Raw genomic sequence first — 41177 nt, 5'->3', positions numbered from 1 at the left:
CGGGGGGGTGAGCGGGGGGCTGCGGTGGGGCAGCGGCCACCAGGCGCGGGGGTGGGGGACGCAAAGGGGGTGGCGGTCTCACGTCTGCCTCTGCCGGGGCGTCATCTTCCGTGTCGATGTTGCGCACGCGCGGCGTATAGGCCGGACGCGCTTTGGACTTGAAGCCTGACTTGCCCTTGCCGCGGGCCTTCTTGTCGATTTCTTTCAGCTTGACCTGCTGGAGGCTGGAAAGGGCTTCGCCATCAGCGCCCTTTTCGGGATCGGCAAAGGCCGAGCCATAGGTTTCGATCCGCGCCTCGACCTCTTCGAGGAACTGGCGTTCCCAGTCGGAGAGTTCGGGGCCAAGCCCCTGTTCGGCGAGTTCGGCGGCCTTGCGCAGCTTGCGCAGGGCAGCACGTTTCTTGCGCTCGTCGACATCACGGGACATGACGGGAATGTTAGGGCAATCCGGCCGAAAGGCCAATCGGGTCAGGCGTCGCCGGTCGCGAGGAGGTAGAGCTCCAGCATCATTTCCTGCTCTTCGCGGTCAGCCTTGTCGACCTTGCGCAGGCGAATGACCTGGCGCAGGGCCTTGACGTCAAAACCGAAAGCCTTGGCTTCAGCATAGATTTCCTTGATCTGCTCGGCCACTTCCTTCTTTTCCTCTTCCAGACGCTCGATCTTGGCGACCGTCTGGCGGAGCTTTTCCTTGGTCGTTTCGGTCAGGTGCGTGGCGGCAGCGTCGTCCATGAAGGTGATCCTTGAATCTATGTGTCGGTGGGCAGGCCGAGCCTCTTAGCGAGACTCACCGCCCGTGGCCAGACGCCGAATGGCGTTCGCGACATCACCGCCATGCGCATGGTGCGGCATGTGGCCTTCATCCGGCAGGATCACCAGCTCAACCGGCACCTGCTTTTTCAATTCGCCGACATGGAGTTTCGGACTGATCACCGTGTCCCGGCTTCCCGAAAACACGACAATCGGCACCGTCAGTTCGCCATAGCGCTTTGACTGTGACGCCAGCTCGCCTTCCAGCGTGCGGACATCCTGGGCATTGGCGCGGAAATTGGGCGGGCGGAAAAGCAGGCCGATGGCGGAATTCTCGAAATAGTTTTCCGGCACGGGCGCCGGATCGAATACGCTGTCGATGCCGGCCCTGACCTGCGCCGGGCCGACGGTCGGTACAAGCTGGGTGAAGACCGGTCCGACAAGCGGCGCGGCTGCGAGGCCATTGTACCAGGCCTGCCCGCCGCCGCCCCAGTCATGCGAGACCGGCGCGCTGAGCACCAGGCCCTCGACGAGGTCCGGCCTGTCGAGCGCCAGACGCAGGGCGACTGCGCCGCCGAAGGAATGGCCGACAATCACGGCTTTTTCGCCTGGGGCCAGCTGGTCGAGCACGCCCGCCATCTGCGCGGCCTGCGCGCCGAGGGCGCTGGCGCCATCAAAGCGCTGCGAATAGCCGTGGCCGGGCCTGTCGGCCATGAGAACGCGGAATTCGCTCTCGAGCCGTGGCGCGAGCGTCCAGCTGAATTCGCGCGCATTGGCGCTGGCCCCGTGGATCATCAGGACCGGAGGTCCGGCAGTTCCGGCGGTCAGCACGTTCACGCCATGGCCGTTCACGGTGACGATCCGGCCGGTCGATACGGGATTGGCCTGCTGGACGCGGGATGTGTAGGCGGCGCTGGAGACGCACGCGCCGGCACCCGCGACCGAAAGGGCAAGCAAGGCGATACTGATCATGCGTTTCAAAGCCCCTGGCCCTCGGCCACCCTGGACAGGCGTTTCTCGGCCTGCCGTGCCTGCGTCATGAAGGGATAGATTTCCAGCGCCTGGCGATAGGCGTCGAGCGCTTCGGCCTCGGCGCCCATGGTTTCCATCATGATGCCCAGCCCGGCCCATGCCCCGAAATGGCGGGGTTCTAGCCGCAGGGCCTCGTTGAGGTCGCGCAGGGCTTCCGGGAAATTCTCGTCATTCAGGAACAGGGTCGCGCGGCGGTTCCAGGCTTCGGCATAATCGGGCTCGAGCATGATGGCCCGGTCGTAGAAGGCGCGCGCCGTTTCATAGTCTCCGATCGTCTGGGCATCGACCGCCCGTTCCATGATCATGTCGACGGTCGGCGAGCCGGACTCCATCCACGAGGCCCAGATGTCCTGCGCCGCGTCATTGGCCTCGCTCTCGCTCGGCGCCTTGAGCAGCTTTTCGAACATTTCGTCAGACGGCCCGGCAGAAGCGTGACCGGCAAACAGAAGGGCAGCAAGGAGAAGGGCTTTGAACATGAGGCTCAATATGTACGGGATGGGCGCGGCGGCAACATCAAGTTTGCATCAGATGAGATGATGTGCCGCCAGCGCGGCCTCAAGGCCGGGCGCGCCGGTGAAGTGATGCGTCCGGAAGCCCAGCGCGTCGGCGGCCGCGATATTGGCCGCGCTGTCATCGATGAACAGGACCGTCGCCGGGTCCGGGTTGCCGATGGCCTCAAGCGTGTGCCGGAAAATCGCCGGATCCGGCTTCACCATCCTGATATCGCCCGAAACGACGACATGCCGGAAGCGCTGGAGGGTTTCGAAATGGGCGAGCATGGCGGGCCAGGGGTCTGACGGCATGTTCGACAGGGCGTAGAGCGGGACGCCGCCCGCATGCAGGCGTTCGATCAGGTCAGGCGTGCCGGGGATATAGCCGTTGAACATTTCCATCCAGCGCGTGCCCCAGGCGCGGATTTCGGCTTCGAATTCAGGATATTCGGCAATCAGCGCGCCGGCATTCTCGGCAAAGCTGGCACCGGCGTCATGGCGCGTATGCCATGCCATCGTGCAGACCGTGCCGAGGAAATGATCCCGGGCGGCCGCATCATCGAAAATTTTGTCGTAGAGGCGCGCAGGCTCCCAATCGAGCACGACGCGGCCGAGATCGAACAGGGCAATCGAAACGGTCATTTTACCGCCTCATTGCCTGTTCATCTTCGGCTCAGGCCTGTTTCGCTTTAAAGCGCGGGTTGGTCTTGTTGATCACGTAGACGCGGCCCTTGCGGCGCACGATCTTGCAATCACGATGACGTGCCTTGAGGGACTTGAGTGACGAGCGGACTTTCATGGGCCTGGCCTGACGATCATAAGGAATTGGAAAGCGGTGCGAGTAATGAATCCGGGTAGCAGAGTCAAGGACGCGCGCTGTCATGCAGCGACAATCCAGCGGAGACACACAATGATACAGACTGGCATTGCCAGAACGCAATGGGTTGCAGCAGCGGCCATGTCTGCCCTGCTGGCCTCCTGCGCAGCCGGTCCCCAGCCCGGATCGCCGCCTGTCACGGGCAATCCCCCGGTGACAGCGCCTCAGACAGGGGCGATCAAGTACGCCTCGTCCGGCCATGCCGCGATGGATGCCTGGCGGATCGATTTTTCCAGCCGTGCGCTCGAGGCGGGGCATGACCGCGCGATTGTCGAGTCGCTCCTGTCAGGGATCGAGCCGATCCCGCTCTGGCTCGGGTCCGACATGCAAGTGGCAAGTACCGGCATCAGCGACCAGGCTGAATTCTCCAAGCCGATCTGGGATTACCTGAAAGTACCGCTGGGCGAGAGCCGCATCTCGAATGGGCGCGACCGTCTGGCAATCCAGCCCGCCCTGTTTGCCGATCTCGAGGCCCGCTATGGCGTTGATCGGCAGGTGCTGGTGGCGATCTGGGGCATGGAGACCAGCTATGGCGCGGTCATCGGCAATTTCGATGCCGGGAATGTCCTCGCCAATATGGCGGTCGAAGGCCGGCGGCGCACGTTTGCCGAACGCGAACTGCTCGCGGTGATCAAGATGGTCGAGCGCGGCGATGCCGAACGGTCAGACCTGCTGGCAGGCTGGGCGGGCGCAATGGGCCAGACCCAGTTCATGCCGACAACCTATCTGGCCTATGCCGAGGACTTCGATGGCGACGGGCACAAGGATGTCTGGAAGAATGAAGGCGACGCGCTGGCTTCAGCGGCGAATTACCTGAAGAAATCCGGTTATGCGATGGGCCAGCCCTGGGGCATTGAAGTGGCGGTTCCGGCCGGCTTCGATTTCAGCCTGGCAGATGGCAATGAGCGGCGCATGGACACATGGCGCGCGGCCGGACTGGTGCCGGTCACGGGCGGTGCGTTCGAGACCGGCGGGGCCGACTTTGCGCAGCTCTGGCTGCCGGCGGGCGCCGAAGGGCCGAAATACCTGCTGTTCAACAATTTCAAATCATTCAAGGCCTATAACAATGCCGATTCCTATGCCTTTGCCGTCGGCATGGCGGGCGATGCGATTGCCGGGAAGACGGGGCCTGTAACACCCTGGCCGGTGCATTTGCGGCCCCTGTCGGTCGCCGATATCAAGGCGCTGCAGGCGGGCCTGAACGCGCGGGGCTTCAGCGCCGGGGCGGTGGACGGCATCCCGGGCCGCCAGACCAAGCTGGCGCTGCAGGGCTTCCAGAAGTCGCGCGGACTGGTGGCGGATGGCTATCCGACCAGGGAGATGCTGGCGCTGGTCAATGCGAGTAACGGCGGCGTGGGGGTCTCTTCGGCGACGGACGGCCCGAGCTGATCAGTCGTTAAACTCGCCGACGCCATCCTTCAGGCCGAAACGTGCGAACAGGATCATGAAGACCAGCAGGCCCGCGCAGATGACGAAGGGCAGGTGAGGGTCGACATATTCGTACAGGAACAGGCCGAAGAAGGGCGTGATGATGAAGCCCATGCCATTGGCCGAGATGACCAGTCCGGCGACATTGCCCTGAAGCTGAGGCGAAACGGCAAGGGAAGCCCCGCTGGAGAAACCCGGACGGGCGAGACCCTGGCCGAGACCGATGCAGAACTGGGCGAGGATCAGGCTGGCATAGTCGCGCGCGAAGACGAGGATGATCGCGCCCACGAAAAGCGGCACGCAACCGACCATCATCAGCGTCTTATTGCGCATGTTGAGGCGCGGGATCAGTACGAGCTGGGCCAGCAGCACGGCCAGTGCGCCAACGGTAAAGGCGGGGCCGGTGAACTGGGCGGCCTCGCGGCCTGACACGCCCATCCGGTCCATAACCGTGAACACAAACACCTGTGTCAGGATGCCGGTGGTCAGCGACAGGCACACGGCAAACACGAGGAAGGGCAGGACCGAGCCGGACCGCCAGAGGCCGCGCGCCCCGGTTTCGTCGTCGAACTGGGTGGCGTCGGTGACCGGCTCGCGCTGTTCGGGCAGGCGGAACCAGATCAGGGCCGCCATGCTGAAGGCGATGACGGCCGTGACCGCCAGCGGGCTGAGCAGGCCGGCCGTGGCCACCAGCGCGGCAGCGACGGCCGGGCCGATCACGGTGCCGACGCTGAAGCCGGATGTGATGAAGGCGATCTGTGACTGGCGTTCTGCCGGGCTTGTCCGGTCGGCGACATAGGCCTGCGCCGCCGGGTTTGCGCCAGAGCCGAGCAGGCCGAACATGGAGCGCGAGACGGCGAGGCAGAGGAAAACGAGCACCGTGCCGGTAATGATGTGATTGAGGCTGAGCCAGCCGAAGATCAGCAGCAGCGTCATCGAGAGGCCGTATCCCGCAAGTCCCATGGCCGCGACGGGGCGGCGCCCCCAGCGATTGGACCGCTTGCCCCAGAAGGGCGAGGTGACTGACCACCAGAAGGCCGACAGGGCAAAGATCGACCCGGCCATCCAGTCCGGCAGGTTGAGCTCGCGCGTCAGGGGCGGCAGTACGGCGGCGATCAGCATCGTGTTGCCTGCGCCAATGGCCATCAGCGCAAAGAACAGCAGAAAGAAAGCGCCGCGACGGTCGGGCTGCGGTGTTTCCTGCAGGGAATCAGCTGGCTGGCTCATGCGCCGACTATTCGGCTGGCCCCAGCAAAAAGTCCAGCGGGCGGCTTAGCCGCTGTTTCCGGGCATGGCAGGATAGCATTCGCCGGACCAGGGCGTGAGGCGGGAATCCATCACCGTACGATTGGAAAAGTCGATACAGGCGCGGCCAAATTCACGCACCGCCTGCGTGGCCTCGTCCTCGGCCCATGAATGCGCGCAGGCCGCCTGGTCCGGTGCCAGGCTGGTGGCAGGCGCGCCGGGTTGATGATGGGTCTCGATGAAGTCCGATACGCAGGCGGTATAAGCGGTGATGCGCGCCACATAGGCCTCGCGGACGGCGCGGGCGGATTCCAGCGCGTCGAGCGATGTGAAATATGGCGCGGGCGCCTCAGGGGGAACGAGATCGCCGCAGGCCTGACGGACGATGGCGCGCCCTTGCGCCGTCTGTTCGGGGGCGCAGACACGGTAGCCGTCACTGGCGGTGGAAACCTGCGCCAGGCACGGGGCGGCAAGGGAGGCGAGGGCGAGAGCGGACAGAAGGCTGCGCATGCGTGTGATCGTCTCCGTTGCGCCACCCCTGATGGCCAGTCGGGAAAAGCGTACGTGCATGCCCACGCATGAGCAACCGGGCATGGCAGGGCGCGATCCGCGCACCCACAGGAAAAGAAACGCAGGGTTAAGACCCTTCTGCGCAGGGTGATCCGGTATGACCTTGAAAGGTTTCGGTTTGGCGCAGCTGGTCGGCCTCGTTCTCGTATGCATTCTCGTTTTCGGAGGCCTCGTGCTGACCGGAGGACGCGCGGCCATGCACGCCCTGCCCTTCGAGCTGGCGCTGATCGGCGGCGCCGCCGTCGGCACCGTCCTGATCGGCAATTCACTTGTCGTTGCGCGCGAAGCGCTTGGCGGGTTTGCCACCGCATTCCGCGGCGCCAGATGGGGCCGCGCGGACTATCAGGACCTGCTGGTCCTGCTGGGAACCTTGATGCGCAAGGCGCGCCAGGGCGGGTTCATCGCGATCGAAGCCGATATCGAAGACCCGGCCGGGTCTGCGGTCTTCAAGGCGTCGCCGCGCATCCTCGCCGATGATGCGGCGCGTGCCATGGTGTGCGACGCCTTTCGCCTGATGGCGCTCGACCTGTCCGATCCGGTACGGGCCGAAGCCAAGATGGACCAGTCGATTGCCGTTTATCTCGACCAGCGGATGAAGGCAGTCGCGGCGCTGCATACGCTGGCCGATGCCCTGCCTGCTCTGGGAATCGTGGCGGCCGTCCTCGGCATCATCCGCACGATGGGCTCGATCAACCAGTCACCGGCCATTCTCGGCGCCATGATCGGCTCGGCGCTGCTCGGCACATTTCTTGGCGTTTTCCTCGCTTATGGCCTCGTCGGCCCGGTCGCGGCCCGGTTCGGCCAGATCGTGGAGGAGGATGCGCGTTTCCTTGACGTGATCCGGTCGGTGCTGGGGCCTTATGCCGAAGGCCTGCAGCCCGGAATTGCCATCGAAATGGGCCGCACCTCGATTCCGCTGGCCCTGCAGCCTGATCCGGCGGCCCTGGACCGGGCGCTCAGCGCCTCGCGATTCGTTTCCAAGTCACGAACAGCCGCCTGAAATCCAACGCGTTTGCTTAAGGCTAGTGAAAGCGGTGTCTGAGACACTGTCTCATCTCCAAGTACGAGGTGAGGGTAATGACTGATCAAGCCACGCAAACGCCCCCGGTCCGCAATTACTGGGTCTCCGGTAACCTGAAAATGGTCGCCACTGGCCTGACGGGCCTGATTGCGATCTTTGTCGCGCTGAAGGCCACGGCCTACAGTACCGGCGGCGCTGTCGGGATTGAAGACCACATCTTCCGCCTCGTGGCGTTCGCGTCACTGACTGTGTGGATTGCAATGACGATCGGCCTGCGCCGCTCCGGCACGGCGGCCATTTCGGCGCTCGGATTTGCGACCTTTATCGAACTGATCGTCGAGCCGGCACGCGGCCAGGGCTATGGCACGCTGGCATCGACCAATCTCGGCATCGTGTTCGCCTATTGCGGCCTGCAGCTCTACTGGTACCGCCTGTCCGGCGACCACACGCCTGCCAAGGCCGACTGACAGCCGTCTGGCGCGTTTTCATTGACGCGACCGGCAGGCGCGGGCGAGTGTCCGCGCCATGCCTGAACTGCGCCTTGCGACCTTTAATTGTGAAAACCTGATGATGCGCTGCGATTTTCGCAGGGCGGGCATCGCGAATGCGCGACAGCGCCTGACCGATGTCGACAATGCGCTCGTCGCCGAGCACGTCGATTCCGTCTTCGATGTGCTGTCAGAGGATGACAGGACGCTGACGGCGCAGGCGCTGGCTGCCACCGGGGCGGATGTCTGCGCGCTGCAGGAGGTCGAGAACCTCGTCACGCTGACGGCGTTCGATACGCGCTATATTGCCCGCTGGGCCGGGCAGCCATTTGGCGCGCGCGTGCTGCATGAGGGCAATGATTCCCGCGGCATTGACGTCGCCCTGCTGTCACGATTGCCTGTGGTTTACCAGCGCAGCCATGCGCGGCGCACCTTTGGCGCCCTCGGCGTGACGCCACCGCCGGGCCAGACCATCAATGACTACGCCTTCCGGCGCGATTGCCTTGAAGTGGACGTGGCGAAGGACGGTCGGGCCCTGACCCTGTTCATCTGCCATTTCAAGTCCATGCACGGGGGACGCAGGAAAACGCGCCAAGTCCGCCTGGCAGAGGCGGCCGCCGTGCGCCAGCTGGTGCGGCTGCGTTTCGAGCGGCCTGCCGAGGAAGACTGGGTCGTGCTGGGAGACTTCAATGACTATCGGGAAGTCGATGGCCATCCGGTTGGCCATAGTGGCCTTGGGCCGCTGTTGGACGATGGATTCGCCGTGGATCTCGCCCCTCACGCGATTCCGGATGCATTAGACCGCTGGACGCACCACTATCCGGAGGATGACACGTACGGTGCCCTTGACCATATCATGCTGTCTCCGCGGCTTGCGGCGCAGAATCCGGCACCGGATACCAGAATCATCCGGGCTGGATCGCCCTATCATGCCGCCCGCTACACCGGCCCGCGATTCCCCGGAATCGGCTGGCTGGATCCGAAAGCGTCCGATCACTGCCCGATGGCAGCAACCATAAAGTTTGAAGGCCGGGCCTTATCGGCCTAGTCTTTCATCCATATCTGACCTGCCCATGCCCGGAGGCCATGCCCATTGTCGCGTTTCGATGAACTGATCGCCACGGTTGAAACATACCAGGCGCTTGCCGCCGAGAATTATGACCGGATCCGCTCCCTCGCCGAGGCGATGCGCGCGGGCCTGTGCGACTATATCGGCGCGGCGGATGGCATTTGCGTTCATCTCGTGCCGCCGACGGGGCCATTCGAACCGAAGCCGCATGGTGACCAGGCGTTTTCCCTTCCGCCGCGAGGGTTTCGCCCCCTGGTGCCGATTGCGTTCGGCCTGGCCGTGCGCGTGTCGAAGAGTGAGGACTGGCTGCGGGTCAGCATGGAATGCCGCAAGGTGGGCGAGGTGTTCATCATCGAGATCGAGGATGGCGCGGAATTCGAATTCAGCCTGCCGCTGAAGGACCAGAGCCTGGAACCTTTCCACGCGCATGTGTTTTCACATGTGCTCAACTGGTTCCGGGAGAATATAGAGCGCTATGAGGTCGGCGATTACGGCACGCGCGACATCGGGTTCGACTTTGCCGATGACATCAACGCTCAGCCCGCGTAGTGCGGGCCGGGGACAACGGGGCTGGTGAGCTGACAGGGCGCGCATGAACCATATGGACTTTGCTCTTGCGGGTGCCGGATCCAGCGAGCTGATCTTCGCCTGTGCGTTGATCGGGGCGCTCGGAATCGGTGCACAATGGCTCGCCTGGCGCCTTCAGGCGCCGGCCATCGTGCTGATGGCGCTGGCTGGCCTTGCGGCCGGGCCGCTATGGGCGGTGATTTTCGGTGAGCCGCTGCTCGACCCTGAAGCCGTGTTCAATGGCGGCGGAAACGACCTCTTGCGGCCGATCGTGTCGCTGGCTGTGGCCGTGATCCTGTTCGAGGGCGGGCTTGTCCTGAAATTCGAGAACCTGCGCGATGCCGGCGCTGCCGTGCGGCGCATGGTATTCATCGGCGGGCCCCTGGCCTGGCTGTTCGGGACGCTGGCGGCGCGCTATGCCGCCGGGCTCGACTGGTCGAGTTCGATCGTGTTTGCGGGCGTCATGGTGGTGACCGGGCCGACCGTCATCATGCCGCTTTTGCGCCAGTCAAAGCTCGGCGGCAGGGCCGGCCAGTTCCTGAAATGGGAAGGCATCGTCAACGACCCCGTCGGCGCCCTGTTCGCCGTTGCCTCGTTCGAGATCATCCGCGTGGCCGCAACAGGCGAGTCGATCCTCGGCAAGGGCGCGATGATCGTCGTGGCGGCGGGCCTCGGCGTGGCGCTGGGCATTGCCTTTGGCTGGGCCATGGTGCGGGCCTTCCGCGCAGGCTGGACACCGGAATACCTGAAAGCGCCGATCATCTTTGCCTCGATCATCCTGTGCTATGCGCTGGCTGAGCAGATCGAAAAGGAAATCGGGCTCGTTGCCGTGACGGCCTATGGCATGACGCTGGCCAATTCCCGGCTCGCCGGGCTGGCTGAATTGCGCAAGTTCAAGGAGGATATCGCTGTCTTGCTCGTCTCCGGCGTGTTCGTGATCCTGACCGCAAACCTCAAGCCCGATGTCATCAAGGACGCGCTGACCTGGCGCACGTTGGCCTTCCTGGCCGCGATGATGTTCATCGTGCGGCCCCTGTCGGTCTGGATTTCCACCTACGGCACGCTGAAGCGCAACGAGGCCCTGCTGCTCGGCTGGATTGCGCCGCGCGGGATCGTGGCGGTCGCCGTCTCCAGCCTGTTTGCCACCCTCTTGGAAGACCTCGGCCGGCGCGGGGACAGCAAGTTCTACTTCTCCGGCGCCGAACAGATCACACCGCTCGCCTTTGCCATGGTGTTCGCCACGGTCGTGATGCATGGCTTCACCATCGGGCCGCTCGCGCGGCGTCTCGGCCTTGCGCGCAAGGAAAAGCCGGGCGTGCTGCTGGTGGGCGTGAACCCGTGGAGCACCGATCTGGCAAAAGTGCTCAGGGATGTCGGGGTCGAGCCCATTCTGGCTGACAATAACTGGCGGCGCCTGCGGCCGGCACGGGAAGCGGGCCTGAATACGTTTTTCGGGGAAGTCCTGTCAGAAGACGCCGAAGTGCGGCTCGACCATTCAGCCTTTGACCAGGTCGTCGGCCTGTCGGCGAACGAACCCTATAATGCGCTTGTGTCCGGGCATTTCGCCCCCGAACTCGGCCGCCACAAGGTCTACCAGCTCTCCGCGCAGGACACCGAAGACGAAGACCCGCGCGCCATCGGCATGGGCACGCGCGGGCGCACGCTGATCCGGCGCGGGCGCGGCTATGACAGCCTGATCCGTGACCATTATCGCGGCTGGACCTTCGGCAAGACCAAGCTGACGGACGAATACGATCTCGCCGATTTCCGCGAGGACCGGCCGAAATCGGACCTGATCGCGGAAGTCCGGCCCGACGGGACGGTGACCTTCCTGGGCCCCAATCGCGAGCCGAAGGGCGGCGAGGGCGTCACCCTGATCAGTTTCGGTCCGGCGCGGCCGACCGAGTCCGAGAAGGAACTTGCCTCCGCGCAGGCCGGCTGAGGGGCCGCGAATCGCGCGAACTTTAGTCCAAAATATAGACCATGCATCAGCGCGCGAGCCAAAGTGCGGAAACAGGACTGCAATTTCGTCGGCCCGAAAAAGGCAGTCATCCGGACAATTATTTTTTTGTCAGCTTAAGGACATATCTGCCTGGCGCGTCCGCGCTGACCTTCAGCGCGCGGATTATTCCCCAGCCGATTGAAGTCCTGCGCCGTGTGTACGCAACCAGGCGCGCTGGCGTTTCCAGTCTGGGGCGCACCGTGAGACATGCGCCCAGAATTTCGGCGAATGATTCATCTCCAGCAGGTGGGCACACTCGTGCGCCGCGACATAATCCAGCACTTTCGGGGGCGCCATGATCAGGCGCCAGGAGAAAGACAGCTGGCCATCCACCGTGCACGAGCCCCAGCGGGACCGGGTGTCTTTTACAGAAATGGCTTTATATTCAACGCCCAGCGTCTCGACATGGCGGTTAACGGCGCGGGTCAGATCGGCCTTGGCCTGCTTTTTCAGATAGCGGGTGACACGTAGGGGCAGTGTCTCAGGATCGCCCGGCGCGCTGAGCAGCAGCGGGTCGCCGGGCCACATCTTGGCCAGGCGCGTGTCGCCATTGGCTGTCAACTGGCACGGTTCGCCCCGGAAGCGGATGATTTCAGCTTCTTCGAAGCGCACGATTTCAGGCAGGTGCTGCAGCCGGGTCGAGATCCATTCCACGCGTTCTGCAGCAAATGCTGCAGCATCCTTGATCTGGCGATTGCTCGGCGCAACGGCCACAGCCTCGCGGCGGCGCTCATCCAGCCGGAGAATCAGCCGCCTGGCCTTGGAATTTACCTCAAATCGTACCACAACGCGCGAACCATTCGGCGCCTTCAGTGTCATGGTCTGGCCATTGTTGTATGCCATGTATTAAACTCTCATGAGACGCGTCGGGGACACCTGCTCGCAGTTATTCAATAAAGGGACCAAAGATGAAATATCTGCTGACAGGCGTTGCCGCCCTCGCTTTGCTTACGGCATGCGGTGACAAAAACAAGGACGAGAATGGCGCGGGCCAGAGTGTGGCCGAACAGTCCCAGGGCAAATTGCCGGGCATCAAGCTTCGCAAAGGAGACGCAGCTTCGGCCAATGAAGTGCTGAGTGCGTTTTCATTGACTCAGTCAGGCGCGGGCCGGGTCAGCTTTGAATCCAGCGATGTGAAGGGCGCCAAGGCCGTCTTCAAGGACGTCACACTGCTCGCCTCGGAAGATGACAGTGTCGAAGGCGTCAGCCTCGATGATGACGATGGCGAGTTGCACCTGAAAGGCGCAGACCTGAAAGCCGCCACGATGGAATTCGAAGGCCTCGGCATGATCGACGGCAAGCCGAATTTCTCGCGCGTCGTCCTGTCGGATGTCAGCTTCGTTCCGAAGAAACCTGAAGAGAGCCAGGGCACGAGCAAGATCAAGTCCATGGAACTGGTCAATCCATCGCCGGAAACCGCCGCGTGGATTGCCAGCCTGTTCGGCAAGGGCGAAGCCCTGGACATGCCCGAAGGCAAGGCGCTCGCCTTCGACCTCTGGTCGATGAAGGATGTGAACTTCCAGATCGACGAAGCAGAGGGCGAGAAGGGTGCGTTCCTGATTTCCTCTGTCAGCGTGCTTGGCCTGAAGGACGAGACGATGGCGCAGATGGCCCTGAAGGGGCTCAGCTTCGACATGACGGACCCAACGGATGACACCAACGTGAAGGCGAGCCTTGGCGGCGTGGACATTCGCGGTGTCAATTTCGCTATGCTGTCTGAAATGGGCGAGGATTCCAGCAAGGCGTCTGCATCGGGCCTGTTCGACATGCTGCAGAACGATCCGGCCAATCCGGGATATGATTCCGTTGCGCTTGATAACCTCAAGGTCAACGTGTCCGGCGCCGCGTTCGACATGCCGAAACTCAATTCCAAGGTTTCGCGCGACAAAAAGGGCCGTGCCGTGAAAGTGGTGACGGATCCGTTCAAGATGACCCTGGGCACCGGTGAAGGCGAACTGGGCGAGAAGCTCGGCTCACAGCTGGCGCTGCTGGGCTATGAAAAACTGGAACTGAGCGGCCAGTCCGAACAGGACTATGATCCTGAAAAGGACGTGGTCACGATCCCCAAGGGCAAGAATTTCTGGAAGCTGGACGACGGTTTCCGCCTCGACTTTTCCGGCAAGTATGAAGGCGCCAGCGCCTTCGCGGCTGCGCAGGCAAAAGCGGTGGCTGATGATGCGCCGGCCGATTCCGGCACGATGATGCAGGACGCCCTGAAAAAGATGCTGGTTCACAATTTCCAGATCTCGCTCGATGATGATGGCTTTGTGAACCGCGCCTTCAACGCCTATGCGGCGCAGTCGGGCCAGGATCCGCAAGAGCTTCGCAGCCAGACAGCCGGCATGATGGCCATGGCACCCATGATGGCGGCTGGCGCGGGTATTGACCCGGAACTGGCAGGTGAAGCGGCGACGGCCCTGTCCAGCTTCCTGACCGATCCGAAGACGCTGACGATCACCCTGGCGCCGGCAACGCCGCTGCGGGTGGCCGACTTTGTCGAGATGGAGGATCCGTCGGCCCTGACCAAGACGGCGCTCGGTTTCAGCGCCAAGAACGAGTAGGCCCGGCCTCACCGGCCTGAATGGCGCGCGTTTCCAGCTGGAGACGCGCGCTTTTCTTTGCGCGCCCGGCAGGGCATAGGCTGGTATCCATGAAACTCGCATTCTTCGGAGATGTCGTCGGCAAGCCAGGCAGGGCTGCCGTCCTGGAATACCTGCCGGGCCTGAAGGCCCGCCTGCGGCTCGATTTCGTTGTCGTGAATGCCGAAAATTCGGCGGGCGGCTTCGGCCTGACCGAAATCATCGCAAACGAATTCTTCGGGGCGGGCGCCGATTGCCTGACGCTTGGCGACCATGCCTGGGACCAGCGCGAGATGCTGACCTTCATCCAGCGCGAACCGCGCCTGCTGCGGCCCCTCAACTATCCCCCTGCCGCCAATGCGCCGGGCAAGGGCGCCCACCTCTATACCCTGCCGGACGGGCGCCGCGTCGGCGTGGTCCAGGTGCAGGGCAACGTCTTCATGCGGCAAAGCCTGTCGGATCCGTTCTCCGCCGTGGATGCCGCGCTCGATTCCATGCCGCTCGGCGCCGTCGCCGATGCCCTGATCGTCGACATGCATTGCGAAGCGACCAGCGAGAAAATGGCCATGGGCCATCATTGCGACGGCCGCGCCAGCCTCGTCGTCGGCAGCCACACCCATGTGCCCACCGCCGACACGATGATCCTCGAGAACGGCACGGCCTACCAGACCGATGCCGGCATGTGCGGCGACTATGACAGCGTCATCGGCATGCAGAAGCAGAACTCGCTCAACCGTTTCATCACCCAGCTGCCCGGCGAACGCTACCAGCCCGCCCTCGGCGACGGCACCCTCTGCGGCACCTATGTCGAAACGGATGACAAGACCGGCCTCGCCACGCGCATCGAACCCATCCGCATGGGTGGACGGCTTAGCGAGCAGGTGCCGGTCTAAACTGCGCGATCCGATTTCCACCAGTTCGCCGCGAACACGGCGCGCGACCTGCTTGCGCCGGCCAGTACGAGCAGGCCGGCCAGGATGCCGAGATTCTTGATGAAGTTCTGCAATTCATGGGCGCCTTCGGTGCCGCCGAAATTCCAGAAATCATGCAACAGCCCATTCACAAGAAGAATGTAGATCACGAAGCCGAATGCCACGCGCCGAACGTGGCGCCCAGTGATCAGGGCCAGTCCGCCAGCAATATTCACCAGTGCGGCGAACCACATGAGAGGCGACGCAAAAGCAACGCCGTGATGTTCCATCAGGGCGATATGCATGTCGGGCGCCAGGAATTTCATGATCCCCGGCGCCAGAAAATACAGGCCGAGCAGGGACCGGCCGGTGGTGATCTCCCAGCGGGTTTTCGTGTCCGTCATCCGTGTCTCCTCCCCTCGCGTGACGCGCGGCTTTTCATATGATCAGGGCCAAAGGCGCTGTTATGCCAGTCAGGGCGTCACGACCGGGAACCAGAAGTCAGGCCGGTCGAGGGTGCCGAACAAGGCGGCGAGCATAGCCGGGTTGCCACTCACACTGGCTGCGCCGGACTGCAGCTGTTCCGGCAGCGTGGTCCGGCCCAGCAGGACGAGGTCAAACACGGAGCGGTCCAGCGTCAGCGTGACGGCGGCTTCGGCGCCGATCCCCTCGCGCGGCACGAGGACAGACTTGCCCACATGCAGCGTCACAGTCTCGTCGCGGTCAGGAAAGACGAGGTTCACCGCAAAGGGTTCGCCCGTCATCTTGGCCGGATTGAACCGGGCGGCGAGGGAATCCATGAGGTCGATCGAGCTCACCGCGCGCAGGAATTCCGGGTTGCCGAGCTGCGGGTTTCCGAGGCTCGGGATGCCGTTGCGCAGCTCGCTGGCGCCGACGAGATAATAGCTGCGCCAGGCGCCGCTCTCGGCCTGGAAGCCGAGCTGTTCATAGGTGGCGGCGAGCCAGTTGCGGGCCGCTTCATTCTCCGGGTCGGCGAAGACGGCATGGTTGAACACTTCCGCCGCCCAGCGGAAGTCGCCCGCCTCGAACGCCTCGGCCCCGAGCGCCAGCGTGGCGTCAGCCCCGCCCATCGCCTCGACATAGCGGGCCGCCGTCACGGCGTGCGGCAGCGCGTTATAATCAGCCGGAACCCCGCCCCACCAGCCGAAATAATACTGGTAGACGGCCTTGGCATTGTGATTGAGCGTGCCGTAATAGCCGCGCGTATTGAAGGCATCGGCTTCGCGCTCGAAGGCCGGTTCCTCAACCGCCTCCGCCGCTTCGAACATGGTCGCGCCGGCATTGGCATTGCGCAGGGTCTGGTCGTGGACATAGCGGTAGATGTCGCGCTGCTGGGTCAGCAGGCTCTCGACATTCTCCTGTCCCCAGGTCGGCCAGTGGTGCGAGGCGAAGACGACATCGGACTTGCCGCCATAGGTCTCCAGCACATGGTCGATGGCCCGTGTCCAGCCGAGCGCGTCGCGCACCTTGGCGCCGCGCGGGGTGAGCAGGTTATGGAAGGTCGCGGTGACGACTTCTGCGGTGCAGAGGGCACGGCGTTCGGGCAGGTAGAACATGAATTCGGCAGGCGCCTCCGTGCCGGCGGCATCAATGAACTCGATGGTGACGCCATCGACGACGCGCTGCGTGCCGCGGCCGGCAATCTCCTCGGTTGGCGCGATCAGGCTGATCGTGCCCTGGGGCAGGCCGGGGCCGAGGCCGGAGCCGACATGGGCGGCCGGGCTGCGCGCAATCGTGTTGCCGAACATGAAGGTCGACCGGCGGCTCATCTGGTTGCCAGCGATCAGGTTCTCGCTGACGGCATGCTCAAGGAAGCCGATGGGGGCGAGGATCGGCACCTTGCGGGCCGCGGCGTCTTCCTCGGTGATCACGCCGCGCGCGCCGCCGAAATGGTCGGCATGGCTGTGGGTATAAAGCAGGCCCGTGACGGGGCGTTCGCCCAGCGTGTCATTGACCAGTTTCAGGGCCGCGCTTGCCGTTTCGACGCTGGTCAGCGGGTCGACAATGATCCAGCCGGTCTTGCCCTCGATCACGCTCATCACGGAGAGGTCATAGCCGCGCACCTGCCAGATGCCGGGGCCGACCTCAAACAGGCCATGCTCGGCGGCAAGCCGTGACTGGCGCCAGAGCGAGGGGTTCACCGTATCAGGCGCCTCGCCCTTCAGGAAATCGAATTGCGGGATCGACCAGACCACGCCGCCATCCGCGTTGAGAATGGCAGGCGCATCGATAAAGCCGATCCGGCCCCGGCCCGCGTCTTCCACGTCGCTCTGCTCGTCCAGTGGCAGTCGGGTGGCCAGTGCGGCGTTCGCGGCGCGGGTGGCGTCGGTCGCCACGCCGGCGGCAGGCGGAGGCGGCACGATTGCGGCCGGGACCACAGTGTCTGAAACAGGCGCCTGGCCGGCGCAGGCGGACAGGAAAATAGCGGTCAGTGAAATCGCGCAGGCGCGCATTGTCGTCTCCTCCCAGGTGTTTTTTCCAATTTCAAGGATTAACCCATGTTCGGCAAGGCCTGCCGCCGGGGCGCTTGGAAGTCCGGCGATCCTGCGCTAAAGGCCACGCTTCACGTTTCCGACCCCAAAGAGGTTTTCATGGCCGGCCATAGTAAATGGGCAAATATCCAGCACCGCAAAGGTGCGCAGGACAAGAAGCGCGCCGTTCTGTTCGCGCGCCTGTCAAAAGAGATCACCATCGCGTCCAAGATGGGCGGACCTGACCCGGACGGGAACCCGCGCCTGCGTCTCGCCATCCAGAACGCCAAGGGTCAGTCTGTGCCGAAGGACAATATCCAGCGCGCCATCGACAAGGGCCAGGGCGGCAGCGGCGAAGACTATGTCGACATCCGCTATGAAGGCTTCGGCCCCGGCGGCGTCGGTATCATTGTCGAAGCCTCGACCGACAACAAGAACCGCACGGCGACTGATGTGCGCACGGCTTTCTCGAAGAATGGCGGCAATCTCGGTGAGACCGGATCAGTGTCCTTCAGCTTCGACCAGGTTGGTGAAATCGAGTATCCGGCCAGCGTCGGCACGGAAGACGAAGTCATGGAGGCGGCCATTCTCGCAGGCGCCCAGGACGTGGAATCCGATGAAGAAAGCCACTGGATCTATACCGCGCGCGAAGACCTGCAATCGGTGGCCGATGCCCTGGCCGCGCATTTCGGCGCCGATGTGGAAGCCAAATCGACCAAGCTGATCTGGAAGCCGCAGAACACGATTCCTGTGACAGGTGATGCCGCCGACACGCTGATGAAACTGCTCGATGTGCTCGACGAACTCGACGATGTTCAGAACGTCTATGACAATTCCGAACTGTCGGATGAGGAAGCCGCCCGCCTCGGCGGGGCCTAAGCGGGCACTTTCGCGGGAGGGAATCCGCCCGCCCGGCTGAGCGATGATGACACGGGATGCTGGAGGACTTTCTCCAGCCAGTGGGCCGTCTCAATCAGCTTGCCGAGGTCCAGCCCGGTGTCGAATCCGGCCCGTTCCAGCATATAGACGACGTCTTCCGTCGCCACGTTTCCGGTTGCGGCCGGGGCGAATGGACAGCCGCCAATGCCGCCGCAGCTCGCGTCGATCACGTCGACGCCCGCATCAATGGCGGCTGCGACATTGGCGAGCGCCGCCCCGCGCGTATCGTGGAAATGCATGCGCAGGAACACATCGGGCGCTTCCATGCGGACCCGTTCAATGCGCGCGCGCACGTCCCATGGCGTTGCCACACCGATCGTGTCGCCAAGGGCAAGTTCATTGACGCCCGCCCGCTGGGCCTGCGCGGCCAGGTTGCCGACGACGGCGATATCGACGTCCCCGTCATAGGGATCGCCGAAAGCGACGGAGATGGTTGCCGATAGCGCGATGCCCGCTTCCAGGACGAGCGGCGCGCATTGCGCCAGCATGTCGGCGCTGTCCTGCGGGCTCATGCCCTGATTGCGCCTGCCGAAACCCTCGCCTGCAACGAGCACGAAATTGATCTCGTCCGCGCCGGCATCAATCGCCCGGCGCACGCCCTTTTCGTTGAGGGCCAGCGCGATATGCCGCGTCGGCCGCGACCGGTCGAGCCCCGCAAACACGGCAGCGGAATCAGCCATTTTCGGCACGGCCTTCGGGTTGACGAAGCTGCCGGATTCCATCCGCCGCACGCCGGCATCCTCCAGGCGGCAGATGAATTCCAGCTTCTGGTCGACCGTCAGGTTGGCGGGATCGTTCTGCAGTCCGTCGCGCGGGCCGACCTCAACGATATCAATACGGCGTGTCATCGGTTCTGCCTGTCCTGTCTACTTGCCCTGGAAGGCGGGTGCGCGGCGCTCGACGAAACTGGCAACGCCTTCCTTGAAATCGAATGTCGTGAAGCTCGCGGCCATTTCAGCATCCGCTTCGGCAAGGCTTTCAGTATAGGACTGGAAATAGGCCGCCCGGACCTGCCGTTTCATGACGGCGACTGAGCGCGGCGAGACCTGCGTTGCGAGGAAGGCCGCCAGTTCCTGCACGTGCGGCATCAGCTCAGCCGCAGGCAGCGACTTGTTGACGAGGCCGAGGCTTGCGGCTTCGTCGCCCTTGAACACACGGGCCGTGAACAGGAGGTCCAGCGCGTTCGCCTCGCCCACGAGCCGGGGCAGCAGCCAGCCAATGCCATGTTCGGCGATCAGGCCGCGCTGGGCGAAGGCGGTAGTGAACTTTGCGTCATCGGTGGTGAACCGCAGGTCTGTAAACAGCGAAAAAACAAGGCCAATGCCGGCGCACGGGCCATTGATCGCGGCGATGATGGGTTTTGGGCAGGCATAGAGATAGCCAAACCGGCCATCGTAGGTCTTCTCCAGTCCGGTGGGCGCGGGCCGTTCGACACGCGCTGTCGCGGACTGGGCAGCGCCGCTCGTGTCATCCTGGATGTCCTGAAGGTGGTTCATGTCGGCCCCGGCACAGAAGCCCCGGCCCGCGCCCGTAATGATGATGCATCGCACGTCCGGATTCCCGCCTGCGGCGCGGATGGCTGTTTCCAGTTCCGCCTGCATGACCGGGGTCCAGGCATTCAGGCGCTCGGGCCGGTTCAGGGTCAGGGTCAAAACCCCGTCCTGCTGCGTCTCCAGAATTTGCGTATATGCAGCCATGCGGCGCCTCCTCCATATTGTTTCTGGCAGTCTAGACCCGTTTCGCGCGAAATGTCAGCCGGATCAGGCGCACCATTGGCATTGCGGTTCCGCTGGCGCGCCCGGCGGCCGTGCATTATGGAGGGGGCCATGACCGACTATTCTCCTCCCCTGACGGGCGCGGCCCAGGACGAAACGCTGGAACTGCGCCCGAAATTCAATGCTGACGGACTGATTGCCGCCATCGCGCAGGACGCGGCGAGCGGCGAGGTGCTGATGCTGGCCTGGATGAATGCCGAGGCGCTCGGCGCGACGCTGGCGACGGGCCGGGCGACCTACTGGTCGCGCTCGCGCGGCGAATTGTGGGTCAAGGGTGAAACGTCCGGCCATACGCAGGCTGTTGTCGAAGTGCGCGTGGACTGCGACCAGGATGCCGTGCTGCTGCGGGTGAACCAGACCGGCGGAGCCTGCCATACGGGCCGGGACAGCTGTTTCTACCGCGTGATCGGGCCCGAAGGACAGGCGCTATCGCTGGACGGGGATTCAGACTAGGTTCACCCTGAAGAACAAGATCCAAGGGGAAGACCATGCGCCTGACACATCTGATGATTGCGGCTTCGGTGGCAGCACTTCTGTCGGCCTGCACGCCGGCGGCCGAAGCGCCAGCGCCTGACGCCGCACCTGCGGCCGTGACCGAAACGGAAGCCGCAGAGGCCGAAAAGCCGCTGCACGTCGCCGTGCTTGATTGCGGGACGATCAGGATTTCCGATCTCGATATTTTCTCCTCGGCCGGGGATTATGCGGGCGTGGCCGACACGTTCACGGACAGCTGCTTCCTTGTTCATCACCCCAAGGGCCTGTTGCTCTGGGATATCGGTCTGCCGGGCATGCTGGTCGGCAATGGTGAGAACACGCAAGGCGTGTTCACCGTCTCGATGGAAAAGTCGGTCACGGACCAGCTGGCTGAATATGGCATCGTGCCGTCGGAAATCGACTATGTTGCCGTCTCGCACAGCCATTTCGACCATATCGGGCAGATCGACCAGGTGCAGGGCTCGACCTGGCTGGTGAACCAGAAGGAAAAGGACGCGATGTTCCCGCCGGACGGCTCTGCGCCCGTTTCGGCAGACCTTGCGCCCACGTTCGCGATGTTCAGCCCGATGGAGCAGCAGGTGATCGAAGACGAGCATGACGTGTTCGGCGATGGCTCTGTAGTGATCTTCCAGACGCCGGGCCACACGCCTGGACATTCGTCCCTGCAGTTGATGATGCCGGAAACCGGCCCTGTCCTGTTGACGGGTGATCTCTACCACCGCGCTGAAAGCCGGGAACTGAAACGTGTGCCGCGCTTCAATTATGACGAGCCCGAAACCCTCGCCTCAATGGAGGCCTTCGAAGCGCGCGCCGAACGCCTCGGCGCCAAGGTCATCATCCAGCATGAGCCCGCCGACATCGAGCCGCTGGGCGGCATGATCCGCTAGGATTTTACGCAAGGCGGGACTCAGTTTCCGCCTTCGAGCAGGCGGCGCGCGATGACCATGGCCTGCACTTCGCCGGCGCCCTCGAAGATGTTGAGGATGCGGGCATCGGCCAGTAGGCGGCTGATCGGGTATTCGACAGCGAAGCCGTTGCCGCCGTGGATCTGCAGGGCATTGTCGGCCGCTGCCCAGGCGACACGCGCGGCGAGCAGCTTGGCCATGCCGGCTTCGAGGTCGCAGCGCTTGTCAGCATCCTTCTGGCGGGCCGAGAAATAGGTCAGCTGGCGCACGGCGATCAGTTCTGCTGCCATCATGACCAGCTTGTTTGACACGCGCGGAAAGCTGAAGATCGGGTGACCGAACTGGTTGCGGTCCAGCGCATATTGCAGCCCGATCTCGAATGCATTCTGGGCCACGCCGATGCCGCGCGCGGCGGTCTGGATGCGGGCGCTTTCAAAGGTGGCCATCAACTGCTTGAAGCCCTGGCCTTCGACTCCGCCGAGCAGGTTTTCCGATTTCACACGGAAATCATCAAAGCCGATCTCGTATTCCTTCATGCCGCGATAGCCGATGACTTCGATCTCGCCGCCTGTCATGCCTTGCGCCGGGAAGGGGTTGGCGTCGTCTCCGCGCGGCTTTTCCGCGAGGAACATGGACAGGCCGGAAAAATTGTTCGTGGACGGATCGGTGCGGGCGAGCACGGTCATCATGTCGGCGCGGACGGGATGGGTGATCCAGGTCTTGTTCCCGGTAATGGCGTACTCGCTGCCGTCTTCGGTTTTCACCGCGCGGGTGCGCAGGCTGCCAAGGTCGGAACCCGTATTCGGCTCTGTGAACACGGCTGTCGGCAGGATTTCGCCGCTGGCAATCAGGGGCAGCCATTTTTGTTTCTGCTCGTCGGTGCCGCCGATGAGAATGAGCTCGGCGGCGATTTCGCTGCGGGTGCCAAGCGAGCCGGTGCCGATATAGCCACGCGACAATTCTTCGGAGACGACACACATGGCAATCTTGCCCATGCCGAAGCCGCCAAACGCTTCCGGAATGGTCAGGCCGAACACGCCAAGCTCGGCCATTTCGCTGACGACATCCATCGGGATGTAATCATTGCGCATGTGCCAGCCATGGGCGTGCGGCTTGATCCGGTCGCTGGAGAATTTCGCGAACTGTTCGCGCACCATGCTCATGGTCTCGTCGAGGCCGGTTTCCTCGACCGTGTTGCGGGACAATGAGTCGGGCAGCAAACGGGCGGCTGCGGCCATCGAGGCGGGCGTCTTGCCTTCGGTAATCAGGCGATTGACGGCCGGGTGGGCGAAGAGGGCATCGGTCTCGGCCAGGAGGCCCAGTTCATGCGGACGGATGGTCTCGCCCTGGTTCATCGGCACGCCGCCGACAAGCTGGGCAAAATACTCGCTGAAAAGGATCTGGGAGAGCAGGGCTTCGATCTCGCCGAACTTGCCCTCTGCTTCAAGGCGCGCGGCCCATTCAGCGGACTGGCGCAGGGCCTCGAGATAGGTCGCGATCCAGGACAGGCCGTGGGCCAGGTGCTGTTCGCGCTCCAGCGCCTCTCGGTCAGGACGTCCGTCTGGCATTTTCAGCCGGGCGCTGGCGACGCGCGTGGCGGCCTCAACATAGGTTTCCAGCGCCGAAACGGCGTCGGCCATTGTGGATACAAGCCCTGTCAGGACTGGGGATGTGTCGAGTGTATCGCCTGCAGCGCCGTCCATGATTTCCTCCGCGATCTCTGGTCGTTTAGCCTAGTATAGTGCGAGCGACTGAAGAGTCATGGAAAGATTGTGCGGTGCAACAACGCAGGCAGGGTCAGGCATCCATCCGCCGGTAGCGTTTCGACTGGGCGCTCACCATGGCCCGGCCGACGGGTTCAGGCAGGATACGCGTCAGGCTGGCAATCACCTTGTTGGCCCCGCCCGGCACAATGACCGGCTGGCCCCGGTTGACCGCGTCGATACCGGCCTTCACGACCGGCGCGGCCTGCATCCACATCCATTTCGGCATCTTGCTGGTATCCTCCCGCGTGCCGTTCACGTCGTGGAATTCGCTCCAGGTGAAGCCGGGGCAAAGCGCCGTACAGTGGATATCATCCTGCCCTGTCGCGGCGCATTCCGCATTCAGGCTTTCGGAAAACTTGATAAGGCCCGCCTTGACGCTGGCATACAGCGTGTGTCCCGCGCTGCCTGCGGCATAGCCCGCAAGAGATGCCACGTTGATGATGCGGCCATAACGCCGCTCGGCCATGCCCGGCAGCACCTTGTGCGCCAGTTCGATCGGCGCGGTGTACAGAACACGCACGAACGCCGCCTGGTCCTTCCAGGTCGTGTTGAAGAAAGTGCCGGGCAGGCCGTATCCGGCATTGTTGACCAGTGCGTCGGCATGCCGTCCCCTGTCCGCCAGTTCGGCCAGTATCCTGTCGACGGAATTGGCGCGGGCGAGATCCTGCGCAATGGGAATGACCGTAATGCCGTGAGCGGCCTCAAGCTCGGTAGCCAGTGCTTCCAGCCGGTCTGTCCGGCGCGCGGTCAGGGCGAGGTCCCAGCCAAGCGCCGCATACTGACGGGCGAATTCCGCGCCGATCCCTGCTGAAGCGCCCGTGATGAGGCAAAGTCGTCTGTTCATGATGCGGCCTTTCGCGTTACCTGTACGTCAGTGTCATAATTATCACATGAGCGGGACAAAAAGTGTCACCCACTTGTGATTTTCCCCCCGATGTCCACTCTTTGTTTTGATTTTGAATGCCCATTCCAGGTTATCAAAGTTGGACTCCCAGCGTCGGGCGCCCATCGCAATCCAAAGGAGGATACTCACCGTGCAGTTCAAAACTGTCCTGCGAGCCGCCACAGCCGCTGTGGCCATCGCATCCATCATCACGCCCGCCTTCGCTCAGGAAGAAGCCGCGCCTGAAAGTGATCGTACGCTTGAAACCGTCGTCACGCTCGGTACGCGCGTTGCCAACCGGTCGGCTCTCGACACGGCTGTTGCCGTTGACGTTGTATCGTCGGCCACGCTCGAGAAGATCGGTATCGGCGAACTGAACCAGGCGCTGTCGGTTCAGCTCCCGTCGTTCAACTTCCCGCGCCCTGCCCTCAATGACGGTACGGACTCGGTCCGCCCGGCCACGTTGCGCGGCCTTGGCCCTGACCAGACACTGGTTCTCGTCAACGGCAAGCGCCGCCACATGGCTTCGCTCGTCAACGTAAACGGATCAATCGGACGCGGTACATCGGCCGTCGACCTGAACACGATCCCGACCTTTGCCGTCTCCGCCATCGAAGTGCTGCGTGATGGTGCTTCGGCCCAGTATGGTTCTGATGCTATCGCCGGCGTGATCAACGTCAACCTGCGCGAAGCTGCCGAAGGCGGCGCCGCAGAAGTCAGCTATGGCTGGCGCGAAACGGAATACACCGTACCAGTCGGAACGCCGCCTGCCGGCGTCACTGTCCCCGCTGGCGGCGAGATTACCCGCGAACGCTCGGACGGTCATGTCGTCACGCTGTCCGGCTGGAAGGGTTTCCAGCTCGGCCAGGACGGCTACCTGACAGTGACAGGCGAGTACAAGGACCAGCAGCATTCCGAACGCTCCGGCTTTGATGTGCGTCCCAACTATCCGGCACTGCCGGGCGGCGGAGTCGATCCACGCGAAGCGGTGATCAACCGTTTCAATGCCTGGACCGGTGAACCTGAGCTTGAACAGGTCACCCTGTTCGGCAATGCAGGCTACGATCTTGCAAACGGCGTCGAGCTTTATGGCTGGGCCAGCTATCAGGACCGTGACACGACATCGGCCGGCTTCTATCGCCGCGCACTGGATGCCCGTAACGTGGTCGAAATCTATCCGAACGGCTTCCTGCCACTGATCTCGCCTGAGACAACCGATGCGTCGCTGGCTGGCGGTGCCCGGTTTGAAATGGCCGGATGGGACATGGATACGTCGCTTGTCTACGGCTCGAACGAGATGCAGTTCACGATCGAGAACACGCTCAACCGTTCGATCGGTCCTTCGTCCAAGACCGAGTTTGATGCCGGTGGCTTCAAGTACAGCCAGGTCGTTGCCAACCTGTCGGCGGTGAAGGGCTTTGCCGTTGACGGCCTTGCCTCCGATCTCAACGTCGCCTGGGGCCTCGAAGCCCGTCAGGAAATGTACGAGATCAATGCGGGCGAACCGGACAGCTACCGCAATGGCGGCGTGCTGCTGAACGGTGGCCCGACGGCTTCGGGCGCCCAGGTGTTCCCGGGCTTCCGTCCGGCCAACGAAGTTGACGAGGACCGCACCGCTGTCGGTGCCTATGTCGACCTCGAAGCCAATGTGACAGACGCGCTCCTCGTGTCGGGCGCCGTGCGGGTCGAATCCTATTCGGACTTCGGCGAAACGGTCACCGGCAAGCTGGCCGCCCGTTATGACTTCAACGACATGTTCGCCCTGCGCGGCTCTGTCCAGAACGGCTTCCGTGCGCCGTCCCTGCAGCAGCAGTACTTTGCGACAACGTCGACGAACTTCATCAACGGCGTACCGTTCGACATCACGACCTTCCCGGTCACGGACCCGGTTGCCCAGGCCCTGGGTGCCCAGGACCTCGATGCCGAGAATTCGGTCAACTACTCGATCGGCGCGGTGTTCCGGAATGGTCCGCTCAATGTGACCGTCGATGCCTATCGGATCGACGTGAACGACCGGATCGTGTTGTCCGAGAACCTTACCTCGCAGGACGTGCGTGACTTCCTTGAAGCCCAGGGCTTCCTTGGCTCGGGCGGCGGTCGCTTCTTCCTCAACGGTGTGGATACCGAAACGACCGGTGTCGATATCGTGGCCAACTATGCCTTCCCGGAAACGGACCTCGGCAAGTTCGACGCGTCGGTTGGTGCAAACTTCAACAAGACGGACGTGACTGCCGTGCCGGCTATTCCGGAACTCACGGCCCTGCCATCGAACCCGGTCCTGTTCGGCCGCGTCAATGTGCTGACCTTTGAAGAGGGCACACCGAAGGACAAGCTGACGGCATCGCTCGGCTGGGAACGCGGTCCATTCGGCGCAACGCTTCGCGCCATCCGCTACGGCGAAGTGCTCGTGCCAAGCTCGAACCCTGCCAATGACTACACGATCGATCCGAACACGCTCCTCGATATCGAGGGCCGTTACACCTGGAACGAGCGTGTGACCCTTTCCATCGGCGCGGACAACGTGTTCGACGAGTATGGTGACCCGGCGCCGCTTGCCCAGAACGGCACCGGCAACACGCCGTTCTCCGGCTACATCCCGTACGGCAGCTCCGGCCGCTTCGTGTACGGCAAGGCCAGCGTGAAGTTCTAGACGCTTCAGGCTCTCAGCCCACAGATAAACGCCGCCCCCGGAAGAGGGCGGCGTTTTTTATTTGGCCGCGACGAAGAGGAAAATGCCTAGCGGATGGCAACCGGATTGATGATCGCCTGGACCGTGCCTTCAAGGCGGGGCGCGCCCAGCGTGAAGAAGAACTCGGTCGCGCCATCGGCCGCGAGTTCATCCGTCACCATGTTTTCGAGGATATAGACCCCGTTCTTCGCCAGCATGGTCAGGTGCCCGTCAAATGGCCGCGCCTCGTTCTCGAACGGGATGACTTCCACCGCCCAGGTGTCGGACCCGATGGCGACCACGCCCAGGTCTGCCAGGTACTGGATGCCATCGACACCAATGCCCGGTTCGGCGGGGCTGAGTTCGGCAGCGTCCGCCTGCGCCGTCATCGTGCCGGTATGGAATATCACCACATCACCTGTCCCGATGGTCACGCCCGCGCTCTTGGCGGCCGCTTCGATCTCGGCCCTATTGAACGCGGTGCCCGGCGCGACCGGATCGCCGAACGCCCGGGTCATGTCCAGCAGGATGCCGCGTGTCGCGATCGGCGGCAGCAGGTGGGTGCCGAACTGCGTCAGGCCTGACGGGGTAACAAAGTCTGCCACCGGCACGCCGTTATAATACTGGTGGTTGATGCCCATATGGCCGAGGCCGTCGATCTGGCTGCCAATACCGACCCAGACATCGACAATGTCATCATTGCCGGTCGCCTTGTTCTCGCCCAGCGGTGTTCCCGACCCATCCGACAGCTGAAGGACCGTCACGTCATATTCGCGCGGGCCATAAGCCGGTGTGTCGCGCCCCGTCACCATGCCGAGCGAATAGGTCTTGCCGGTCGTCACCAGCCTTGCCGCCGCCGCGGTTTTTTCCGGGCTGAGATTGTTCAGGGCGCCCAGCCGGTCGTCGGGGCCATATCTGGACGGGTACCAGCTTTCGTCCGCAGCGACGTCTGCCGCCAGTTCGTCGCCCTGTGCCGACTGGCATGCGCCCAGCACCAACAGGCCTGCAATCATCAAACGCTTCATTCTCCGTCCTCCCATGACTGGTTTTTTGCCAGCCTATATTCGGGAGGCGCATGCGCAAGCCTTGTCAGGCCCGGCGGACCAGGAAACCGGCGCGCGGGAAGTGAACGTGGATGGTCTCGGCCTCAGGCGAAGTGCGTTGCAGGATCAGCCTCTGGGGGTCTGCGTGCACCAGTTCGCCTTCAACCCACACCTGCCCGTAATCGTCAGGCGCGACCGCCACACGGTCTCCCGGCAAGAAGCCCTGGGGTTCGTTCAGCGTGGTGGCCGAGACAAGGCGCGGCGCCCCTGCCGATGGCCAGCGCTTCGGCCGACGTGATGGTTTCAGGTTCCTGGCCTTCCGCTTCGGTGAGGCGGTCATACCAGGCGCGCGTCAGCGGCGCCGATTCCAGGCATTCCTTCGCGAAATCCGGGACATTGGCCATCATGAACCAGGGATTCATGTAAGCGTGAACATCGACCAGACCCGGCTTCGCGCCGACAAGGTAGATGCCCGCGCCGGCGCCCTTGCCCGCCTGCAGGCGCTCTTCCAGCAGCATCAGCCGCGCGCGCCACTGGTCGCGCATCATCGGCGCGATACGCTTCATGGCATCAGTGTCGAACGGCCGGCCGGATAATTGCTCGCGGTCCTTCTTGAAATCCTCGGGCACGCTGTCGCCGCGTTCGCCGAAAATCACGGCCACCGATGACTGGAACCAGCGTGAGTCGGTCCACCCGGCCACCATCTGGGCGAGGCCCTCATGGCCCGACGTGCGCAATGACACCGTGGCAAAGCGGGATTCCAGCTCCCGCAGGATGATCGCCGTGTCGCAATAGATGTCGGCGCCGATCTGCATGACCGGCGTGCGGCGATAACCGCCTGTCAGCGGCATCAGGTCCGGCCGGGGCATGATCACGGGGATCTCGACCCGCGAATAGGCGAGGTTTTTCAGCTTCAGCGCCAGGCGCACTTTCTCCGCGAAGGGCGACGTCGGATATTCGTGCAGGATAATGCTGCGGGCATCTGCCATGGGTGTGAACCCTCCCCTGTTGGCCAAGCGCCTACATTGCAGGCGTTCCGGCAAACAGGGAAGGAAATTTTCGCGCGATCAGAGCGCCGCCAGCGCCTGGTCCAGATCTGCAATGATATCAGCAGCATCCTCGATGCCGACCGACAGGCGGACCGTATCGGGCGCAGCGCCAGCCGCGGTCTTCTGCGCATTGGTCAGCTGGCTGTGCGTGGTCGATGCCGGGTGAATGATCAGCGAGCGCGTATCGCCGATATTGGCGAGGTGGCTGAACAGTTTCACGCCTTCGACCAGTTTCACGCCGGCGTCATGCCCGCCTTTCAGGCCGAAGGTGAACACGGCGCCTGCGCCCTTCGGCATATAGGTCTGGGCGCGGTCATAATGCTTGTCACCCTTCAGGCCCGCATAGCGAACCCAGCTCACCTTGTCATGGCTGCTCAGGTGCTCGGCCACTTTGAGCGCGTTCGCACAATGGCGCTCCATGCGCAAAGGCAGCGTCTCGCAGCCGGTCATGATCAGGAAGGCATTCATCGGCGAGATTGCCGGGCCAAGGTCGCGCAGCGAGAAGGCCCGCGCGGCAATGGCGAAGGCAATGTTCACATTGGACCCGTCCGGGCCAAGCGGCAGCGCGCCAAAGGCTTCGCCGAACACCATGTCATTATAGTAGGATTGCGGGCTCGCCATGGTCGGGAATTTCGCCTTGCTGGCCAGCCAGTCGAAATTGCCGCCATCGATCACAATGCCGCCAATCGAGTTGCCATGCCCGCCAATGAACTTGGTCAGGCTTTCAACCACGATGTTCGCGCCATGCTCCAGCGGGCGGCAAAGATAGGGCGAGGCCATCGTGTTATCGACCATGTAGGGAATGCCATGCCGGGCGGCGATCTTCGCAATGGCGGCGAGGTCCGTGACCAGCCCGCCCGGATTGGCAAGGCTTTCGGTAAAGATCACGCGGGTCTTGTCATCGACAGCGGTCTCAAAGCCCGCCACATCGTCAATGTCGACGAATTTGACCTCCCAGCCGAACTTCTTGAACGCGTGGGAGAGCTGGTTGATCGAGCCGCCATAGAGCTGGCGCGCGGCAACAATATTGGCACCCGGCTCCATCAGCACATGGAAGGCCAGAAGCTGGGCGGCATGGCCGGATGCGGTCGCAACGCCCATCGTGCCGCCTTCGAGGTCGGCAATACGGGCTTCCAGCGCGCCGGTGGTCGGGTTGCCGAGGCGGGTATAGATGTTGCCGAATTCCTGGAGCGCGAACAGGTTGGCCGCATGCTGGGCGTCGCGGAACACGAAGCTGGTTGTCTGGTGGATCGGCTGCGCGCGCGATCCGGTTACCGGATCCGGGGCGCTACCTGCATGGATGGCGCGCGTGGAAAATCCCTGTGTCATTCGTGTCTCCCTTTTCACTCTTGTCCGCATCCTTGTAGCGCCAGACGACAGCCTGCACAGGCCTTTCGCCTAAAAGATCGGTTCAGCTGCGCTGGCCGCAAGAAACGGGTGGAAGCGGCCTGTCGCTGCAGGCAAACTGCCGCGCATGACACCGATGATTGCTCCCCTTGATGAACGCGCCCGGGCCTACGACCGGATGGCGCACGCCCTCAACCACCTCGGCGACACCTGGCGCGACTGGCCGGACCTTGCCAGCGTGGCGGCGGCGATAAACCTCTCGCCCAGCCATTTCCAGCGCGAATTCACGCGCTGGGCCGGCATCAGCCCCAAGCAGTACCAGGCCGCGCTGGCCCATGGCGAGGCGGGCGAATTGCTGCGCGATGGCGCAAGCGTGCTGGACGCCGCTCTGGAGACCGGCCTCTCCGGCCCCGGCCGCCTGCATGACCTGTTCATTGCCCATGAGGGCCTGACGCCCGGCGAGGCAAAGGCAGGCGGGGCAGGGGCTGATCTTGTTCTCGGCAAGGCGCCGACACCTTTTGGCCTCGGCGCATGGCTGATTGGCCAGCGGGGCCTCGTCGGGCTTGGATTCATTGATGAAGGCGCGCCCAGGCGCACAGGGTTCGAACATCAGGGTGTGGGCGAAGCGCAGGCCTTTGCCGATCTTGCCGCGCGCTATCCCGGCGCCGACATTCGCCGGGATGATGCGGCGGCCGAACGCTTTGCGCGCAAGGTGTTCGAATCCGGCGAACCCATGCCTGTGGCGCTCTACGGCACCCCGTTCCGGCGGCAGGTCTGGCGCGCCCTGCTCGAAATTCCGGCCGGGACGACCCGAACCTATGGCCAGCTGGCGAGGGCGGCCGGCAATCCGAACGCGGCGCGCGCTGTCGGCGCAGCGGTCGGCGCCAATCCGATCAGCTGGTTCATTCCCTGTCACCGGGCCCTTGCAGCCGACGGCCGGCTCCATAACTATCACTGGGGTGTGGCGCGAAAGCGTGCCATGTTGACCTATGAACGCGCCCATGCTGCCTGAACCGGCGGCCGGGGCAGTCGGCCACGCGCCGCATATCCGGGCCTGCCAGTTTTTCCATGCTGCCAATGATCCTGCTTTATATTGCCCTGCTCGCCTGGGGCCTGCACCTCGCATGGCGCTGGAAATCCGCCCGCGATTTCGCGCCTGAAGTGCTTTCTGCCCGCAAGGAGACAGGCGAAATCCCTGCGGATGTCACGGATGCCGAGTTCACCGATCTCTACCTGCGCAGCGAAGGGCCGCGGGCGGCGACCTATTTCTTCGCCTGCGCCGCCATTGTTTCCTTCCTGGTCGCGCCTTTCGTGGCCGCCTTCAACATGGTCTGGACGGCCCTCTGGCGCGCCTCAGGCGCCTCGCCGGTTTTCGAGGTCGGAACACTGATCCACACATTTTCCGTCTTCCTCGCCATCATGGGCTTCATGATCCTGCTGCTGGCAACCGCCATGCGGCGCTATTACGCCCTGATGCCGCCCAATCTCAAACAGGTCCTGCGCGACCTTAATGGAGGCCTCTCATGAGCATCGAATTTCTTCACACCATGGTGCGCGTCACCGATATCGACGCCTCGCTGAAATTCTATTGCGACGGGCTAGGGCTGGAGCAGGTCCGCCGCGTCGACAATGACAAGGGCCGGTTCACGCTGGTCTTCCTCGCCTCGCCTGCAGACGTGGAACGCCTCGGCGGTGTTCCGGAGAACGCCAATCCCACCCAGCTCAACATTCCGATGATCGAACTGACCCATAACTGGGACCCGGAAGACTATCAGGGCGGCCGCAATTTTGGTCACCTGGCCTATATGGTCGATGATATCTATGCGGCGGTCGAACGCCTCGCCGCACAGGGCGTGACGATCAACCGGCCGCCGCGCGACGGCCACATGGCCTTCGTCCGCTCGCCGGACGGCATTTCCGTCGAACTCCTGCAAAAGGGCGAGCGCAAGGCACCCAAGGAACCGTGGACCAGCGCCGGGAACATTGGCGCCTGGTAGAAATTCCGTGCAGATTGGCTGAATTGCGCTAAGTCTTTCCAAAACGGGGAGGACTATCCATGACGGCATTTGCAGCTGCGACACTCTATTTCGGCCTGTTCGGCTTCCTCATGCTGGCATTGAAGATCAATGTCGGGCGTGTGCGCGGGAAGGAAAAGGTCATGTTTGGCGACGGCGCCAACGAGGCCATGCAACGCGCCATCCGCGTTCAGGGAAATGCGGTCGAGGATGTGCCGATTGTGCTCATCGGAATTGCGGGTCTTGCGGCCCTCTCAGCGCCGGTCGTGCTGATCCATGCCCTCGGCGGCAGCTTTCTCGCCGGCCGCATCCTGCACGCGATCGGTCTTGGCGGCTCGTCCGGGTCAAGCTTCGGCCGCTCTGTCGGCACGCTCCTCACCCTGATCGTGAAACTGGTGACGGCGGGCGCCTGTATCTGGTACGCGCTGACCTAGTCCAGCGCGCCGATATAGGGCAGGCCGCGATACTTGCCCGCATCGTCCATGCCATAGCCGACAAGGTAGCGGCCGGGCGAATCGAAGGCGCAGAAGTCGACGCCATCCGCGCCGCGCGGGGCCCACGGCTTTTGCGTCAGCGCGCAGGTGACCACTTCGCGTGCGCCTTTTGACAGGAGGTGCGTCTTGGCAAAGGCCAGCGTGCGACCTGTGTCGAACACGTCATCCAGCAGCAGAACGCCGCGCCCTTCGACCGAGCGGCCGAGGTCTGCTCGCACGACGACGCGTCCGGAACTTTCGCGGGCGTCGCGATAGCTCTCGAGCCAGATCACGTCCAGCACCGGGTGCACGCCGCGCCGGGCCAATGCCTTCATCAGGTCCGAGGTGAATGGCGTCGCCCCGATCAGGATCGATACGGCCGACCAGTCGCCCTGCAGGCGCGGCGCCAGCGTGTCGGCCAGTGCCTCGATGCGCAGCATCAGCTCGTCTTCAGGGACGAGGACTTCAATATTCGGCATGTCATTCATTCAACAGGGCTCTCGGTGTCCGGACCGGCCAAGTCCGGCCCGATCGTGTCGGTTTCAGCGGCAGGGCCGGTTTCAGGCTCCGGCGCGGGCGGTACATCTGCCTTGTCGATGAAGGACAGCTCGATTTCGAAACTTTCCATCGGCGCCTGTTCCAGAACGATCCTGAACGTCCCGGTCTCGCCGGCCTCCAGCTCTGCAGGCGTGATGGACCCGAATTTCAGCGCGACTTCCTTGCCGCGTTCATCCATCAGGCTCACCCGGACGGCCGGCGTGTCGACCGTGCTGCGGGCCACGTTCACCGCCCTGCCGGACACGGTGACGACGGGAATCGTGTCATTGAACGTGCGGCTTCGTTCGATATTCTCGAATTCCAGGCCGAAACGGTTCACCGAAAAGCCGATCCGTTTATAGGCCGTCGCCGATTCCGGCCAGAATTTCACAACATCATTGCGGAATATGATCGCGGCGAGGCCCAGGGTGAAGAAAAGGGCTGCAGTGACGATCCAGGACACCATGGCGGCAAACCGGCTCTTGCGCCGGCGCTGCTCGCGCACCCGCTCCCTGTAGACTTCATGGGCGGCTGGCGCGGCGGCATGCTCGTGTCCGGCGACGCCTTCGGGGCGCACGAACCAGCTGTGTCCGCAGGTCGCGCACTTCACAGTTCGCCCGCTTTCACCGATTGTTGAGTCATCGGCGAAATACTGGGTCTCACATGAGGGACAGGTGAGGATCATGACTTGGTCTTTCCCGCAATTCGCCCCATTAAATCAATAGCCTGAGCTGCCAGGCAGGAGCCCATGACCTATCCACGACACGATCTCTTTGACGATGTCGCCGTTCGCCTCGATTCGGTATCGCTGCGCTATGATACCTCAGAGGACATACTTAGCGATATTGATCTTGTCCTGAAACCCGGCTCGTTCAGCTTCCTGACCGGTGCATCGGGCGCTGGCAAGACAAGTCTGCTGAAACTTCTCTATCTGTCGCTGAAACCCAGCCGCGGCGAGGTTTCGCTTTTCGGCCGCCCGACAAGCAACCTGACCCGCGACCAGCTGTCGGCCCTGCGCCGCCGTGTCGGCGTCGTATTCCAGGAATTCCGCCTGCTCGAGCACTTGTCTGCCTATGAGAATGTCGCGCTGCCGCTGCGGGTCCTCGGGCGGCGCGAGTCAGACTATCGCGCCGATGTCGAAGAACTGCTCGCCTGGGTGGGTCTTGGCCAGCGCCTGCATGCTAAACCGCCCACCCTATCGGGTGGCGAGCAGCAGCGCGTTGCCATTGCCCGCGCCGTGGTGACCCAGCCCGATATCCTGATCGCCGATGAACCGACCGGGAATGTCGATCCCGAAATGGGCACTCGCCTGATGCGGCTTTTCCTTGAGCTGAACAAAAGGCGCCAGACGACCGTCATCATCGCCACGCATGATCTCGGGCTTGTCCGCCAGGTCGAGGCCCCGGTCTACCGCCTCAGCAACCGCCTGCTTGTCCAGGATGTCGAGTTTGGCGGCGAAGCAGCCCGCCGTCGCACCGATCCGGGGCTGGGGGGCTAGCGCATGGCAAAGGAGACCCCGCTTCTTCCGGTCGAGGACGTGCGCGAGGCCGCGCTGTTCTTCGTTGTCGGCGCGCTCTGCTTCCTCGCGGCCCTTGCCGCGCTGTCGGCCAAGTCCACCTATGGCGCGGCCAAGAGCTGGACGGCCGAAGTGCAGGGCGAACTGACCGTCAGCCTGCCCGATGTCGACCGCCGCGGTGCCGACGAGGCCAGCGCGCTCATCGCGAAGATCAACGGCGTGCGCGAAACGCGTGTCCTCGGCAAGGACGAGATCGACGCGCTGCTTGAACCGAATTTCGGCAGCCGGGGCCTGCCCGACAGCCTGCCTCTGCCGCAGCTGATCGCCGTCGAGGCCGATCCTGGCGTGGCCGACATGGGCCCGACAATCGCGCGCCATCTGACCGAGGCCGGCATTGCCAGCGCGGTTGACGAGCACGCCGACTGGGCAGGGGACGTGCGCCGCGTTCTCGCCGTGGCGCGCCTCACGGCCCTGATCGCGGTCGCGCTGCTCGCGTCAACTGCAGTCGCCGTCATCGCCTTCGCCACCCATGCCGCGCTTCTGGCCCGGCGCGATATTGTCGACGTGCTGCATCTTGCCGGTGCGCGTGACCGTTTCATTGCCGGCCTGTTCGAGCGGCGTTTCTGGGTCCTCGGCCTGCGCGCGGGATCGGTCGGGGCCCTGATGGCGCTCGGCGCGGCCGCCTTGATGATCTTCACCGTTCAGGTCCACGGGTCCCGCGCGGGCCTGCTGCCGGAACTCAGCCTCGACTTTCTCGATCTCGTGATCCTCGTGACAACGCCCGTGATTGCGGGCATTGCTGCGCGTCTGGCAGCCCGGATCACCGTGATCCGGGCCCTGAAAGGCATGATGTGAGCGTCGATCGATCCGTCTACGGGCGCCGCCTTGGGCTCTTTCCGGCCCTTGTCTTCCTGTTGCTGGGGGTCGTGGCCTTCGATTTCCTCATGTTTGCGCGCCGGGCAGCCGATTCTGTCCCTGCAACCGCGCGGCAGGCTGATGCCATCGTGGCCCTGACCGGCGGCTCGGGCCTGCGCATTGCGGCCGGTGTCGGCCTGGTGACGGCGGGGCATGGCGAGCGCCTGCTGATTTCCGGGGTCAATCCGGATGTCGGCATTGACGCGCTGGTCACGCTGGCCGGCGGCGCGCCGGAAACCTATGCCTGCTGCGTCGATATCGGATACCGGGCCGAAACCACGATCGGTAATGCCGAAGAGACCGCTGCCTGGGCCTATGAACACGGCTATTCGCAGCTGATCATCGTGACATCCGACTATCACATGCCGCGAAGCCTGATCCTGCTACAGCGGGCCATGCCGGATATTGAACTGCAGCCCTATCCCGTCCGCACCGTGGTCGATCCGTCAGCGATTCTGCGCGACGGCAAGTCGTTTCAGGGCGTACTGACAGAATGGGCAAAGTGGCGGGTGACGACTCTCGGTTGAGCGGCTAAACGTGCAGCTTCATGATGCAGCTGCGCTCCCTCCTCTTTGTTGCCTACCTGTACGGCCTGATGGCCTTCATGGGCACATTCTTCATCCTCGTGCTGATGCTGCCGCGGCGCGTGATCATGTGGTGCATCAAGGCCTATACTCAGGCCATTCGCTGGGGCATGAAGGCCATATGCGGCATCGAGACAGAGCTGCGCGGGCTGGAAAACCTGCCCGACGGCCCGTTCATCTATGCCGGCAAGCACCAGTGCATGTTCGACATTTTCGTTCCCTTCCTCGTGACGCCTGATCCGGTCATCGTGATGAAGCGGGAATTGCTCTGGTATCCCTTTCTCGGCTGGTATGCCCTGAAGAGCGAAATGATCCCGATCGACCGGGCCGGCACGACAAAAACCCTGCGCGCCATGGTGGCCGCTGCAAGGAAGCGCGTGGCTGAGGGCCGTCAGGTCGTCATCTTCCCGGAAGGCACCCGCACGGCGCCCGGCGATGCGCCTCACTATCACGCCGCCGGCATTGTCGGCCTGTACAAGGCGCTGGGCGTGCCGGTGGTGCCGGTGGCAACCAATGCCGGCCTTTGCTGGCCTGCACACGGAACGCGGCGCCGGTCCGGCCGTATCGTCTACGAATTCCTGCCTCCGATCGAGGCGGGCCTTGACCGGAAAACCATGATGCGTCGCCTTCAAACCGACATGGAAGCATCCGTAGATGCGCTCGTCCGGGAAGGCCTCGCCGTTCAGGGACGCACCCAACCGATACAGGATCCGCAAGCCACATGACTGATTACTGGAAAGATTCCGGCCTGGTAAAGCCGCTGGCTGAGCGCCGGCGGTCCCGCTTCTGGCTGTTTGCGCCCTTCCTTCTGCTGATTGCCGTGATTGCGGCCTATACGGCCTACTGGATCTATGCGCGCGCCGAGATCGAGCGCGGCGTGGATGAATGGGTCGCGGCAGAGCGCGCGCGCGGCGCCATTGTCGATTACGAATCGCGTGAGTTCGGCGGCTATCCGTTCCGGTTCGAGCTCGACCTGACATCGCCGCGCTACCAGCCGCCCAATGCGGCCAGCTGGGAAGGCGAGCAGCTGCAGCTCGTGATGCAGCCTTGGAACTGGAACCATGTCATCGCGCGTGCGCCCGGCCGCAGCGTCCTGACGGACCGGATGGGCATCCGCCACACCGCCGATCTCGATGGCAAGTCGGCGGCCAGCCTGTCCTGGGACGCGGACGGCGTTCACCGCGCAGCGCTTGAGCTGAATGACGTGTCGGCCCTGATCGAAGGCCAGGCCTACACCGCCCGCGGCTTCTCGCTGAACCTCGCCCCCAGCCCTGAAATCCGCGACAATCTCCGCGTCGCCCTGCAATGGGACACGCTGACCCTTGAGGCGGTGCCCGCCAGCGCGCCCTGGCTCGGCACGGAAATCCAGGAGAGCCGCCTGATCGGCGAAGTGGACAATTTCTATCCCGCATGGGTGCGCAGCGGCGGCCAGCCGGAACACCTGTACAGCGCGCTGCAGCAGGAAGGCGGCGGCGTGGAAGTCGGACAGGTCCTGCTCAACTGGGGCCCGCTCAAGTTTGGCGCCAAGGGGCGCGTGACGGTCGAGAATGGCCTCGCGAACGGGTCATTCGGTGTGCGCATCGACGATCCGCAAGGCCTGAAGGACGCGCTCAAGGCGGCAGGTTACTGGCGCATGCAGGAACAGGCGGCGGTGGCAACGCTGGAAACCGCCTCGGCCAATGGTGGCTTCCTGACCTTCACCCTGGACGACAACAAGCTCAAGATCGGCACGGTCGTTCTCGGCGAACTGCCGGGCCCCGGTCTGTGACAGCGCCTTCGCAGGCCCGGCTGAAGGCCGCCTGCGAATCGCTTGCCCGCGCAGACCCCGCCCTTGCGCGCGCCTATGAGCTGACCGGCCTGCCGGTCTGGCGGGCGGGCGAGCCGACCTATGCCATGCTGGCCCGCATGATCACGCACCAGCAGATCTCGCTCGGCGCGGCAGCCGCCATATGGACCCGCACCGAGGCGCTGCTCGGGTCTGTCACGCCCGAAGCCGTTCTGACGGCCGATCCCGGCGCCCTGCGGGCCTGCGGCCAGTCGCGCCCCAAGACCCGCCATCTCACCTCCATCGCCGAAGCCATCGTGACCGGAACGCTGAACCTGCCCCGCGTGTGCGGCGCCCCGCTCGATGAGGCGCGCCGGGAACTGGTCTCGGTCAGGGGCATCGGCCCGTGGACCGCCGAATTGTTTCTGCTTTATGCGACTGGCGCGATGGACGCCTTCCCGGTCGGCGATGTCGGCCTGATGGAGGCCCACAAGCGGCTCTCTGCGGTGGAAACCCGTATGGATATCAAGGCCTTCACCGACCATGCAGAGGGCTGGCGGCCGTATCGCGGTGTCGCCGCGCACCTATTGTGGGCCTGGCTGCACCTTGATCGCGGCGATGCGGCGCCCGCCCCGTCCTGATCCTGACTGGTTGCAATCGGTCCCGACTGTCATAATCTGATGACAAGAATCGCCTAACAGACGGGCGAGCGTGCAAAGGAGTGCTGCCTTCAGCGGGTTCAAACAGGTCACCAGTCTTCTCGTGCCAGATGGGGGTCACCATGGCTGAGATCATCACCGCGCCGCCCAACGGACGGCCTGCCCTTGTTCTGAACGCCGACTTCAGGCCGCTCTCCTATTATCCGCTATCGCTGTGGCCGTGGCAGGAAGTGGTCAAGGCCGTCTTCCTCGACCGTGTCGATATCATTGCCGAATACGATTATGTCGTGCGCAGCCCCAGCACCGAGTTCCGCCTGCCCAGCGTGATCGCCCTGCGCGATTTCGTGCGCCAGGACCGCCCGCCAGCCTTCACCCGCTTCAACGTGTTCCTGCGCGACCGTTTCCAGTGCGCCTATTGCGGCGCGCACGACAATCTCACCTTCGACCATGTCATCCCGCGCTCGAAGGGCGGGCGCACGACATGGGAAAACATCGTGGCCGCCTGCAGCCCGTGCAACCTGCGCAAGGGCGGCAAGCTGCTGAAGCATTCCGACGTCCACCTGCAGCACAAGCCGTTCCGGCCGAACAATTACCAGCTGCAGGAAATCGGCCGCAAGTTCCCGCCCCACCACCTCCACGATACGTGGATGGATTATCTCTATTGGGATGTCGAACTGGAGAGCTAGGCAGCTGCGCGCGTCACAAAACTGCAGACTTTCCGTCACAAAAGCCTTTTGAAATCAGCGTATGCCCCGCCGGGATGACCCAAGTCCGGCCGAAATACCGCGCGATCTTCATCTCCGATGTCCACCTTGGCTCGCGCGGCAGCCAGGCCGAGGCCCTGTGCGCCTTCCTCAAGCTGAACACGTCGGCGCATCTCTATCTCGTCGGCGACATCATCGACGGCTGGCGCCTGAAAAAGAAATGGTACTGGCCGCAGGCTCACACCAATGCCATCCGCCGTATCCTGACGGCCGCCAAGCGCGGCACCGACGTCACCTATATCATCGGCAACCATGACGAGTTCCTGCGCGCCTTCATGCATTTCCGCCTGAATTTCGGCGACATCCACGTCAAGAACCGCGCCGTCCACCAGGGCGAGGACGGCAAGCGCTATCTCGTCGTGCATGGCGACATGTTCGACGGCATGATGCGCGCCGACCGCAAATGGATCATGCACCTGGGCGACCACGCCTATAACCTCCTGCTCTGGGTCAATACCAACCTGAACAGCGTGCGCCGCCTGCTCGGGCTGCCTTACTGGTCGCTCTCGGCGGCCCTGAAAAAGCGCACCAAGCGCGCCCTCAACTACATTCACAATTTCGAGGATCACGTCGCCGCCTATTGCCGCCGCAAGGGCTATGACGGCGCCATTTGCGGCCACATCCATGTCGCCGAGATGCGCGACATTGACGGCATCACCTACATGAATGACGGCGACTGGGTCGAAAGCTGCACCGCCCTCGTCGAACACCATGACGGCCGCTGGGAACTCCTCGACTGCCGCCCGGACTCGGTGCGCACATCGGTGCCGGTGGTGAAAGCCGCCCCGGCCGGCGAACTGGAACTGGCCTGAAGGCCCTTGGCTGGCGGCAGTTCGGTTGTTAGCACATCGCCAATCGGCTGGAGCGCCCCGATACAGCCAGCATACGCCCTGTCGTACATGAGAGGATTCCCATGACGCTCACCGAGCTGCTGATACCCACCTACCGGCAGATGCTTCAGGCGCTGGCGCTCTGGCTCCGCAAGGCCGCGGCGCAGGCGGCCGATGCCGACGCGCTGATGGCCGCGCGCCTCGCGTCTGATATGTTCCCCCTGTCGACCCAGATTCGCTTCGCCTGCGTGCAGGCATACGAAGGCGCCCATCGCCTGCGCCATGAACCCATGCCCCCCGCGCTGGACACGCTGCTCGACGAAGGCCGCAATGGCGGCGACCAGCCCGGCACGATGGCCGCTGCATTGGCCCGTATAGATGAGGCGCTCGCCTTCCTTGATGGCTTGGCGCCGGGCACGCTGGACAGCGGCGCCGGGCGCCCCCTCGCGCTGGAGCTGCCCATGGGGCTCGCCTTCGATCTGGACGGGGAAGGCTACGCCCGCGACTGGGCGCTGCCGCAATTCTACTTCCACATCATGACCGCCTACGCGATCCTGCGGAATCAGGGCGTCGAACTCGGCAAGGCCGACTACGTCCAGCACATGTTCGCGTTCCTGCGCCCGGGAACCGCCCCGGCGGGCTGAGGCACGGCATCCTTGCTCCCCGGACTCGGTCCGCGCCCCGGAACCGGTGGTGAAAGCCGCCCCGGCCGGCGAACTGGAACTGGCCT

The 41177-nt window shown here is 63.6% G+C and carries 46 protein-coding genes; 25 read left to right on the top strand and 21 right to left on the bottom strand.

The genetic code is table 11. The annotated features are described in order from the left end of the window. The 6 genes from VR74_RS21335 to ykgO all read right to left on the bottom strand — a co-directional run. Positions 1 to 427 (bottom strand): hypothetical protein (locus VR74_RS21335; RefSeq protein ID WP_299951303.1); only part of this gene is annotated, 427 nt, incomplete at its 3' end. 41 nt (positions 428 to 468) lie between these two features. Further along, entirely contained in the window at positions 469 to 729 is a 261-nt protein-coding gene (locus VR74_RS18660) for a DUF2312 domain-containing protein (RefSeq protein WP_035616944.1), read from the bottom strand. A 45-nt stretch (positions 730 to 774) separates the two neighbouring features. Next, positions 775 to 1719, bottom strand: a complete 945-nt coding sequence (locus VR74_RS18655; protein ID WP_045699374.1) for an alpha/beta hydrolase — start codon at positions 1717 to 1719, stop codon at positions 775 to 777. Positions 1720 to 1724: 5 nt separating this feature from the next. Continuing rightward, positions 1725 to 2255 carry a tetratricopeptide repeat protein gene (locus tag VR74_RS18650; protein WP_045699373.1) on the bottom strand — a complete coding sequence of 177 codons (531 nt, stop codon included), beginning with the start codon at positions 2253 to 2255 and terminating at the stop codon, positions 1725 to 1727. 48 nt (positions 2256 to 2303) lie between these two features. Then, a complete protein-coding gene (locus VR74_RS18645) occupies positions 2304 to 2912 on the bottom strand; it encodes an HAD-IA family hydrolase (RefSeq protein WP_045699371.1) in 609 nt (202 codons plus the stop codon). A 31-nt stretch (positions 2913 to 2943) separates the two neighbouring features. Then, on the bottom strand, positions 2944 to 3069 hold the full coding sequence (ykgO, locus tag VR74_RS18640; RefSeq protein ID WP_034736570.1) for a type B 50S ribosomal protein L36: 126 nt from the start codon (positions 3067 to 3069) through the stop codon (positions 2944 to 2946). 111 nt (positions 3070 to 3180) lie between these two features. On the opposite strand from ykgO, the gene VR74_RS18635 reads away from it, so the two are divergent. After that, entirely contained in the window at positions 3181 to 4536 is a 1356-nt protein-coding gene (locus tag VR74_RS18635) for a lytic murein transglycosylase (protein ID WP_045699369.1), read from the top strand. Here VR74_RS18635 and VR74_RS18630 read toward each other — a convergent pair whose 3' ends face one another. After that, on the bottom strand, positions 4537 to 5802 hold the full coding sequence (locus VR74_RS18630) for an MFS transporter (RefSeq protein WP_045699367.1): 1266 nt from the start codon (positions 5800 to 5802) through the stop codon (positions 4537 to 4539). A 45-nt stretch (positions 5803 to 5847) separates the two neighbouring features. Then, positions 5848 to 6330, bottom strand: a complete 483-nt coding sequence (locus tag VR74_RS18625; protein ID WP_045699365.1) for a hypothetical protein — start codon at positions 6328 to 6330, stop codon at positions 5848 to 5850. Between the two features lie 157 nt (positions 6331 to 6487). Here VR74_RS18625 and VR74_RS18620 point away from each other — a divergent pair, with 157 nt between their 5' ends. From VR74_RS18620 to VR74_RS18600, 5 genes are all read left to right on the top strand, one after another. Next, positions 6488 to 7390, top strand: coding sequence for a motility-associated protein (locus tag VR74_RS18620; RefSeq protein WP_299951300.1), 903 nt, complete (start codon positions 6488 to 6490; stop codon positions 7388 to 7390). Positions 7391 to 7467: 77 nt separating this feature from the next. Continuing rightward, the gene (locus VR74_RS18615; RefSeq protein ID WP_045699363.1) at positions 7468 to 7878 is read left to right on the top strand and encodes a hypothetical protein; all 411 of its coding nucleotides are present in this window, start codon (positions 7468 to 7470) and stop codon (positions 7876 to 7878) included. Between the two features lie 58 nt (positions 7879 to 7936). Further along, complete coding sequence (locus tag VR74_RS18610) at positions 7937 to 8947, top strand: endonuclease/exonuclease/phosphatase family protein (protein WP_045699361.1); 1011 nt, start codon at positions 7937 to 7939, stop codon at positions 8945 to 8947. 45 nt (positions 8948 to 8992) lie between these two features. Further along, positions 8993 to 9517, top strand: coding sequence for a hypothetical protein (locus tag VR74_RS18605; protein ID WP_045699359.1), 525 nt, complete (start codon positions 8993 to 8995; stop codon positions 9515 to 9517). Positions 9518 to 9560: 43 nt separating this feature from the next. Then, the gene (locus VR74_RS18600; protein WP_299951297.1) at positions 9561 to 11477 is read left to right on the top strand and encodes a sodium:proton antiporter; all 1917 of its coding nucleotides are present in this window, start codon (positions 9561 to 9563) and stop codon (positions 11475 to 11477) included. A gap of 183 nt (positions 11478 to 11660) precedes the next feature. On the opposite strand, the gene VR74_RS18595 is transcribed toward VR74_RS18600, so the two are convergent. Beyond that, complete coding sequence (locus VR74_RS18595) at positions 11661 to 12380, bottom strand: SprT family zinc-dependent metalloprotease (protein WP_045699357.1); 720 nt, start codon at positions 12378 to 12380, stop codon at positions 11661 to 11663. A gap of 65 nt (positions 12381 to 12445) precedes the next feature. Between VR74_RS18595 and VR74_RS18590 the strand changes: the two genes are divergently transcribed. Together VR74_RS18590 and VR74_RS18585 are read left to right on the top strand one after the other, a co-directional pair. Further along, positions 12446 to 14098, top strand: a complete 1653-nt coding sequence (locus tag VR74_RS18590) for a hypothetical protein (RefSeq protein WP_045699355.1) — start codon at positions 12446 to 12448, stop codon at positions 14096 to 14098. A gap of 89 nt (positions 14099 to 14187) precedes the next feature. After that, positions 14188 to 15009 (top strand): TIGR00282 family metallophosphoesterase, encoded by an 822-nt coding sequence (locus VR74_RS18585; RefSeq protein WP_045699353.1) that lies wholly within the window; start codon positions 14188 to 14190, stop codon positions 15007 to 15009. Here VR74_RS18585 and VR74_RS18580 read toward each other — a convergent pair. Both VR74_RS18580 and VR74_RS18575 read right to left on the bottom strand, forming a co-directional pair. Continuing rightward, entirely contained in the window at positions 15006 to 15431 is a 426-nt protein-coding gene (locus tag VR74_RS18580; RefSeq protein WP_045699351.1) for a DoxX family protein, read from the bottom strand. The genes VR74_RS18585 and VR74_RS18580 overlap by 4 nt on opposite strands. A gap of 69 nt (positions 15432 to 15500) precedes the next feature. Next, on the bottom strand, positions 15501 to 17501 hold the full coding sequence (locus tag VR74_RS18575; RefSeq protein WP_299951294.1) for an alkyl sulfatase dimerization domain-containing protein: 2001 nt from the start codon (positions 17499 to 17501) through the stop codon (positions 15501 to 15503). 138 nt (positions 17502 to 17639) lie between these two features. Here VR74_RS18575 and VR74_RS18570 point away from each other — a divergent pair, with 138 nt between their 5' ends. Beyond that, positions 17640 to 18398, top strand: a complete 759-nt coding sequence (locus VR74_RS18570; protein ID WP_045699385.1) for a YebC/PmpR family DNA-binding transcriptional regulator — start codon at positions 17640 to 17642, stop codon at positions 18396 to 18398. Here VR74_RS18570 and VR74_RS18565 read toward each other — a convergent pair. Together VR74_RS18565 and VR74_RS18560 are read right to left on the bottom strand one after the other, a co-directional pair. Then, positions 18395 to 19306 (bottom strand): hydroxymethylglutaryl-CoA lyase, encoded by a 912-nt coding sequence (locus tag VR74_RS18565; protein WP_045699349.1) that lies wholly within the window; start codon positions 19304 to 19306, stop codon positions 18395 to 18397. The two genes, VR74_RS18570 and VR74_RS18565, sit on opposite strands and share 4 nt — an antisense overlap. Positions 19307 to 19324: 18 nt before the next feature. Continuing rightward, positions 19325 to 20155, bottom strand: coding sequence for an enoyl-CoA hydratase (locus tag VR74_RS18560; RefSeq protein ID WP_045699347.1), 831 nt, complete (start codon positions 20153 to 20155; stop codon positions 19325 to 19327). 129 nt (positions 20156 to 20284) lie between these two features. Between VR74_RS18560 and hisI the strand changes: the two genes are divergently transcribed. Further along, positions 20285 to 20686: a phosphoribosyl-AMP cyclohydrolase gene (gene hisI, locus VR74_RS18555; RefSeq protein ID WP_299951290.1), complete on the top strand. Its 402-nt coding sequence runs from the start codon at positions 20285 to 20287 to the stop codon at positions 20684 to 20686. A gap of 35 nt (positions 20687 to 20721) precedes the next feature. After that, positions 20722 to 21615: an N-acyl homoserine lactonase family protein gene (locus VR74_RS18550; RefSeq protein ID WP_299951288.1), complete on the top strand. Its 894-nt coding sequence runs from the start codon at positions 20722 to 20724 to the stop codon at positions 21613 to 21615. Between the two features lie 20 nt (positions 21616 to 21635). On the opposite strand, the gene VR74_RS18545 is transcribed toward VR74_RS18550, so the two are convergent. After that, the gene (locus VR74_RS18545; protein WP_045699345.1) at positions 21636 to 23336 is read right to left on the bottom strand and encodes an acyl-CoA dehydrogenase family protein; all 1701 of its coding nucleotides are present in this window, start codon (positions 23334 to 23336) and stop codon (positions 21636 to 21638) included. A gap of 94 nt (positions 23337 to 23430) precedes the next feature. Beyond that, positions 23431 to 24243, bottom strand: coding sequence for an SDR family oxidoreductase (locus VR74_RS18540; protein WP_045699343.1), 813 nt, complete (start codon positions 24241 to 24243; stop codon positions 23431 to 23433). 190 nt (positions 24244 to 24433) lie between these two features. Here VR74_RS18540 and VR74_RS18535 point away from each other — a divergent pair, with 190 nt between their 5' ends. Next, entirely contained in the window at positions 24434 to 26932 is a 2499-nt protein-coding gene (locus VR74_RS18535; RefSeq protein ID WP_299951283.1) for a TonB-dependent receptor, read from the top strand. A gap of 86 nt (positions 26933 to 27018) precedes the next feature. On the opposite strand, the gene VR74_RS18530 is transcribed toward VR74_RS18535, so the two are convergent. The 4 genes from VR74_RS18530 to VR74_RS18520 form a co-directional block, all read right to left on the bottom strand. Next, positions 27019 to 27975, bottom strand: coding sequence for a cyclase family protein (locus VR74_RS18530; RefSeq protein WP_299951280.1), 957 nt, complete (start codon positions 27973 to 27975; stop codon positions 27019 to 27021). Between the two features lie 64 nt (positions 27976 to 28039). Further along, the gene (locus VR74_RS21330; RefSeq protein WP_299951277.1) at positions 28040 to 28195 is read right to left on the bottom strand and encodes a hypothetical protein; all 156 of its coding nucleotides are present in this window, start codon (positions 28193 to 28195) and stop codon (positions 28040 to 28042) included. Next, on the bottom strand, positions 28179 to 28982 hold the full coding sequence (locus tag VR74_RS18525) for a glutathione S-transferase (RefSeq protein WP_299951274.1): 804 nt from the start codon (positions 28980 to 28982) through the stop codon (positions 28179 to 28181). Before VR74_RS18525 ends, VR74_RS21330 begins: the two co-directional genes overlap by 17 nt. 78 nt (positions 28983 to 29060) lie before the next feature. After that, entirely contained in the window at positions 29061 to 30371 is a 1311-nt protein-coding gene (locus VR74_RS18520) for an O-acetylhomoserine aminocarboxypropyltransferase (RefSeq protein ID WP_045699341.1), read from the bottom strand. Between the two features lie 145 nt (positions 30372 to 30516). On the opposite strand from VR74_RS18520, the gene VR74_RS18515 reads away from it, so the two are divergent. The 4 genes from VR74_RS18515 to VR74_RS18500 are packed head-to-tail and all read left to right on the top strand — an operon-like array spanning position 30517 to position 32838. Continuing rightward, positions 30517 to 31401, top strand: coding sequence for a bifunctional transcriptional activator/DNA repair protein Ada (locus tag VR74_RS18515; RefSeq protein WP_045699339.1), 885 nt, complete (start codon positions 30517 to 30519; stop codon positions 31399 to 31401). A 56-nt stretch (positions 31402 to 31457) separates the two neighbouring features. Further along, positions 31458 to 31916 carry a hypothetical protein gene (locus tag VR74_RS18510; protein WP_045699338.1) on the top strand — a complete coding sequence of 153 codons (459 nt, stop codon included), beginning with the start codon at positions 31458 to 31460 and terminating at the stop codon, positions 31914 to 31916. A 2-nt stretch (positions 31917 to 31918) separates the two neighbouring features. Continuing rightward, positions 31919 to 32386 carry a VOC family protein gene (locus VR74_RS18505; protein WP_366462869.1) on the top strand — a complete coding sequence of 156 codons (468 nt, stop codon included), beginning with the start codon at positions 31919 to 31921 and terminating at the stop codon, positions 32384 to 32386. 59 nt (positions 32387 to 32445) lie between these two features. Continuing rightward, a complete protein-coding gene (locus VR74_RS18500; protein ID WP_045699334.1) occupies positions 32446 to 32838 on the top strand; it encodes an MAPEG family protein in 393 nt (130 codons plus the stop codon). Here the strand turns inward: VR74_RS18500 and VR74_RS18495 are convergent. Both VR74_RS18495 and VR74_RS18490 read right to left on the bottom strand, forming a co-directional pair. Then, positions 32835 to 33356 (bottom strand): phosphoribosyltransferase family protein, encoded by a 522-nt coding sequence (locus tag VR74_RS18495; protein WP_299951271.1) that lies wholly within the window; start codon positions 33354 to 33356, stop codon positions 32835 to 32837. The two genes, VR74_RS18500 and VR74_RS18495, sit on opposite strands and share 4 nt — an antisense overlap. Before the next feature lie 5 nt (positions 33357 to 33361). Beyond that, entirely contained in the window at positions 33362 to 34099 is a 738-nt protein-coding gene (locus VR74_RS18490; RefSeq protein WP_045699331.1) for an MJ0042-type zinc finger domain-containing protein, read from the bottom strand. 63 nt (positions 34100 to 34162) lie between these two features. On the opposite strand from VR74_RS18490, the gene ftsE reads away from it, so the two are divergent. The 9 genes from ftsE (at position 34163) to VR74_RS18445 (ending at position 41091) form a co-directional block, all read left to right on the top strand. Next, complete coding sequence (gene ftsE / locus VR74_RS18485) at positions 34163 to 34912, top strand: cell division ATP-binding protein FtsE (RefSeq protein WP_045699329.1); 750 nt, start codon at positions 34163 to 34165, stop codon at positions 34910 to 34912. 3 nt (positions 34913 to 34915) lie between these two features. Then, positions 34916 to 35785 carry a hypothetical protein gene (locus VR74_RS18480; protein ID WP_045699327.1) on the top strand — a complete coding sequence of 290 codons (870 nt, stop codon included), beginning with the start codon at positions 34916 to 34918 and terminating at the stop codon, positions 35783 to 35785. Then, positions 35782 to 36372, top strand: coding sequence for a YdcF family protein (locus VR74_RS18475; protein ID WP_299951268.1), 591 nt, complete (start codon positions 35782 to 35784; stop codon positions 36370 to 36372). Before VR74_RS18480 ends, VR74_RS18475 begins: the two co-directional genes overlap by 4 nt. A gap of 20 nt (positions 36373 to 36392) precedes the next feature. Further along, a complete protein-coding gene (locus VR74_RS18470; protein ID WP_045699326.1) occupies positions 36393 to 37154 on the top strand; it encodes a lysophospholipid acyltransferase family protein in 762 nt (253 codons plus the stop codon). Beyond that, positions 37151 to 38197, top strand: a complete 1047-nt coding sequence (locus VR74_RS18465) for a DUF2125 domain-containing protein (protein WP_045699324.1) — start codon at positions 37151 to 37153, stop codon at positions 38195 to 38197. Before VR74_RS18470 ends, VR74_RS18465 begins: the two co-directional genes overlap by 4 nt. Continuing rightward, complete coding sequence (locus VR74_RS18460) at positions 38194 to 38835, top strand: DNA-3-methyladenine glycosylase (RefSeq protein WP_045699322.1); 642 nt, start codon at positions 38194 to 38196, stop codon at positions 38833 to 38835. Before VR74_RS18465 ends, VR74_RS18460 begins: the two co-directional genes overlap by 4 nt. A gap of 140 nt (positions 38836 to 38975) precedes the next feature. Further along, a complete protein-coding gene (locus tag VR74_RS18455; protein WP_045699375.1) occupies positions 38976 to 39539 on the top strand; it encodes an HNH endonuclease in 564 nt (187 codons plus the stop codon). Between the two features lie 74 nt (positions 39540 to 39613). Next, positions 39614 to 40429 carry a UDP-2,3-diacylglucosamine diphosphatase gene (locus VR74_RS18450; protein WP_045699320.1) on the top strand — a complete coding sequence of 272 codons (816 nt, stop codon included), beginning with the start codon at positions 39614 to 39616 and terminating at the stop codon, positions 40427 to 40429. Positions 40430 to 40530: 101 nt separating this feature from the next. Further along, on the top strand, positions 40531 to 41091 hold the full coding sequence (locus tag VR74_RS18445; protein WP_045699318.1) for a DUF1993 domain-containing protein: 561 nt from the start codon (positions 40531 to 40533) through the stop codon (positions 41089 to 41091). Positions 41092 to 41177 lie beyond the last annotated feature (86 nt).

Origin of the sequence: Hyphomonas sp. BRH_c22 (assembly GCF_000961795.1) — a bacterium.
In the GTDB taxonomy this organism is placed as follows: Bacteria; Pseudomonadota; Alphaproteobacteria; order Caulobacterales; family Hyphomonadaceae; genus Hyphomonas.
The sequence above is the reverse complement of the archived record's forward strand: the minus strand, read 5'-3'. Positions and strand labels throughout refer to the sequence as shown.

What these genes read in the sequence shown, in the direction of transcription:
- VR74_RS18660 (WP_035616944.1), bottom strand. Translation starts at nt 729, where the DNA reads ATGGACGACGCTGCCGCCACGCACCTGACCGAAACGACCAAGGAAAAG.
- VR74_RS18655 (WP_045699374.1), bottom strand. Translation starts at nt 1,719, where the DNA reads ATGATCAGTATCGCCTTGCTTGCCCTTTCGGTCGCGGGTGCCGGCGCG.
- VR74_RS18650 (WP_045699373.1), bottom strand. Translation starts at nt 2,255, where the DNA reads ATGTTCAAAGCCCTTCTCCTTGCTGCCCTTCTGTTTGCCGGTCACGCT.
- VR74_RS18645 (WP_045699371.1), bottom strand. Translation starts at nt 2,912, where the DNA reads ATGACCGTTTCGATTGCCCTGTTCGATCTCGGCCGCGTCGTGCTCGAT.
- ykgO (WP_034736570.1), bottom strand. Translation starts at nt 3,069, where the DNA reads ATGAAAGTCCGCTCGTCACTCAAGTCCCTCAAGGCACGTCATCGTGAT.
- VR74_RS18635 (WP_045699369.1), top strand. Translation starts at nt 3,181, where the DNA reads ATGATACAGACTGGCATTGCCAGAACGCAATGGGTTGCAGCAGCGGCC.
- VR74_RS18630 (WP_045699367.1), bottom strand. Translation starts at nt 5,802, where the DNA reads ATGAGCCAGCCAGCTGATTCCCTGCAGGAAACACCGCAGCCCGACCGT.
- VR74_RS18625 (WP_045699365.1), bottom strand. Translation starts at nt 6,330, where the DNA reads ATGCGCAGCCTTCTGTCCGCTCTCGCCCTCGCCTCCCTTGCCGCCCCG.
- VR74_RS18620 (WP_299951300.1), top strand. Translation starts at nt 6,488, where the DNA reads ATGACCTTGAAAGGTTTCGGTTTGGCGCAGCTGGTCGGCCTCGTTCTC.
- VR74_RS18615 (WP_045699363.1), top strand. Translation starts at nt 7,468, where the DNA reads ATGACTGATCAAGCCACGCAAACGCCCCCGGTCCGCAATTACTGGGTC.
- VR74_RS18610 (WP_045699361.1), top strand. Translation starts at nt 7,937, where the DNA reads ATGCCTGAACTGCGCCTTGCGACCTTTAATTGTGAAAACCTGATGATG.
- VR74_RS18600 (WP_299951297.1), top strand. Translation starts at nt 9,561, where the DNA reads ATGAACCATATGGACTTTGCTCTTGCGGGTGCCGGATCCAGCGAGCTG.
- VR74_RS18595 (WP_045699357.1), bottom strand. Translation starts at nt 12,380, where the DNA reads ATGGCATACAACAATGGCCAGACCATGACACTGAAGGCGCCGAATGGT.
- VR74_RS18590 (WP_045699355.1), top strand. Translation starts at nt 12,446, where the DNA reads ATGAAATATCTGCTGACAGGCGTTGCCGCCCTCGCTTTGCTTACGGCA.
- VR74_RS18585 (WP_045699353.1), top strand. Translation starts at nt 14,188, where the DNA reads ATGAAACTCGCATTCTTCGGAGATGTCGTCGGCAAGCCAGGCAGGGCT.
- VR74_RS18580 (WP_045699351.1), bottom strand. Translation starts at nt 15,431, where the DNA reads ATGACGGACACGAAAACCCGCTGGGAGATCACCACCGGCCGGTCCCTG.
- VR74_RS18575 (WP_299951294.1), bottom strand. Translation starts at nt 17,501, where the DNA reads ATGCGCGCCTGCGCGATTTCACTGACCGCTATTTTCCTGTCCGCCTGC.
- VR74_RS18570 (WP_045699385.1), top strand. Translation starts at nt 17,640, where the DNA reads ATGGCCGGCCATAGTAAATGGGCAAATATCCAGCACCGCAAAGGTGCG.
- VR74_RS18565 (WP_045699349.1), bottom strand. Translation starts at nt 19,306, where the DNA reads ATGACACGCCGTATTGATATCGTTGAGGTCGGCCCGCGCGACGGACTG.
- VR74_RS18560 (WP_045699347.1), bottom strand. Translation starts at nt 20,155, where the DNA reads ATGGCTGCATATACGCAAATTCTGGAGACGCAGCAGGACGGGGTTTTG.
- hisI (WP_299951290.1), top strand. Translation starts at nt 20,285, where the DNA reads ATGACCGACTATTCTCCTCCCCTGACGGGCGCGGCCCAGGACGAAACG.
- VR74_RS18550 (WP_299951288.1), top strand. Translation starts at nt 20,722, where the DNA reads ATGCGCCTGACACATCTGATGATTGCGGCTTCGGTGGCAGCACTTCTG.
- VR74_RS18545 (WP_045699345.1), bottom strand. Translation starts at nt 23,336, where the DNA reads ATGGACGGCGCTGCAGGCGATACACTCGACACATCCCCAGTCCTGACA.
- VR74_RS18540 (WP_045699343.1), bottom strand. Translation starts at nt 24,243, where the DNA reads ATGAACAGACGACTTTGCCTCATCACGGGCGCTTCAGCAGGGATCGGC.
- VR74_RS18530 (WP_299951280.1), bottom strand. Translation starts at nt 27,975, where the DNA reads ATGAAGCGTTTGATGATTGCAGGCCTGTTGGTGCTGGGCGCATGCCAG.
- VR74_RS18525 (WP_299951274.1), bottom strand. Translation starts at nt 28,982, where the DNA reads ATGGCAGATGCCCGCAGCATTATCCTGCACGAATATCCGACGTCGCCC.
- VR74_RS18520 (WP_045699341.1), bottom strand. Translation starts at nt 30,371, where the DNA reads ATGACACAGGGATTTTCCACGCGCGCCATCCATGCAGGTAGCGCCCCG.
- VR74_RS18515 (WP_045699339.1), top strand. Translation starts at nt 30,517, where the DNA reads ATGACACCGATGATTGCTCCCCTTGATGAACGCGCCCGGGCCTACGAC.
- VR74_RS18510 (WP_045699338.1), top strand. Translation starts at nt 31,458, where the DNA reads ATGCTGCCAATGATCCTGCTTTATATTGCCCTGCTCGCCTGGGGCCTG.
- VR74_RS18500 (WP_045699334.1), top strand. Translation starts at nt 32,446, where the DNA reads ATGACGGCATTTGCAGCTGCGACACTCTATTTCGGCCTGTTCGGCTTC.
- VR74_RS18495 (WP_299951271.1), bottom strand. Translation starts at nt 33,356, where the DNA reads ATGCCGAATATTGAAGTCCTCGTCCCTGAAGACGAGCTGATGCTGCGC.
- VR74_RS18490 (WP_045699331.1), bottom strand. Translation starts at nt 34,099, where the DNA reads ATGATCCTCACCTGTCCCTCATGTGAGACCCAGTATTTCGCCGATGAC.
- ftsE (WP_045699329.1), top strand. Translation starts at nt 34,163, where the DNA reads ATGACCTATCCACGACACGATCTCTTTGACGATGTCGCCGTTCGCCTC.
- VR74_RS18480 (WP_045699327.1), top strand. Translation starts at nt 34,916, where the DNA reads ATGGCAAAGGAGACCCCGCTTCTTCCGGTCGAGGACGTGCGCGAGGCC.
- VR74_RS18470 (WP_045699326.1), top strand. Translation starts at nt 36,393, where the DNA reads ATGATGCAGCTGCGCTCCCTCCTCTTTGTTGCCTACCTGTACGGCCTG.
- VR74_RS18465 (WP_045699324.1), top strand. Translation starts at nt 37,151, where the DNA reads ATGACTGATTACTGGAAAGATTCCGGCCTGGTAAAGCCGCTGGCTGAG.
- VR74_RS18455 (WP_045699375.1), top strand. Translation starts at nt 38,976, where the DNA reads ATGGCTGAGATCATCACCGCGCCGCCCAACGGACGGCCTGCCCTTGTT.
- VR74_RS18450 (WP_045699320.1), top strand. Translation starts at nt 39,614, where the DNA reads ATGACCCAAGTCCGGCCGAAATACCGCGCGATCTTCATCTCCGATGTC.
- VR74_RS18445 (WP_045699318.1), top strand. Translation starts at nt 40,531, where the DNA reads ATGACGCTCACCGAGCTGCTGATACCCACCTACCGGCAGATGCTTCAG.